We start from the raw sequence: 56907 nt of genomic DNA on the forward strand, positions 1-56907 counted from the left end.
CCGGCGGCGGGGCCGGCGGCGGCGGGTGGTGGCGCCTGCTCCCCCCCCCCCCCCCCCCCGACTCGGCGCGGTCAGGAGCGGGTGGCGAGCAGGGCGAGGACGCCGTCGACGATCCGGGCCAGGCCGAACTCGAGTTCGCGGGCCGGGTCGCTGGCGGCCTGGTAGGCCTCGCCCGCGGCCTGGCCGACCCGGCCGGCGAGGGGGTACTCGCGACCTGACATCACCCGGCCCAGCTCCTCGGCGTTCGCCTCCCACCACGCCAGCTCGCTCTGCCCCGACTCCCGCTCGGCGCGGCGCTTCTCGTGCTCGGCGTGCGCGATGCTGCTGGCGAAGCCGACCAGGAGGGCCACGGTCTGGTCCATCTCGACGTCGTCGAGGCCCACCCCCTCCACCGCGGAGAGCTGCCACTCGTAGCGGTCGGCCGCCCCGGGGCCGAGCCACGGCCGGATGCCGGTGACGTCGAGCAGCCAGGGGTGGGCGAGCGCTTCGGCGTGGTGCACCCGTGCGACGGTCTCGAGCCGGGCCCGCAGCCCGTCGGGGAGCGGCGGCAGCTCGCGCCGGGCCAGCACCTGGTCGACCATCAGCGCCACCAGCTCGTTGCGGCCCGGCACGTAGGTGTAGAGCGACATCGGCGCCAACCCCAGCCGCTGCGCGAGTCCGCGCATGCTCACCCCGGCGAGACCCTCCGCGTCGGCCATCGCGATCGCGGCGTCGACCACGTCGTCGACGCTCAGGCGCTGCCGCGGGCCCCGGCGGGGCTGCTCGTCCTCGGCGACCACGTGCCGCCAGAGCAGGCGCAGGGCGGGGTCCGGCCGGGCGGGCTCCGGCGCCGCAGGCTCGGCGGGGTCGGGCGAGGCGGTCACGGGGGTGAGCCTAGCCGCGCGGCGGCTTGCTCCGTACGCCGTACGGAATATTGTGCTAGTCTCCGCCGTTCACTCCGTACATCGTACGAAGAAAGGACGCGGATGGACCCCACCACCACACCGCTGCTCGCGCGCGGCCTGCACAAGAGGTACGGCGCGACCCGCGCCCTCGACGGGCTCGACCTCGAGGTCCGCGCCGGCACCGTGCACGCCCTGCTCGGGCCCAACGGCGCCGGCAAGAGCACAGCCGTGCACGCCTTCGCCACGCTCACCCGGTGCGACGAGGGCGAGGTCCGCGTCGCAGGCCACGACGTGCGCCGCTCCCCCGCCGCCGTGCGCGCGGCCATCGGGCTGGTCGGCCAGTTCCCCGCCCTCGACGAGGTGCTGCACGGGCGCGAGAACCTGGTGATGTTCGGCCGCCTGCACGGGCTCGGCGCCCGGCAGGCCCGGTCCCGGGCCGAGGAGCTGCTGGCGTCGTTCGGGCTGACCGAGGCCGCCGACCGCAAGGTCTCGACCTACTCCGGCGGCATGCGCCGACGGCTCGACATCGCGGCCGGGCTGGTCCGGCGCCCGGCCCTGCTGTTCCTCGACGAGCCCACCACCGGGCTCGACCCGCGCGGCCGCAACGAGGTCTGGGAGGCCGTGCGCGCGGTGGTCGCCGCGGGCACCACGGTGCTGCTGACCACGCAGTACCTCGACGAGGCCGACCAGCTGGCCGACCGGATCACCGTGCTCGGCGCCGGTCGGGTGGTGGCCGAGGGCACGTCGTCCGAGCTCAAGGACCGGCTCGGCGGCGACCGGGTGATCGTGACCGCGCGCAGCGCCGACGACCTCGCGCGGGTGGCAGCCGCCGTCGGCGGCGAGGCCGACGCCGAGACGCAGCGGGTGACGGTCGAGGCCGGAGCCGGCGGGGGCACGGTGGCGCTGATGAACGCCGTGCGCGCCCTCGACGCCGCCGGCCTCGAGGTCGCCGACGTGCTGCTGCGCCGGCCGACGCTCGACGAGGTCTTCCTGCACGTGACCGAGGGGAGCGCGGCATGAGTGCGCTGCAGCAGGGCTGGGTGATGACCCAGCGCGAGCTCAAGCACTGGCAGCGGGAGCCGTGGACGCCGGTCTTCGGCGTGCTGTTCTCGGTGATGCTGCTGCTGGTCTTCGGCTACCTCTTCGGCGGCGCCATCGAGCTGCCCGGTGGCGGCGACTACCTGCCCTACCTGGTGCCGGGGATGCTCGCGCTGGCGATGATGTTCGGCGTCGAGACCACGATGAGCGCGATCACCAACGACAGCCGCAAGGGCGTCACCGACCGGTTGCGGTCGCTGCCGATCAGCAGCACCGCCGTACCGCTGGGGAGGGCGGGCGCCGACCTGGCCAACTCCGCCCTCCAGCTCGCCGTGCTGCTGGTGGGCGGCCTGCTCGTCGGCTGGCGCGCCGAGGGCGGGCTCGCGGCCGCTGCGCTGGCGGTGCTGCTCCTGCTGTGGCTGCGGGTCGCCGTGCTGTGGATCGGGATCTACCTCGGCCTGGTCCTGCGGGGCGAGGGGGCGGTGATGGCGGTGCAGGTGCTGGTGTGGCCGCTGGGCTTCCTGTCCAACCTGTTCGTCGCACCCGAGACGATGCCGGGCTGGTTGGCCTTCCTGGCCCAGTGGAACCCGGTCTCGGCCACCGCCGCCGCCTGCCGCGACCTGTTCGGCAACCCGGTCGGGGTCACCGACGGCGTGCTGGCCGACCACGCGGTGCTCGCGGCCACGCTGTGGCCGGCCGTGCTCACCCTGGTGTTCCTGCCCCTCTCGGCCCGGGCCTACCGCCGCCTGGCCCGCTGACCCACCCGCGCCGGTCCGGGGGCTGCGGTCCGGCCGGCCGGGGACATCTGTCCCTGACGGTCGGGCCGCAGGGCGCAGCATCGTGACCCCGGACACGTCAGCGACGGAAGGCGGACCCGATGCGGACCCCGATGCGGACCCCGATGCGGACCCTGGGAGCACGACGAGGGACGGCGACGACCACGGCGACGGCGCTGGCCGCCGCGGCCGCGCTGGCGGTGACGCTGCTCGGAACGCTGGCGCCGCCGCACGCCGACGCGGCGGCACGAGGAGCGGACCCGGCCGTCGCCTCCGTGCGCAAGGTCCCGGCGCACGTGACGACGGGTGACCGCCTGACCGTCCGTGCCCTCGTGGTCAACCGCGGGTCCGCCCGGTCCGCGGCCACGCCCCTGCGGCTGCTGCTGTCGCGCGACGGCCGCCCCTCGAAGGACGACCGCGTCGCCGGCCGGGGGCGGGTGCCGGCGCTGGCCGCCCGCGCCCGCACCACCCGGCCGGTGACGGTGCGCGTGCCGGCTGCCAAGGAAGGCCGCTACCGCGTCATCGTCTGCCTCGCGCCGAAAAAGGCTCCGCGCAGCAAGGCCGAGCGCAAGAACGACTGCGAGGTCGGACCCTGGGTCACCCTCCACCGGCTCGAGCCCGGCGAGCTGCTGCCCTGGGCCGGCGGACGCCTCGTCGGCGACATCGCGCTGCGCGAGTCCGGGCACACGGTCTCGTCGGGGCGCGACCGCACCTGGGACCGCTGGGGCGACATCGAGATCGACCTCGCCGCGGCGTCGCCCACGCGGGAGCCGCACCGGGCCACCTTCGCCGACGCCGGCGGCCGGTACACCTGGACCGGTTTCGACACCTACACCGACGGCGGGGAGGCGTGCACGTTCTGGTGGGAGGAGGTGGAGTCGGGCGAGGGGCCGCTCGGGGGCGGCCGGGTATCCGCCCGCTTCCTCCCGGGGGTGGGCGCCCGGACGCTCGAGATCACCCTGCGGACGCCGTACCACGTCGAGGGGCGCTCGGGCCCCGACTGTCGCGAGGAGCACCACTGGGCCGACGACCGCAGCCACACCACGGTCCTGCTCGTCGACCTGAAGGGCGTCGACGCCGGCCACGCCTACTACGTCGCCCGGGTCTGGCAGCCCGCCGGCTCGCGCTGGCAGACGGCCGCCGGGACGCTGGTCCTCACCTACCAGCCGCGGCCGCTCTGATCGGACCCGCTACGCCCTGGTGACCTCGACCGTGGCCCGCTCGCCGTCGCCGACGACGACCTCGGTGCCCTCGGCGTCCGCGACCACGTCGTAGGACGTCGCGAGGGTCTCGCGGGTGACGAGCTCCTCGTGGGCGCGGGCGGCCGCCTGCACGGTCGCCGAGCCCGACACGGTGAGGGCGATCCGGTCCGAGACCTGCAGCCCGGCGTCGCGGCGGGCCTGCTGGACCGCCCGCACCAGGTCGCGGGCCAGGCCCTCGGCGGCCAGCGCCGGGGTGACCTCGGTGTCGAGCACCACGAAGCCGCCGGGGAGCATCCCCACCGCGGTGGAGTCGTCGGCCGCGCCGGCGACGGTCTCGAGGGTGTACTCCCCCTCGACCAGCACCAGCCCGCCGGCGGTGACGGTGCCGTCGTCGGCCACCGACCAGTCGCCGGACTTGGAGCCCTTGATCGCGCGCTGCACGTCCTTGCCCAGCCGCGGCCCGGCGGCCCGGGCGTTGACCGTGAGCTTCTGCGAGACGCCGTACGACGCCGCCTCGGGCGCGTCGGCCGCGAGCAGCCGCACCTCCTTGAGGTTCAGCTCGTCGGCGATGATCGGCTCGAAGCCGGCCAGCGCGGCGGGGTCGGCGACGACCACGGTCAGCGACGACAGCGGCAGCCGGTTGCGGAGGTTGGCCGCCTTGCGCAGCGCCGAGCCGGACGAGCAGATGTCGCGCACCTGGTCCATCGCGGCGACCAGGGCGTCGTCGGCCGGCAGGTCGGCGGCCAGCGGCCAGTCGGCGAGGTGGACCGAACGGCCGCCGGTGAGGCCCCGCCACACCTCCTCGGTGGTGAGCGGCAGCAGCGGGGCGGTCGCCCGGCAGACCACCTCGAGCACCGTGTGCAGGGTGTCGAAGGCCTCGGGGTTGTCGCCCCAGAACCGGTCGCGCGAGCGGCGGATGTACCAGTTCGAGAGCACGTCGAGGAACGACCGCGTCGCGTCGCAGGCGTCGGCGACGGCGTAGCCGTCGAGCGCGGCGGTCATCTGCTCGACGTACTGCCGGGTCTTGGCCAGCACGTAGCGGTCGAGCGGGTCGGTCGACGCCGTCGACCACGACGCGCGGTAGCCCGCGCCGTCGCGCGCGGCGTTGGCGTAGAGCTGGAAGAAGTACCAGCTGTTCCAGAGCGGGATCATCACCTGGCGCACCGAGTCGCGGATGCCCTGCTCGGTGACGACCAGGTTGCCGCCGCGCAGGATCGGCGACGACATGAGGAACCAGCGCATCGCGTCGGCGCCGTCGCGGTCGAAGACCTCGGTGACGTCGGGGTAGTTGCGCAGCGACTTCGACATCTTGTTGCCGTCGGAGCCGAGCACGATCCCGTGGCTGATGCAGTTCTCGAACGCCGGCTTGTCGAAGATCGCGCTCGCCAGGACGTGCAGCGTGTAGAACCAGCCGCGGGTCTGGCCGATGTACTCGACGATGAAGTCAGCCGGGAAGTGGCCCTTGGTGCTGGCCGACCCGTCGAACCACTCCGCGTTCTCGAACGGGTAGTGCACCTGGGCGTAGGACATCGACCCGGAGTCGAACCACACGTCGAGCACGTCGGGGACCCGGCGCATCGTCGAGCGCTCCCCCTCCGGGCGCGGGTCGTCGGGGTTGGGACGGGTGAGCTCGTCGACCCACGGCCGGTGCAGGTCGGGCTCGCCGTCGCGGTTGCGCGGCAGCGTGCCGAAGTCGCGCTCGATCTCCTCGAAGGAGCCGTAGACGTCGATGCGGGGGTACGCCGGGTCGTCGCTGCGCCACACCGGCACCGGCGAGCCCCAGAACCGGTTGCGGGTGATCGACCAGTCGCGGGCGTTCTCCAACCAGCGGCCGAACTGGCCGTCCTGGATGTGGTCGGGCACCCAGTTGATCTGCTGGTTCAGCTCGAGCATCCGCTGCTTGATCGCGGTCACCTCGACGAACCACGACGAGACGCCCTTGTAGATCAGCGGCTCGCGGCAGCGCCAGCAGTGGGGGTAGCTGTGGTCGTAGGTCTCGCGGCGCAGCAGCACGGTGCCGGGCGACACCGAGGCGGCGGCCTCGCCGCGGGTGGCGGCCTTGAGGTGGTCGATGATCTGCAGGTTGGCGTCGAAGACCAGCATCCCCGCGTAGTCGTCGACCGGCGAGGTGAACCGGCCGTCCTTGCCGACCGGCATCACCGCCTCGATGCCCTCGCGGTCGGTGACCTCCTTGTCGACCTCGCCGAACGCGCCGGCGGTGTGCACCAGGCCGACACCGTCGGTGGTGGTGACGGCCTCGTCGGCGGCGACGACGCGGAAGGCGTTCTCGCGCCCCAGGTAGTAGGTGAACGGCGGCACGTAGGTGCTGCCGACCAGCTCGGCGCCGGTGTGGCGGGCGACCACGACGGGCTCGTCGCCGAGCTCGCGGGCGTACGCCGCCAGCCGGGCCTCGGCGACCAGGTAGCGCGCGGTCTCCTCGGTGCCGGGCACCGGGGCCTCGACGACGACGTAGTCGATCGTGGAGCCGACCATGATCGCCAGGTTCGACGGCAGCGTCCACGGCGTGGTGGTCCACACCAGCGCGAGCGCGCCCTCGGCCGGACCGCTGGTCAGCCGCAGCCCCACGGTGACCGCCGGGTCCTGGCGGTTCTGGTAGACGTCGTCGTCCATCCGCAGCTCGTGGTTCGACAGCGGCGTCTCGTCGTTCCAGCAGTAGGGCAGCACCCGGAAGCCCTCGTAGACCAAACCCTTGTCGTGGAGCTGCTTGAACGCCCAGATCACCGACTCCATGTAGTCGGCGTTCATGGTGCGGTAGTCGTTGTCGAAGTCGACCCAGCGCGCCTGCCGGGTGACGTAGTCGCGCCACTCGCCGGTGTACTTCATCACCGACTCGCGGCAGGCGTCGTTGAACTTGTCGATGCCCATCTCGACGATCTCGTCGGTGGTCTTGATGCCGTTGAGCCGCATCGCCTCGAGCTCGGCGGGCAGGCCGTGGGTGTCCCAGCCGAAGCGCCGCTCGACCTTGCGCCCGCGCATGGTCTGGTAGCGCGGGATCAGGTCCTTGACGTAGCCGGTGAGCAGGTGGCCGTAGTGGGGCAGGCCGTTGGCGAACGGCGGGCCGTCGTAGAAGACGAACTCGTTGCTGCCGTCGGGTCCGGCGTCGCGCGCGTCGACGCTGGCCTGGAAGGTGCCGTCGGCGTGCCAGTAGGCGAGCACCCGCTCCTCGATCTCCGGGAAGCGGGGGCTGGAGGGGACGGTCTCGTGACCGGCGGTGGAGACCTGGGGGTAGGTCATGGGTGGCTCGCTCCTGGGCTGCGTCGTCCGTGCACTGATCGGCACGAGGACGACCCCTCCGGGGAGGGCCCGCGGTACCACCTCGTTTGCCCGTCCCCCGGCTGCTGGGGACGAACCGCTCGTTCTCGGGCTGTGACGGGCCCACCCGTCCGGTTCTAGTCACCCCGGTCGCCCGGGGCTTTCTTCCGGAGGCTCGCCGCTGATGACGGCTCGGACGCCTGTGCCCCCAGCCTACGGCGCGCGGCGGGCCGCCCGCGAATCGGATTGCGGCCGGGCCCCGTCCCGGGCGAGGGTGGCCGGGTGAGCGAGCAGCAGCCGGCCGGCCCCGACCTCCCCCTGCGCGGCGAGCGCGCGGTGCTCGAGGACTACCTGCGCCACTACCGGGCGACGTTCGAGCGACAGTGCAGCGGGCTCGACGCCGACCAGCTGGCCCGGCGGGCGGTGCCGCCGTCGTCGCTGTCGCTGCTCGGGCTGCTGCGCCACCTGGCCGCGGTCGAGCACTCGTGGTGGCGCCGGGTGGTGGGCCGCGACCTGGCGCTGCCGCGGCTGTGGGGCAAGGACGACCGGCGCGACGCCGACTTCGACGGCGCGGTCGCCGACCCCGCCGTGGTCGAGGAGGCGTGGGCGGCCTGGCGCACCGAGGTGGCGCACGCCGAGGACGTGCTGGCCGCCACCCCGCTCGACGCGCTCGGCGCCCACCCCGAGGGCGACCTCGAGGTCCGCGAGGTCGTCGTCCACCTCGTCGAGGAGTACGCCCGCCACTGCGGCCACGCCGACCTGCTGCGCGAGTGCATCGACGGCCGCACCGACCTCTAGGCGGATGCGCAGCACGCCCTCGTCGGGGGTGGGGCCGCCGGCCGGCGCCGCGGGGTCGCTCCGGAGCACCGTCAGGTGGGCCGCGGCGCCGACGGCACCGCGACCTTTCGTAGAGTGCGGACCCGTGACCACCTCCACGCCCACCGCCGGACCCACCGCCGCGCACGGCCACGCCCTCGTCACCACCACCGCCGACGGCACCGTCCTCGACGCGTGGTTCCCGGCCCCCGCGCTCGGCGGGGCCGACGGCAGCGACGCGCCCGCCGAGCTCACCGCGCTGGCCGGCACCGACGAGGCCCGCGGCGTGACCCGCGAGGTCCGGCTGGTCGAGGTCGCCGACCTCGCCGCGGCGCCCACCACGACCGAGGAGGTCTGGCTGCGCCTGCACCTGATCTCGGCGCGGCTGGTCCGGCCGCACGGCCTCTCCCTCGACGGCATCTTCGGGCTGCTCACCAACGTGGTGTGGACCTCCGCCGGCCCGTGCGCCGTCGAGGGCTTCGAGCTCACCCGGGCCCGGCTCCGGGCCGCCGGCCACGAGGTCGCGGTCTACGGCGTCGACAAGTTCCCGCGGATGGTCGACTACGTGCTGCCCAGCGGCGTGCGGATCGCGGACGCCGACCGGGTGCGGCTCGGTGCCCACCTCGCCGAGGGCACCACGGTCATGCACGAGGGCTTCGTGAACTTCAACGCCGGCACTCTCGGCGCCTCGATGGTCGAGGGCCGGATCTCGGCCGGCGTGGTGGTCGGCGACGGCTCCGACGTCGGCGGCGGCGCCTCGATCATGGGCACCCTCTCGGGCGGCGGCAGGGAGGTCATCTCGGTCGGCGAGCGCTGCCTGCTCGGCGCCAACGCCGGCATCGGCATCTCCCTCGGCGACGACTGCGTCGTCGAGGCCGGCTGCTACGTCACCGCCGGCACCAAGGTCACGATCACCGACCTCGACGGCAAGCCCCGCGTGGTCAAGGCCGCCGAGCTCTCCGGCGCCGACAACGTCCTCTTCCGCCGCAACTCCGTCACCGGCGCCATCGAGGCGGTCCCGTGGCGCAGCGAGGGCGTCTCGCTCAACGCCGCCCTGCACGCCAACTGACCCATTCCCCCCGTTGGTCGAAACCCCCGCTGGTTGAGGAAGTTGCGCTAGCAACTGTCTCGAAACCCCCGCACCCGAACGCCCTCCGGTGGGGACAGGAGGGCTCTCGGCTCACTGGGTTTCGAGACGGGGCTTCGTCCTTCCTCAACCAACGGTGGGCGCACCCGAACGCCCTCCGGTGAGACAGGAGGCCTCTCGGCTCACCGGGTCTCGACGACGCTCGCTGGCGCTCGCTGCTCGACCACCGGTGCCCGGCGTCCGCACGCCGGGGTGCCGCGCCGCCGGCACGGAGGCGGCGGAGCGACGGGCGGCGTTCGGCACGTAGACGGCGGCGTGGCGCCGACACGAACGCCGGGGAACCGCAGGGCAGAGTCCGGCGACACGGCAACGAGTGCCGAACGACGTCCGGCGCGCAGCAGCCGCAGTGCCCACCCTCGCGCGGCACCCCGCACCCACCACCAACCACAGTCATCCGCCCGCCGGATCCCACCAGCCCGCAGTCAGCCCCCGCCCGAGCCACGTCCCCGGAATCACCCGCTACAGGGAGGGCGGTCGGCTCACCGGGTTTCGAGACAGGCGTTGCACGCCTTCCTCAACCACCGGTACGCGAGACTGGCGGCGTGAAGAGGGGGCTGACCGCGGTCGCGGGGGTCGCGACCGTGGGCCTGGTCGCCGCCCTCGGCTGGGCGCTGGCCACCGACAAGCCGATGCCGTTCCTCGCCCCCGACCTCTGCACCGCCACCGTCGACGGGCGCAACGTCGACCTCTCGCTCCAGCAGGCCGAGAACGCCGGGCTGATCGCGGCGATCGGGGTACAGCGCGGGCTGCCGGCGCGGGCCGTGACGATCGCGCTCGCCACGGCGTACCAGGAGTCGAAGATCCTCGACCTCGAGGGCGGTGACCGCGACTCGATCGGGCTGTTCCAGCAGCGGCCATCGCAGGGATGGGGGACGCCGGAGCAGGTGGGTGACCCCGTCTACGCCACCCACGCGTTCTACGACGCGCTCGAGCGGATCGACGGCTACACCGACATGGAGGTCACCGTCGCGGCCCAGGCGGTGCAGCGCTCGGCGTACCCGGACGCCTACGCCGACCACGAGGCCGACGCGCGGGTGCTCGCCTCCGCGCTCACCGGCCACTCCCCCGCCGCCCTCAGCTGCCGCCTCGACCCCGACGTCGCCGACGGCAACCCGCGGCTGCGCGCGTCGGGCCTCACCGCGCGGGCCGAGGAGGTGCGGCGCGACCTCGACGCCCGCTTCCCCGACGCGCCCCTCGGCGGCTTCGAGCCCGGCGGCGTGTCGACCGGTCACCAGCAGGGGTCGGCCCACTACGAGGGCCGGGCCATCGACCTGTTCGTGCGACCCATCAGCGCCGCCAACCGGGTGCGGGGGTGGGCGATCGCGCAGTACCTCGTCACCCAGGCCGAGCGGCTGCGGATCCGGACGCTGATCTTCGACGGCCGGATCTGGACTAGCGGGTTCCGCTCCGGCGACGGGTGGCGCGACTACGACGTCGACACCGACGGCCGGCCGGCCGGGACCGCCGCGATCCTGGAGCACCGCGACCACGTGCACGTCGACGTGCACGACTGACGGTGCGGCGGCGGGCTACAGCAGCGCGCCGGGGTTCATGATCCCCAGCGGGTCCAGGGCGGCCTTGACCCGCTGGTTGAGCGCGAGCGCGTCGGGGCCGAGGTAGTCGGGCAGCCAGTCGCGCTTGAGCCGGCCCACGCCGTGCTCGCCGGTGATGGTGCCGCCGAGGCGGATCGCCAGGGCCATCACCTCGCCGTAGGCCTGCTGGGCGCGCGCGGACTGGTCGGCGTCGGCGGGGTCGAAGACGATCAACGGGTGGGTGTTGCCGTCGCCGGCGTGGGCGATCACGGCGATCTCGACCTCGCGGGCGGCGCTGATAGCGGCCATCCCCCGGCACAGGTCGCCGAGCGCGGTGAGCGGGACGCCGACGTCCTCGAGCAGCAGCGAGCCACGCTTCTCGACCGCGGGGATCGCCATCCGGCGGGCCACCACGAACTGCTCGCCCTCGCCCGGGTCGGAGGTGGCGAAGACCTCGGCGCCGTGGCCGGTGCAGATCTCGGTGATCAGCGCGACCTCGGCGTCGGCGTGCTGCTCGGGCTCGTCGGACTGGATGACGAGCATCCCCTCGGCCTCGCGGTCCAGGCCCATGCGCGTCTCGTCCTCGACGGCGTTGATCGTGTAGCGGTCCATGAACTCCAGCATCGAGGGCCGCAGCCGCCGACTGATGTCGAGCACCGCCGCGGTGGAGCCGTCGAGCGTCGGGAACGTCGCCACCAGCGTCGCCGGCGGGCGCTGGGCGGGCACCAGCCGGAGCACCACCTCGGTGATGATCCCGAGCGTCCCCTCGCTCCCGACGAACAGCTTGGTGAGCGAGAGCCCGGCGACGTCCTTGAGCCGCGGCCCGCCCAGCGAGACGGCGGTGCCGTCGGCGAGCACCACGGTCATCCCGAGCACGTAGTCGGTGGTGACGCCGTACTTGACGCAGCACAGGCCGCCGGCGTTGGTCGCGACGTTGCCGCCGATCGAGCAGAACTCGTACGACGACGGGTCGGGCGGGTACCACAGGCCGTGCTCGGCGGCCGCCGCCTTGACCGCGGCGTTGAACGCGCCCGGCTGGGCGACGGCGATCCGGGTGACGGGGTCGACCGTGATCGCACGCATCCGCTCGGTGGAGACCACCAGGCCGCCGTCGACGGCCGAGGCGCCGCCGGAGAGCCCCGACCCGGCACCGCGCGGCACCAGCGCGACCCGGTGCTCCGCGGCCCAGCGCACCACGGCGCACACGTCGTCGGTCGAGGTGACCAGCGCGACCGCGACCGGGGTGCCGGCGCCGGGGTCGCGGGCCCGGTCGTGGCGGTAGGTCTCGAGCCGCGCCGGGTCGGTGACCAGGACCCCCTCGGGCAGCGCGGCGCGCAGCGGGGCCAGGTCGGGCAGGTCGGGCAGGTCGGCTGTCACGGCCGCCGCCACTCCCTCCGCTAGATTCTCACGAGCGACTTCCCGGGTCGGCCCGGGCGCTGGCGAGTGTTCCACGCGGCGATTTCGACTGGCAAGGGAGCGGGCGATGAGCGAGCGGGTCCGGGTCGGCGGCAGCCACGGCGGGCTGGAGGTGGCCGCGGTGCTGCACCGGTTCGTCGAGGAGGAGGCCCTCCCCGGCTCCGGCGTCACCAGCGAGCGGTTCTGGGCCGCGGCCGACGAGGTCGTCCACCGGTTCGCCCCGCGCAACCGCGAGCTGCTCGCGCGCCGCGACGAGCTCCAGGCGCAGCTCGACGACTGGCACCGCGCCCACCCCGGCGCGCCGGACCCCGCCGAGCTCGAGGCGTTCCTGCGCGAGATCGGCTACCTGGTCCCCGAGCCCGGCGACGTCACGGTCACCACCCGTGGCGTCGACCCCGAGATCGCGCAGCAGCACGGCCCCCAGCTCGTGGTGCCGATGCTCAACGCCCGGTTCGCCACCAACGCCGCCAACGCCCGGTGGGGCTCCCTCTACGACGCGCTCTACGGCACCGACGCCGTCCCCCGCGAGGGCGGCCTAGCCCCCGGCTCGTCGTACAACCCGGTGCGCGGGGCCGAGGTGATCCGCCGGGCCCGGGCGCTGCTCGACGTCGCCGCGCCGCTCACGGCCGGCAGCCACGCCGACGCGACGGCGTACGCCGTGGACGGCGACGGGCTGGCCGTCACCCTCGCCACCGGCGACGTCGCCCGGCTGGCCGACCCCGCCCAGCTGGTGGGGCACCGCGGCGACGCGGCCGCGCCGGAGGCGGTGGTGGTCGTGCACCACGGGCTGCACCTGGAGATCCAGGTCGACCGCGACGACAGCGTGGGCGCCACCGACGCCGCCGGGGTCAAGGACGTGGTGCTCGAGTCGGCCGTCACCTCGATCATGGACCTCGAGGACTCCGTGGCCGCCGTCGACGCCGACGACAAGGTCGCGGGCTACCGCAACTGGCTGCGGCTGATGCAGGGCACCCTCGAGGAGCAGGTCACCAAGGGTGGACGGACGTTCACCCGCACCATGCACCCCGACCGCACCTGCACGGCGGCCGACGGCTCGACCGTCACCCTGCCCGGGCGGGCGCTGATGCTGGTGCGCCACGTCGGCCACCTGATGACCACCGACGCCGTGCTCGACAGCACCGGCGCCGAGGTGCCCGAGGGCGTCCTCGACGCGCTCGTCACCACCCTGTGCGGCCTGCACGACCTGCGCCGGGAGGGCGGGCTCGCCAACTCGCGCACGGGGTCGATGTACTTCGTGAAGCCGAAGATGCACGGGCCCGAGGAGGTGGCGTTCACCGTCGACCTGTTCGCGGCGGTGGAGACCGGGCTGGGCGTCGAACCGCTGACCCTCAAGGTCGGGATCATGGACGAGGAGCGGCGCACGACCCTCAACCTCAAGGCCTGCATCGAGGTCGCCCGCGAGCGGGTCTGCTTCATCAACACCGGCTTCCTCGACCGCACCGGCGACGAGATCCACACCTCGGTGCACGCCGGCCCGGTGCACCGCAAGGGCGAGATGAAGGCGCAGCCGTGGATCGCGGCGTACGAGGACAACAACGTCGACGTCGGGCTGGCCTGCGGGCTGGCTGGGCGGGCCCAGATCGGCAAGGGCATGTGGGCCGCGCCGGACTCGATGGCCGAGATGCTCGAGCAGAAGATCGGCCACCCGCGGGCCGGGGCGTCCTGCGCCTGGGTGCCGTCGCCGACGGCAGCGACCCTGCACGCGACCCACTACCACCACGTCGACGTCGCGGCGGTGCAGCGCGAGCTGGCAGGCCGGCCACGCGCCCGCCTCGCCGACCTGCTGACCGTGCCGGTGGGCGACCCGTCGGCCTGGTCGGACGACGACCGCCGCCGCGAGCTCGACAACAACGTGCAGGGCATCCTCGGCTACGTCGTCCGCTGGATCGACGCGGGCATCGGCTGCTCCAAGGTGCCCGACCTCTCCGGCACCCCCCTGATGGAGGACCGCGCGACCTGCCGGATCTCCAGCCAGCACGTCGCCAACTGGCTGCTGCACGGCGTCGTCACCCCCGAGCAGGTCGAGGAGTCGTTCCGCCGGATGGCCGCGGTGGTCGACGAGCAGAACGCCGGCGAGCCCGGCTACCGCCCGATGGCCCCCGGCTTCGACGGCGAGGCCTTCCGGGCCGCCCGCGAGCTCGCCGTCGAGGGGCTCGCCCAGCCCAGCGGCTACACCGAACCCGTCCTCCACCGCCGGCGCCGCGCCCTCAAGGCCGCGACCGCCCCGACCCCAGGAGCCACCTCATGAGCCTCACCCTCGACACCGCCCGCCGGATCGTCGCGGCCGCCCGCGTGCACGGGATGGGCCAGGGCTTCAAGCCCCTGACGATCGTCGTGCTCGACGCCGGCGGGCACGTCACCGCCGTCGAGCGCGAGGACGGGTCGTCCAACAAGCGCTTCGAGATCGCCTACGCCAAGGCCCACGGCGCGATCTCGCTCGGGCACGGCACCCGCGCGCTGATGGCCCGCGCCGAGTCGCAGCCCTACTTCATCGCCGCCGCCACGTCCGCCATCGGCGGCGCGCTGGTGCCGGTGCCGGGCGGCGTCCTGGTGCGCGAGAACGACGTGGTGGTCGGCGCCGTGGGCATCTCCGGCGACACCTCCGACAACGACGAGGCCGCGGCCGTCGCCGGCATCGAGTCGGTGGGCCTCACCCCCGACCCCGGCTGAGCGACCCGCGCGCCTGTGACACGCCGATCGCACCAGTTCCCGGTCGTTGCAGCGGCGTGGAGGAGTGGTGGACCCCGGCTTACAGCAGCCGGGCCACCGCCGCCCCGACCCGCTCGTCGGTGGCGGTGAAGGCGACCCGCACGTGGCGGGCGCCGGCGGCGCCGTAGAAGGCGCCGGGGGCGACGAGGATGCCGCGCTCGGCCAGCCACGACACGGTGTCCCAGCAGTCCTCGTCACGGGTGGCCCAGAGGTACAGCGAGGCCTCGGAGTGGTCGATGCGGAAGCCGGCCCGCTCCAGCGCCTCGCGCAGGCGGGCCCGACGGGCGGCGTAGACGGCGTGCTGGGCAACGGCGTGCCCGGTGTCGGCGAGCGCCGCGGCCATCGCGTGCTGCATCGGGCCGGGCATCATCAGGCCGAGGTTCTTGCGGACGGCGAGCAGCTCGCCGACCAAGCGCGCGTCGCCAGCGACGAACGCGCAGCGGTAGCCCGCGAGGTTCGACCGCTTCGAGAGCGAGTGGACGGCGAGGATGCCGTCGGTGGAGCCGCCGCAGACGTCGGGGTGGAGCACCGAGACCGGCTCGGCCTCCCAAGCGCACTCGAGGTAGCACTCGTCGGAGACCAGGATCGTGCCGCGCTCGCGGCACCACTCGACCACCTTGCGCAGGTGGGCCGGCGGAAGCACCCGCCCGGTGGGGTTCGACGGCGAGTTCAGCCACAGCAGCCGCGGCACCCGCGGCCCCAGCGCGGTCAACGAGTCGGTGGCGACCAGCTCGGCGCCCGCCAGGGCCGCGCCCACCTCGTACGTCGGGTAGGCCAGCTCGGGCTGCACGACCAGGTCGCCGGGGCCGATGCCGAGGTGGAGCGCCAGCGAGCCGATCAGCTCCTTGGAGCCCACCGCGGGCAGCACCTGGTGGAGGCCGAGGCCGGTGACGCCGTGGCTGCCGGCCAGCCAGTCGAGCACCGCCTGCCGGGTCTCGACCCGGCCCACGGTCACGGGGTAGCCGGGTGCGTCAGCGGCGTCGCGCAGCGCGGCCCGGACGACCTCGGGCGTCGGGTCGACGGGGGTGCCGACCGAGAGGTCGACGATCCCGTCGGCGTGGGCGCGGGCCCGGGTGGCGTGGGTCGTCAGGTGGTCCCAGGGGAAGTCCGGGAGCCGGGAGGAGACGGTCAGTGCGCGTCCTGGTTCTGCGGCTCCAGGCCGGCGATGTAGGGGTGGTCGTGGTCGATCTCACCCATCTTGGCCGCTCCGCCGGGCGAGCCGATCTCGTCGAAGAAGTGGACGTTGGCGTCGTAGTACTGCTTCCACTCCTCCGGGGTGTCGTCCTCGTAGAAGATGGCCTCCACCGGGCAGACCGGCTCGCAGGCACCGCAGTCGACGCACTCGTCGGGGTGGATGTAGAGCATCCGCTTGCCCTCGTAGATGCAGTCCACCGGGCATTCGTCGACACAGGCGCGGTCCTTGACGTCGACACACGGCTGCGAGATGACGTAGGTCACCGGGTTCCTCCTGGAAGTGCTCGGGATCGAGGACCGATCTGGGCCACAGCCTAGTATCAGTCGTCCGATGCCCGAGCACGTACCCCACTCCGCCCACATGCTGGATACCGACGGTATGCCCACGGCGACCGGGCGGCACGGGCTCGGCCCCCACGTGGTGGGCCAGCGGGTCGTCGTGCGCCGGCTGCTGCGCGGTGAGACCGGGCCCACCGGCGGCCCGGCGTTCACCGACCTGCTCGGCACCTGCCTGGCCTGGGACGCCGACGGCTGCCTCGTGCAGCCCGCCGACGGCGACCCGGTGCGGATCGCGCTCACCGACATCGTCTCCGGCAAGCCGGTGCCGCCGCGGCCGGCCACCCGGCTCCGGGTCGAGCCCCGCGAGGCCCAGCTGCGGGCGCTCGCGCTGTGGCCCGACCTGGTGACCGAGCCGCTGGGCGACTGGGTGCTGCGCCGCTCCCCCACCGCCACCGCCCGCCGGGCCAGCTCGGTGCTCGCGATCGGCTCACCCGGCCCCGCCCCGCACGACGCCCTCGACCGGGTCGTCGCCTTCTACGCCGCCGCGGGGAAGCGCCCGATCGCGGCGGTGCTGCCCGGCTCGGCCGAGGAGGCGCTGTTCGCCGACCGCGGCTGGGTGCTGGAGTCGGCCGACGCCGACACCGTCTTCCAGCTCGCCGGCGTGGCCGCGGCCCGCCGGCGGCTGCGCGGGGTCGACCTGCCGGACCTCGACGTCGCGCTCACCAGCGGCGCCGGCATCGCGACCCTCGAGGTCCGCCTGGGCGACGGGTCACCGGTCGCGCGCGGCCGGGCCGCCTGCGCCGACGGGTGGGTCGGGTTCCGCGGCATCGAGGTCGAGCCCGCGCACCGCGGCCGGCGGATCGGGCTGCTGGTGATGGCCGCACTGCTGGAGTGGGGCGCCGAGCAGGGCGCGACCACGGCGTACCTCCAGCTGCTGGCCGACAACCACGCCGCCCGCGCGCTCTACGACGGCCTGGGCTTCGTCGACCACCACACCTACCGCTACCTCGCCGCTCCCTGACGGTCGCGGTCGCCGCCGCCCGGCGGCTTGCAGATCACCGTGTCGGACGGGATGTAGGTGGTGTGGAAGTTCTCGGTCTTCACGACCTTCGACGAGCCGGGCTTGCGGAAGATCCGCTTCACGTCGACGTCGAAGCCGCCGTAGCCGGTGTTGGGCGTGCAGTCCTCGACGTCGAGGGTGCGCGTGCCGGGGCTGGTGAAGTTGTAGCGGTCGCTGGTGGTGGTGTCGATGTCCCAGTACTTGGTGGAGAACATCCGCACCGTCACCACGCCCTGCGACCCGGGGGTGCTCGGCGTGACCCGGGCGTCGATGAGGACGCCGTAGGGGGTGTCGTTCTGGAACCGCAGGTCGACCGAGCCCCACGCCACCGTGGCCTCGCGGCCCACGGGGTAGCGGTCGATGTAGAACGAGTGGGGCTTGTGCTCGACGTCCTTGAGGCCGGCGAAGAAGGCAGCGTTGAACGCCGTGGTCGCCATCTGCGAGACACCACCGCCGAGGTCCTCGCGGAAGATGCCGTTGCTGATGATGAAGCCCTCGGTGAAGCCGTTCTCGCGGGTGCGCTCGCCCACGGTGTCGTTGAGCGAGAAGGTCTCGCCGGGCTTGAGCACGGTGCCGGTGATCAGCTCGGCGGCCCGCCCGATGTTGATGTTGCGGTACTCGGCGTAGGGGAAGTACGTCGTGAACGACGACACCTCCTCGACGATCTTGAGGTCCTTGGCGTCCTGGGTCGTGAACTCCGGCTCCGCGACCTCGGCCTCGACCTCGGTGCGGCGGGCGTCGCCGCTCTCGGTGACCACCGAGAGGAACTGCTCGGCGACCACCTCGGGCTCGTACTCCAGGCCGGGCTTGCCCTTGACCACCTTCGGCTTGCCGTCGACCAGCCTGACGGTGGCGTCGACGGGCTCGTCGCGCCCGGAGGTGCCCTTGTCGACCATCGCGGAGAGCTTGTCGACGTCGACCTCGGGCTCGAGCGCGCCACCCTCGGGCACCAGCCGCAGCGCCGCACCGAACTGGCGCGGCCGCAGCGTGATCGGCGACTTGCCGAAGACCAGGGTCACCGGGCCCGACATCGCGGGGTTGGCGAACGTCTCGACGGCCTCGTCGACGTCGGCCTGGTCGATCTCGGGCGCGGTCTCCCCTAGCGGCAGCTCCACCGGCGAGCGCGGCAGCTCGGCGAGGAACGCCGCGGCGACCGCCTCGCGGGCCGCCTCGGGGTCGATGCCCCGGCCGATCTCGGGGTCGGTGGTGCGCACCGCGCCGTTGCGGAAGGTGACGGTGCCGTCCACGGGCGCGTCGCCGGCGTCCTCGTCGAGGCCGTCGACGAACTCCTCGAAGCGCTCCTCGTCGATCTCGACGACCGGCTCGAGCTCCTCGCCGCCGGTGAAGTGGTCCCAGAGCCGGCCGGGCGACCAGCTGCGGCCGCGGTCGGCCTGCGCGACGGTGGCCTCGAGGTCGATGCCGAACCCGACGTCGTCGGCGTCGACGGTGCCGTAGCTGTCGTCGACGTTGACCTGCACCGGCTCGGCCAGCCGCTCGGCGAGCTCGTCCTCGAGGTGCGCGACGGCGGCGTCGGCGGACCGCCCGCCGATGTCGACGCCCGCGACGGAGGTGCCGCGGGGCAGGTCGTCGCCCGCGACGGCGTAGGCCGCGGCGTAGCCGGCCCCCGCGACGACGAGCAGGCCGAGCACGACGAGCAGGACGAGACGTCCGCCCGCCCGCTCGCGCTCAGGGGTCTGGGCCGGCGTGGTCACGGGGTCATAGTAGGGAGTCGCTGGCGCCGGTCCGTGATCGTCCCGGGCCGGGCAGGGTGCTGAGCGCCACCACCAGCACCACCAGCCCGAGCCCGACCAGGCCGTAGCCGTGGGCCTCCGAGGCGACGAGGTAGCCGCCGTTGCGGCGCACCAGCACCGCCGCCACGAACGGCGCCACCCAGCCCACGGCCCACGGCACCCGGGTCGTCCACCCCGGCGGCACGGCGTACGCCGAGACCAGCGTGGTCGCGGCACCGAGGGCCAGGCCCCACCACGTGACGTGGAGGAACACGGTGCCGACGCCGGTGGCGAACCCGATCGCGAGCAGCACCGGGGCGCGCAGCCACGACGGCACCGCCACCGCGGTCAGAGGCCGGCGAACAGGTCGGTCTCGAGGCCGTCGGGCCCGAGCTCGCCCCGCTCGCCCTTGGCGATCCGGTAGTACTCGACGCCCCACGCCTCGGCGCCGACGTTGTTGGACAGCGCGAAGAACGGGCCGTCGGTGGTGATCTGGGTGGCGTGGGCGGCGAGGGCGGCCATCTTGCGGTCGACGAACCCGGTGGCGTCGACGGCGGCCGCGAGGTCGGCGTCGGCGGTGACGAAGTGGGGCAGCGGGCCGTCGGGGTCCATGCCCTCGAACGACGTGGTGTCGCCGGCCTCGCGGAGCTTGCGCAGCCCCTCGCGCATCCGGCTCTCCGACATCGCGCCCCAGTAGATCTTGGCGATGTCCCACGACTCGCCGAGGTCGTGGCGGTACGACGGCACCGCGGCCAGCGCGGCGGCGTACGTGGCGACCCGGTGGGCCTGGATGTGGTCGGGGTGGCCGTAGCCGCCGAACTGGTCGTAGGTCACCAGCACCTGGGGCCGCACCTCGCGGATCACCGCGACCAGGTGGTCGGCGGCCTCGGTGAGGTCGGCGTGCCAGAAGGCGTTCTCGCTGATGGTGTCGCCCGGGACGGCGTACCCGTCGGGGTGCCACTCCATGCCCGAGTCGCGGTAGGTGCCGAAGCCGCCGAGGAAGCGGTGGTCGGTGACGCCGAGCGCGGCCATCGCATCGGCGAGCTCGCCGCGGCGGTGCTCGCCGAGCGCGTCGTCGCGGTCGGCGGCGAGGTGCTCGAGCTCGGGCACCAGGACCTCGCCCATCTCGCCGGCGGTGCAGGTGACCAGGGTGACCCCGCGCCCCTCGGCGACGTACTTGGCCATGGTGGCCCCCTGGCCGATCGACTCGTCGTCGGGGTGGGCGTGCACGAGGAGGAGCCGCTGGGCTGGGACGTCGGTCATGGCACCCGATCCTAGGAAGACGAAGGGACAGCGGTCCGAACACCCGCGGGCGTGGGTTTACTCCGGGCCTACTCCGGGGGGCGCTTGAGCCGGCGGGGCTCGGTGGGCAGGTCCAGCGGCGGCACCGGGCCGGGGCCCGACTCCTCGGCGTCGAGCCACCCGTCGTGGCGGTCGACGAGGACGTCGAGCAGCAGCTCGGGCGCGTCGGTCTCGACCGCCCAGGGGTGGTCGTCGTCGTCGTCCTCGCCGGCCAGCCGCTCGCGGGTCACCCGCGCCTCCCAGCCGCCGGCCGCCAGCTCGGCGGCGACGGCGCGGGCGGCGTCCTCGTCGAAGAACACGCCCCTCACGCCCGGGTCTCCAGCTCGGTGCGCAGCTCGGCGAGGAACGGCCGGTCGGGCTCGAGCCAGTCGACGTCGCCGAGCTCGTCGGCCGCCAGCCAGCGCACCAGGTCGTGCTCGGTGGGGGTCGGCTCGCCGTCCACCAGCTCGGCCACCGCGACCCAGAGCGTGTGCCGCTCCCCGATCGCCGACTCCCCCGCCAGCCACCGCCCGAGCTCGACCCGGCAGCCGAGCTCCTCGGTCACCTCGCGCACCAGGGCGGCGCCCGGCTCCTCGCCCGGCTCGACCTTCCCGCCCGGCAGCTCCCAGCGGCCGGCGGCCTCGGGCGGCCGGGTGCGCCGGGTCGCGAGCACCCGGTCACCCCGCACGATCGCGGCTCCGACGACGACGCCCATGGCCGCGCAGCCTAGTTGTCTACGGTGTGCGCATGGCAGCCGCCGGCCCCGGGATCCACCTCGTGCGCACCGACGAGAACGTCGCGGAGGTCGACGCGCTCGCGGAGCTGCTCGGTGGGCGGGTCGGCCTCGACGTGCTGCTCGGCGACCTCGACCGGCGCGGCCGCCGTACCCTCGCGCCGGGCCGGGCCGTCCACCGCGCCTGGACGTGGGACCGCCACGACCGCCGCGACCCCCGCTGGTGGCCGCAGGGCGTCTCGACGTCCGCCGACGCCGACGACCCGGCGGTCGCGGGTCGCCAGCTGGTGCTGGTCGCGTGGTACGCCAAGGAGCTGCCCGGGGACCCCGCCGGCCACCAGGGGTCGCGGGTGACCGTGCTCGACCTCGCCAGCCGCCGCTACCGCCACGTCCTGCTCGTGGTCCCGGTGCTCCGTGACGGCGCGGTCCACCTCGAGCCGCTGCGGGTGCACGCCGGCGGCATCGCCTGGGTCGGCCCCCACCTCCACGTCGCCGCGACCGCCCGCGGCCTGGTCACCTGCCGCCTCTCCGACCTGCTCCGCGTGCCCGACGACCTCTCCGGCAGTCGCCGCCGCCTCGGGGTGCACGACGGCCGGGTCTCGACGTACGGCTACCGCTACGTGCTGCCGGTGCGCTTCGCCTACCGCGCCCGCGCCGACGAGGGCCTGGAGCGGCTGCGCTACTCGTTCCTCTCCCTCGACGGCTCGACCTCGCCGCCGTCGCTGGTTGCCGGCGAGTACGGCAACGCACGCCAGACCCGTCGACTCGCGCGGTTCCCCCTCGAGCCCGGCACCGGGCTGCTCGCCACCGACGACGACGGCAGCACCCGCCCCCTCGCCCTCGAGGAGGAGGGCGTCGTCCGGATGCAGGGCGTCGCGGCCCGCGACGAGACCTACTACGTCACCACCTCCCACGGCCCGTGGGTCCCCGGCTCGGTGCACGTCGGCCGCCCCGGCGCCTGGCGCCGCCACCGCTGGGCCGTCCCGATGGGCCCCGAGGACATCGCCTGGGGCCCCGGCCACGACACCCTCTGGTCCACCACCGAGCACCCCCGCCGCCGCTGGGTCGTCGCCCTGCGGCGTTCCTGGTTCGACCGGCGGAATGGCGCTGGTCCCGCTGGTTGAGGGGGGAGTGCAGTCCTTACTCGTTACCCGGTGAGACGAGCGCCCTCCCTGGACCACGGTTCGGGCCACTCCGCGGCTGACCCTTGGCGCCCGCGCGCCTACCTGGTCGGGTCTCGCGACCAGGTACAACGGCGCACTGCCGGCACTCGCAGGCTCGCGCCGACAGCACTGCACGGGCTTCGTCCACCGGTGGTCGAGCAGCGAGCGCCAGCGAGCGTCGTCGAGACCCCAGCAGACGAATGCCCTCCCGCCACCACCGCGGGCACCCAGGTGCGAGGCCCACCACCGAGTCCGCTGGACCGACGGCGGCAGGACCGACCTCAAGGACGGCGTCCTCCTCTGCCCCTCCCACCACCAGAGGGCCCACGACCCGACGTACGACCCCATCTATCTGCCTACCGGCAAGGTCCAGTTCCACCGAAGACGTGACGCACCGCTGGTTGAGGACTCGAAACCCCGAGGCCGATCAGGTCGGGCGGGGCAGGCGGGCCAGCTGGCGGGACTGGGCGACCAGGCGGTCGGCGGAGTCCCAGACCTCGCAGTCCTCCTCGAACATGCCGCCGGCGATGTTGCGGGTGACGTGGCGGACGCGGAGCCAGCCGGGTGCGGGCCGGGCGCGGACGTGGACGGTGAGCTCGAGGGTGGGGGCCCAGCCGATCCGACCGAGATCGAACGTCACCGGCGGGAGGGCGTCGACGACCATCAGCAGCGAGAGGGCGTCGGGCTCGCGGCCGTCGACGAGGCGGAACCAGGCGGCCAGCTCGCCGCGACCGGAGGGCTGGCCGACGGCCCAGCCGGCGGACGCGGGGGTGAACCGCATGTCGAAGCGGTCCATGAGGCGGGCGATCCGCCGGACCTCGGGTGGCGCCAGGTCGTTGCTGAGGCAGTCCTCGAGCGGCGGCAGCTCCAGGGGCGGGGCCGTGGTCTCGACGTCGTCCGGGCCACCGGGGCTGCCGAGCCGGGACAGGTCGCCGACCGTGGCCAGGGCGGCGATCCGGGCCACGCCGTCCTGCTCGACGTCGACGGCCGCGGTCGCCACCGAGCCGCCGACCCGCCTGGGGGTCACCCGCACCGTGGCCGGCCCGGGGGTGGCGGCGGACAGGTAGTGGGCGCTCACCACGACGGGGTCCGGGCGGTCGGGGAACGCCGCCCGGAGCGCGTTGCCGACGACGGCGAGGAGGTAGCCGCCGTTGATTCCGCCGCCGACCGTCCAGCCGCCGTCCAGCTCGGCGGACCAGACGCCGGTCTCGTCGGTGGGAGTGACCGCGGTCATCTCGTCGAACTCGAAGGGCATGACCCGGACCGTACCGAGGCCGAACCACCCACTCGGGGGCGGCCGCGCGAGCCCGCCGGCGGCTACCGTTGTCCACGTCGGGTCCGGGCGCCGGCACCGGGTCCGGAGCGCGGTCCCGGTGCGCGGTGTCCCGGGCCCGATCCCGGGGTCCGTGCCCCGGGGCTCCCCGGGGTCTCTAGTCTGACGCCGTGGACGCGGACGCGGCGGAGAAGCGGGTCGCGGCGTTCTGGACCGACTACGCCGACTCCGGCCGCGGTCGGCTGCGCTTCGCCGTCACCCGGCCGGGACGGGTCCGGGAGTTCCTACGGGCGCGCCGCGCGCTCCCGCAGCTGGAGGCCTCGCCCAGTGACACGCCGGGCGGTCGGGCGGTCGCCCGGGTGCTCGGCGACCGCGGCCTGGTGGGCGTCGACCTGGGCTGGACCGGACCGGCGGTGCTCGACCTGCCGGACGACCCGGCGACGTACCTCCTCGGACGCTCCAAGCAGACGCTGCGCCGCAAGATCCGCCAGGCCGAGCAGCACGGGCTGACCTGGCGCCTCGTCGACGACGCCGTGGAGCGGACCCGGCTGCTCGCGATCGCCAACGCCGCCGAGCAGGCCCACCTCGACCCGACCTACCGGGTGACCGCCCCCCGCAACGACGACCTCCTCGACCACGACCTCTGGATGGTCGTCGAGGACCCGACGGGTGCCCCGTGCCTGCTGGCGGTGATCCCCACCGACGACGCCTGGGCGACGCTGCGCTACTTCCGCCGGCTCGGCCCGCCGGAGCCCGGGACCGACGGGCGCTACCTCGGCACCGCCGCGCTGGTCGAGGTGCTGGCCGGCCGCGGCGTGCGCCACCTGCTCGACACCGAGCACCCCGGCGCGCAGACCAACGGCCTGCGGCACTTCCAGCGGATGGTGGGCTTCCGCTACGCCCGGGTGCGCCACCGGGGCTGACCGGCACCGCTCGGGGGTACCCCGATCAGGCTGCCCGCCGGACTCCGCGAACCCCGACCTGAGACTGCTCTCGGGGTCACAATGACGCGCGACCCGGGATCAGGTGAGAGGGGGACCGATGGACGACGTGCGCGAACGGCGGACGTCCACCTCCCCTGCCCGGCTGGCGCTGGTCGCCGGCCTAGCCCTGGCGGCGCCCGGAGTGGCGGTGTTCTGGCTGCTGCCCGGCACCGCCGTGTCCGACGCCGCCTACCTCGCGATCGGCACGGCGGCCGCGGTCGCCGCGTGCTTCGGCGCCTGGCGGTTCACCCGCCCGGTGCCGCAGGTCTCCTGGCTCCTGGCCGCCGGCCTGTGCGTCTACACGGTCGGCGACTGGATCTGGAGCGTGCTCTCCTGGAGTGGCGCCTCGGTGGAGGGCTACACCTGGGCCGACGCGGCGTACCTGCCGTCGTACGGTCTGTTCGCGCTGGCCCTCGCCCTGGCCGTGATCCGGGCCAGCCCCGGCCGCCGCGGGGTCGACGTCGACGCGCTCCTCGACGTCGTGTCGGTGGTCGTGGTGGGGATCGTGGTGCTCGGCTCGCTCACCGAGCCCGGCTCCGGCCCCAACCTGGGGGCGCAGCTGGTCGACTGGCTCGTGCTCGCGAGCTACCCCGTCATGGACGCCGTGATGCTCGCCCTCGCCCTGCGGGTGGTGCTCACCCGCGCGTCGCGCTCGCTGCTGGGCTCGGCGGCGATCGTCGCGCTCGGGCTGTGGCTGCTCGCCGACGTGACCTACCTCGTCGCCGACTACACCGGCACCGTGGGCAGCACCCTCGACAGCCTGTGGACGGTGGCCGCGGTGACCCTCGCGGCCTCGACGTTCCGCGGGCACGTCGCCGGGTCGAGCCACGAGAGCAGGCCGCCCGACAACCTCTTCACCGCCCTGCTCATCGCGAACCTGCCGCTGCTCACCCCGGTGGTGGTGCTGGTGCTGCAGGTCGCCCTCGACCGCGAGACCAGCACCCCCGGCGTGGTCGCCATGCTGGTCGCGGTGACGGCACTGGCGCTGCTGCGCACCGCCCGGGTGCTGGCCGCGGAGCGGTCGGCCCGGGTCGAGCTGGCCGCGGCCCGCGACGCCGCGCTCGCCGGCACCCGCGCCAAGTCGGCGTTCCTCGCCACGATGAGCCACGAGATCCGCACCCCGCTCAACGGAGTCATCGGGCTCACGGCGCTGCTGCGCGACACCGAGCTCGACGCCCGCCAGCGCCAGTACGTCGAGGCGCTCGGCACCGCCGGCGACTCGCTGCTCAACCTCATCAACGACGTCCTCGACTTCAGCAAGGTCGAGGCCGGCAAGCTGGTGCTCGAGCAGGTCGACCTCGACGTGGCGACGGTCGTCGAGGAGGCCGCCGAGCTGGTCACCGAGGCCGCCCGCGAGAAGGGCTTGGAGCTGCTGGTGCACTGCGACCCCGGGCTGCCCTCCGTGGTGCGCGGCGACCCCCACCGGCTGCGCCAGGTGCTGCTCAACCTGGCCGGCAACGCGATCAAGTTCACCGCCGAGGGCGAGGTGGTGCTGCGCGCCCGGGCGGCGGGACCAGACGTGCTGCTCGAGGTGAGCGACACCGGTGCCGGCATCGCCCCCGACGAGGTGGCGGCGCTCTTCGAGCCGTTCACGCAGGCCGACACCTCCACCACCCGCGAGTTCGGCGGCACCGGCCTGGGGCTGGCGATCTCGCGGATGCTGGTGACGGCGATGCGCGGCGAGATCGGCGTGCGGTCGCGACCGGGCGAGGGCAGCACCTTCTGGTTCCGCCTGCCGCTGGAACGGGTCACGCAGCCGCAGCCGGCCGCCGACCCGACCCTGGTCGGCGCCCGGGTGCTGGTGGTCGACGACAACGCCGTCCAGCTCGCCGCGCTCGACGACCTCCTCGGTGCGTGGGGCGCGCGGGTGACCACGTCGGGCTCGGGCGGCGACGCCTGGCGCAGCTACCTCGCCGCGGCCGCCGACGGCGCGCCGTACGACGCCGTGGTGGTCGACCGGGCGATGCCCGGCATGGACGGCCTCGACCTGGCGCGCCGGATCGCCGAGGCCGAGCAGCCCGCGCCGACGGTGCTCCTGACCACCGGACCCAGCGACGCCCACCCCTCACGAGTGCATGCCGTGGTCACCAAGCCGGTCACCCGGGCCCGGCTGCACGCGGCGCTGCACGACGCGCTGGGCTCGCGCACGCAGGTCGACGCCCCCGCCCGGCGCGGTGCCCGTCCGCCCGCGCGCGGCCACGTGCTGGTCGTCGAGGACGACGCCGCCAACCGGCTGGTGGCCTCCGGCCTGCTCGACCAGCTCGGCTACTCGGTGGAGGTCGTGGAATCGGGGTCGCAAGCGCTCGCCGCCGTGCTCGGGCAGCAGTTCGACGCGATCCTGATGGACTGCCACCTGCCCGGCATCGACGGGCTCGCCACGACCCGGCGGGTCCGCGCGATCCAGACGGGCGTCCGCACGCCCGTCGTCGCGGTCACGGCGGACACCTCCCCCGGCTTCCGCGAGGAGTGCCTGGCCGCCGGCATGGACGACTACCTCGCCAAGCCGGTCGACGCCGCCGCCCTCGAGGCGGTGCTGGTGCGCTGGGTGACCGCTGGGGGCGCGGACCGAGCGGAGCGCCCGCACCGCGCTGGACCACCGGGGCGAAAGCCCGGAACCACGAGCGCCGACCCCCGGTGAGGGGCAGGATGGGCCACCTCGGGAATGCACTTTCGTTTGCTCCGACGAAAGGGAACCGGCCGTGCCCACTTCCTCGGGTGCCCGCCTGACGGTCCTCACCGCGGTGGTGACCGTCCCGCTCGGGCTGGCGCACGCCCTGCTCGCGCCCGGTGCGGCCGCGCGCGCGACGTACCTCCTGGTGCTCGGCTTCGCCGCCCTCGTGGCCTGGCTCGGGTCGCGACGCGCGGTCGGCACGTCGCTGCGCCTCTCGCGCGCGGTGGCTCTGGCGCTCGGCCTCTACGCGCTGGGTGACGCCGCGTGGTGGGTGGGCGACAGCGTCGACGTGCCGGCCGAGAGCCTGCTGCACGTGCCGACGCTGGCGGCCTACGCCGTCCTCATCTGCGCGGTGTTCGTCCACCTCGCGCGGTCGGCCACCTCCGACCGGGTGCTCGATGTCGACTCGATGATCGAGATCTTCACCTGGATCACCGTGTGCGTGCTGGTCCTGTGGGAGTTCACGATCAGCGAGCTGCTCGCCTCCGGCGAGACCGGCCCTGGCGTGCCGCTGGCCTACCCCGTGCTCGACGCGGTGCTCCTCGGCCTCGTGGTCCGCGCCCTCAGCACCCGCCGCACCCGCACCCGGCTCGGCTTCGCGCTCGGCGGGGGCGTCGTGTGCTGGCTGCTGGCCGACCTCGGCGACATGGTGCTCGACCCCGGGCGGGCGACCGCCGTGGCCCTCGCCGCGCTGTGGATGACCGGCGCCGTGCTCGTCGCGACCTCGACGTTCCGGCCCGCCGACTGGGCACCGCCGGTCGCGCTGGGCGGGGCCGAGCGCGACAGCGACACCGCCCGGCTGGTGGTGGCCGTGGTGCCGCTGCTGGTGCCGCCCGGCCTCGTGGTGGTCGAGGAGTCGCTGGGCCTCGACCCCGAGTCGTGGGCGCTGGTGGTCGGCATCATGGTGCTGATCGCGCTGGCATTCGTCCGCACCGAGCGGCTGCTGCGCTCGGAGCGACGGGCCCGGGCCGCGGCCCTGGCGGCGTCGCAGGCCAAGTCGGCGTTCCTGGCCACGATGAGCCACGAGGTGCGCACGCCGATGAACGGCGTGCTGGGCCTCTCCCGGCTGCTCGCGGCGACGCCGCTCGACGAGCGGCAGCGCCAGTACGCCGAGGGCATCCGGTCCGCCGGCACCGCCCTGATGTCGCTCGTCGACGACATCCTCGACCTCGAGCGCATCCAGTCCGGCGCCGTCGAGCCGCACCACGGCGACTTCGCGGTCAGCGCCCTGCTCGAGGGTGTCGCCGCCACCGTCGCCCCGCCCGCGCACCAGCGCGGCCTCGAGGTGGTCACCACCGTCGCGGCCGGCACCCCGGGCCTCGTCAACGGCGACGCCGCCCGGATCCGCCAGGTGCTGGTCAACCTCGCCTCCAACGCGGTGAAGTTCACGCCCGTGGGCGAGGTGGTGCTGCACGCCGCGCTCGACCGGGGCGGCCGGCACGGGCTGGTGCTGCGCCTGGAGGTGCGCGACACCGGCATCGGGATCGCCCCCGACGTGCAGCGCCGGATCTTCGAGGCCTTCACCCAGGCCGACTCGTCCTCCACCCGCCCGCACGGCGGCGCCGGGCTGGGGCTGGCGATCTGCCGCGAGCTGGTGCAGCAGCTGGGCGGGCAGATCGGCGTGCAGAGCGTTCCTGGCCGCGGCAGCACCTTCTGGTTCACGGTGCCCGTGCGGCAGGCGTACGCCACGCCCGAGGACCCGCGACCCGTGCAGCTCGCCGGGCGGCGGGTCCTGGTCGCCGACGCGAACCCGACCACCCGAGCGGCGCTGCGCGAGCAGCTCACCGGCTGGGCGGTGCGCCCGGGCGAGGCCAGCACCGGGGCCGAGGCCACCTCGGCGCTGGCCGAGGCGGCCGCGCTCGGCGGCCCGTTCGAGGCCGTGGTCGTCGACGCGACCCTGCCGGACCTGCCCGAGCTGGCCTTCCACGTCAGCATCAGCACCCACCCGCCGGGGCTGGTGCTGCTCACCACCGCCGACCAGGCGCCCACGGCCCACCTCGACGAGGTTCGGGCGACCGTGGCCAAGCCGGTGGAGGCGGCCCGGCTGCGCGAGGCCCTGCTCGCGGCGGTCGGGCCCCGGCCCGAGAACCCCGACGGGCCGGCCGGGCCCGACCGGCCCGTGCGGCGCGACGGCGTCGCCTTCGCCTGAGGCGGTCAGCCGGGCGGGGCCGAGGCGAGGGCGGTGAGCAGCCGTCCGAAGCGCGCAGTGAGCTCCTCGGGCGTCTGATCGGGGTGGTCGAACCACCACGTCATCAGCGCGGTCACGACCGACTGCCACACGTGGTTCATCGCCGAGACGTCCAGCGGGTCCACCGGGGCGGGGTTGACCGCGAGCGCCGCGCGCACCCCCACCGCGCCCAGGTCGGTCATCCGGTCGCGACAGGCGGCCACGGGCCCGTGCACGGCGGTGCCGGGCGGCAGCGTCTCGTCGTAGAGCACCATCCAGGCGCGTGGCCGGTCGCGCAGCGTGGTGAAGATGGTGCGCATCGTGTCCAGCGCCATCGCGATGCCGGGCTCGGCCCGCTCGACCACCGGCCGGATCTCGGCCAGCAGGGTCTCGGTGAGCTCCTCGGCGCAGCGCACGTAGAGCGCGTCCTTGGTGCCGAAGTAGGCGTGCACCAGTGGCTTGGAGATCCCGGCCCGCGCGGCGACCGCGTCGACCGACACGCGGTGGTAGCCGCGCTCGCCGAACTCCGCCGTCGCCGCGGCCAGGATCTGCGCCTCCCGCTCGGCGCGGGGCATCCCCCGGGTGCCGACGTGCGCCGCGCGTGCCATGAGCGACACCCTAGTGCCGGGAATTGACCGAGCGGTCACTCTTGTCGATTGACCCACCGGTCAATTACCCTCGCGGTCATGCTCGCCGACCTGTGGCACGCGGTGCCGGAGCCGCTGCGCGACCCGGTCGCGCTGGCGGCGCCGTTCTTCCTGATCTTCATCGCGGTCGAGGCGCTGGCCGCCTACCACCTCGAGGACGAGCGCCCCGCGGGGCACCCGCCCGCCCCCGGCGGCTACGACCGGCGCGACGCACTGACCAGCATCTCCATGGGAGCGGTCTCGGTCGCCACCATGACCGCCTGGAAGACCCTCGGCCTGGTCGGCTACGCCGTGCTGTTCGCCTACGTCGCCCCGTGGCAGCTGCCCGCCGACGCCTGGTGGACGTGGGCGCTGGCGATCCTCGGCGTCGACTTCTTCTTCTACTGGGCCCACCGGGTCGCCCACCGGGTGCGGCTGGTCTGGGCGACCCACCAGGCCCACCACTCCAGCGAGTACTTCAACTTCTCCACGGCGCTGCGCCAGAAGTGGAACAACTCCGCCGAGCTCGTGGCGTGGCTGCCGCTGCCCCTGCTGGGCGTACCGCCCGCCCTGGTCTTCCTGGGCTTCTCGGTCAGCCTCGTCTACCAGTTCTTCGTGCACACCGAGCGGGTCGGCACCCTGTGGCGGCCGGTCGAGCTGGTGTTCAACACCCCCTCCCACCACCGGGTCCACCACGGCAGCGACCCGATCTACCTCGACCGCAACTACGGCGGCATCCTCATCGTCTGGGACCGGCTGTTCGGCTCGTTCCAGCCCGAGCTGCACCGCCCGACGTACGGCCTGACCACGCCGGTCGGCACCTACGACCTGGTGCGGCTGCAGACCCACGAGTACGCCGCGATCGTCCGCGACGTGCGGGCCGCGCCGCGGCTGCGTGACAAGCTCGGCTACGTCTTCGGCCCACCGGGGTGGCGCCCCGATCCGGCGACCGCCGCGCCGGCCCGTCCGGTCGCGCGGCCGGTACCCCGGCCTGAGCCTCGCTAGGGTCGGCGCGTGAACCTCGCCGCCCGCCTGCTCAACACCGGCGCCCACGCCCTGCACGCCTGGCTCGACCGGGTCGGCGAGATCGTCCCCGGCACCCGGGCGGCCGCCCGCTTCGGCAGCTTCGGCGCGGCGAGCTGCATCGACTTCCCGGTGGCCTCGCTGGTCAACCCGCACGCGATCCACCTCGGCTCGGGCGTGCTGGTGGGACGGCAGGCCACGCTCTCGGTCGGCTACGGGCCAGACGACCACGGCGTCCCCGAGCGGGCACTCGTGATCGGCGACCGATCGCTGATCGGCGCCCGGTCGAGCCTCACCGCTCACTCCTCCATCGAGATCGGCGCCGACGTCTTCTTCGGCCAGAACGTCTTCGTCACCGACGCCAGCCACGGCTACCAGCAGCCGGACGTGCCGGTCGGACGGCAGTTCGGCCCGCACGACCCGGTCTCGATCGGCGCCGGCTCGTGGATCGGGCACGCCGCGGTGGTCCTCCCCGGGGCCCACCTGGGCCGCAACGTCGTGGTCGCCGCCGGCTCGGTGGTGCGCGCGGGTGAGTACGACGACCACGCCGTGCTGGCCGGCAACCCCGCCCGCGTCGTGCGCCGCCTCGAGCCGGGGGTCGGCTGGGTCGGCTCGGACGGCGGCGTCCGCCCGGTGCTCGACCACGATCCGCTCGCCGTCCCCGACGCCCCCTAGCAGCAGCCGGCGGTGGCGGCCGGCTCGGCGGGCGCGTCGGCGAGCACGGTGTAGACCTCCCAGCGCTCGCCGTCGGGCGCCCCCTCCACCCAGAACTTGTCCTGGCGGGCGTAGCAGCAGGTGGTGTCGCGCTCGTCGCGCGAGGCCAGGCCGGCGCTGGCGAGGCGGACCTGGGCCGCGTCGACGGCGTCGGTGTCGTCGACCTCGACGCCGAGGTGGTTGAGCGACCCGCCGCTGCCGGGGTTGTGCAGGAGCACCAGCTTCAGCGGCGGGTCGGCGACGGCGAAGTTGGCGTAGCCGGGCCGGACCTTGGCCGGCTCGGTGCCGAGCAGGGCGCGGTAGAAGGCGATCGAGGCGTCGAGGTCGTCGACGTCGAGGGCGAGCTGGAGACGGGACACGGGTCCTCCTCAGGACATAGATGGTTATCGATGTATTGAGGAGGGTGGCACGGGACTTCGAAGTCTGTCAATATAGATGCATGCCGAAGTCTCTGCTCGAGCTCACCCCGGTGCAGGCGGTCGCCTGCTGCTCGCCCGTCACCCGCGAGCCGCTGAGCGCCGACGCCGCCGAGCGGATCGCGCCGCTGGTCAAGGCGCTCGCCGACCCCGTGCGGCTGCGCCTGTTGTCGCTGGTGGCCTCCCACGCCGACGGCGAGGCCTGCGTGTGCGACCTCAACGACGCCTTCGACCTCTCCCAGCCCACGATCAGCCACCACCTCAAGCTGCTGCACGAGGCGGGGCTGCTCGAGCGGGAGAAGCGCGGGGTGTGGGTCTACTACCGCGTCGACCGCAGCGCCCTGGGCGACCTGGCCGCCCTCCTCGGCGGCGTCACCCGGTGACGCTGGCGCGCCGCGCGACCGCCGAGGCGGTCGGCACCGGCGTCCTGGTGGCCACCGTCGTGGGCTCCGGCGTCGCCGCCAGCCGGCTCTCCCCCACCGACGCCGGCCTCCAGCTGCTGCACAACAGCCTGGCCACGGGCGCGGTGCTGGTGGCGCTGATCGCGGCGCTGCAGCCGGTCTCCGCGTCGTTCAACCCGGTCGTGACCCTGGTCGAGTGGGCCCGCGGCTCCCTCGACCGGCGCCAGGTGACCGCGCTGGTGCCGGCCCAGCTCGCGGGCGGGGCGGGAGGCGCGGTCGTCGCCAACCTGATGTTCGAGCTGCCCGCCGTCGACCTCTCCGGGCACGACCGCGCCACGGCAGCGACGCTGCTCGCCGAGGTGGTCGCCACGGCCGGCCTCGTCGTGGTGGTGCTGGGCAGCCTGCGCTCCGGCCGGGTCGAGACGGTCGCGCTCGCCGTCGGGGGCTACATCGCCGCGGCCTACTGGTTCACCAGCTCCACCAGCTTCGCCAACCCTGCGGTCACGGCGGCGCGCGCGCTCACCGACTCCTTCGCCGGGATCGCGCCCGCCTCCGTGCTGCCCTTCGTCGCCGCCCAGCTCGTCGGCGGTGTCGTGGGCCTGTCCGCCGCCGCCCACCTGTTCCCGACCCACGAGGAGACCCGATGACGACCCCCGCGACCCCGACCGCGCCCACCGTCCTGTTCGTCTGCGTGCACAACGCCGGCCGCTCCCAGATGGCGGCCGGGTGGCTGCGCCACCTCGCCGGCGACCGGGTCACGGTGCTGTCGGCCGGTTCGCAGCCGGCAGCCGAGGTCAACCCGGTGGCGGTCGAGGCGATGGCCGAGGTGGGCATCGACCTCGCCGGCGCCGCGCCGGCGGTCCTGACCCAGGAGTCGGTGCACGAGGCCGACGTGGTCGTCACCATGGGCTGTGGCGACGCGTGCCCGATCTTCCCGGGCAAGCGCTACGAGGACTGGGTGGTCGACGACCCGGCCGGGCAGGACCTCGCGACCGTGCGACGGGTCCGCGACGACGTCCGGGGCCGGGTCGAGGGCCTGGTGGCCGACCTGCTCGGCGCTGCGGGCGAGCCGGCCTGAGACTCCTCTCAGGCATGCCCGGGCGACCGCCCGGGCACCAGCAGCGCGAGCGACCCATCGGGGCTGGAGCGCGGTCGCCGCAACCGGAGGAGGAGACATGGCCATCGGCCTGGGGATCGTGCTGGTCGTCGCGGGACTCGTGCTCGTGCTCGACGTCATCAACTGGGACACCACGGCGGTGGACACCGAGATGCTCGGCTGGATCCTGGTCGCCGCCGGGGTGCTCGCCCTGCTGCTCTCGCTGCTGGTCAACCACCAGCGCAGCCGCACCACGGTCGTCGAGGAGCACCGCAACCTCGGCCCGCGGGAGCGCTGAGCCCGACCGCGCACCTCGGCCCGTCCGTCCGGTCGCTCCTGGCCGGGCGGACGGTTGACCGCGGACCAGGGGGGTACCTGCCGCACGTCCCTCGCGGCGGGTCGCGCCGCGCGCTTTGATCGTTCCAAGGAGTCTCATGTCCGTCCCCGTCCAGGAGCACCACGTGACCGAGGTCTGGCCCGGCCGGGCGTACCCGCTGGGGGCGACGTACGACGGCACCGGCACCAACTTCGCGCTGTTCAGCGAGGTCGCCGAGGGCGTCGAGCTCTGCCTGTTCGACGACGCCGGCGCCGAGACCCGGATCGCGCTGACCGAGGTCGACGCCTACGTCTGGCACGGCTACCTCCCCGGCATCCAGCCCGGGCAGCGCTACGGCTACCGGGTGCACGGCCCCTGGGACCCCGAGCAGGGCCTGCGCTGCAACCCCAACAAGCTGCTGCTCGACCCCTACGCCAAGGCCACCACCGGCGACATCGACTGGGACCAGAGCCTGTTCGGCTACACCTTCGGCGACGAGGACTCGCGCAACGACGACGACTCCGCCGCCCACATGACCAAGGGCGTGGTCATCAACCCGTTCTTCGACTGGGAAGGCGACCGTCGGCTCGACGTGCCCTACGACCAGGCCGTCATCTACGAGGCCCACGTCAAGGGCCTGACGATGTTGCATCCCGAGGTCCCCGAGGAGCTCCGGGGCACCTACGCCGGGCTGGCCCACCCGGCGGTGACCGATCACCTGCAGCGGCTGGGCATCACGACGCTGGAGCTGATGCCGGTGCACCAGTTCATCCAGGACAGCACGCTGCTCGACAAGGGCCTGCGCAACTACTGGGGCTACAACACCCTGGGGTTCTTCGCCCCCCACGCCGAGTACGCCTCCCCGGGGGTGCCGGGCCAGCAGGTCCAGGAGTTCAAGGCGATGGTCAAGGCGATGCACGCCGCGGGCATCGAGGTCGTCCTCGACGTGGTCTACAACCACACCGCCGAGGGCAACCACCTCGGCCCGACGCTCAGCCTGCGCGGGATCGACAACCCGGCCTACTACCGCCTGGTCGAGGACGACCAGCGCTACTACATGGACTACACCGGCACCGGCAACAGCCTCAACGTGCGCCACCCCCACTCGCTGCAGCTGATCATGGACTCGCTGCGCTACTGGGTGACCGAGATGCACGTCGACGGCTTCCGTTTCGACCTCGCCTCCACCCTGGCCCGCGAGTTCTACGACGTCGACCGGCTGGCGACGTTCTTCGAGCTCGTGCAGCAGGACCCGGTGGTCAGCCAGGTCAAGCTGATCGCCGAGCCCTGGGACGTCGGCCCCGGCGGCTACCAGGTGGGCGGGTTCCCGCCCCAGTGGACGGAGTGGAACGGCAAGTACCGGGACACGGTGCGCGACTTCTGGCGCGGCGAGCCCTCGCTGGGCGAGTTCGCCTCGCGGCTGGCCGGCTCGGCCGACCTCTACGAGCACTCCGGCCGGCGCCCGGTGGCGAGCATCAACTTCGTCACCGCCCACGACGGCTTCACGCTGCGCGACCTGGTGTCCTACAACGACAAGCACAACGACGCCAACGGCGAGGACGGCAACGACGGCGAGAGCCACAACCGCTCGTGGAACCGCGGCGTCGAGGGCCCCACCGACGACCCGGTCGTGCTGTCGGACCGCGCCCGCGCCCAGCGCAACTTCCTGGCCACGCTCCTGCTCAGCCAGGGCGTGCCGATGATCCTGCACGGCGACGAGCTCGGCCGCACCCAGCAGGGCAACAACAACACCTACGCCCAGGACAACGAGCTGAGCTGGGTGCACTGGGACCAGGTCGACCAGCCGCTGGTCGACTTCACCGCCGCCCTGGTGCGGCTGCGCCGCGACCACCCGACGTTCCGCCGGCGCCGGTTCTTCACCGGCAACACGGTGCGCACCGGCGACGGCGACCGGCTCAACGACATCGTCTGGCTGCACCTCGACGGCCGGCCGATGGAGGACGACGACTGGGCGGGCGCCAAGGCCCTCGGCATGTACCTCAACGGCCACGGCATCGCCGGCGTCGACGGCCGCGGCCGGACGATCACCGACGACCACTTCCTCATCTACTTCAACGCCGACGGCGACGCCCAGGTGACCCTGCCGCCGGACGAGTACGCCGACGCCTGGGACGTCGTGGTCGACACCGGGTCGGAGGGGCCGGACACCCAGACCCACCCCGCCGGCGGCACCCTGGCGCTGACCGGGATGAGCATGCTGGTGCTCCGCGAGCACGAGGAGCCGGCCGCCGAGGTCGACCACTCCGCCGCCGCGTCGGTCGCCCACGCCTCGGGCGGACCGGCATGAGGATCCCCACCAGCACCTACCGGTTCCAGCTCTCCGACGACTTCGACCTCTTCGAGGCGACCCGGCGACTGCCCTACCTGTACGAGCTCGGGGTCGACTGGGTCTACCTGTCGCCACTGCTGGCCTCCGAGCCCGGCAGCACCCACGGCTACGACGTCGCCTCCCACGAGCACCTCGACCCGTCCCGCGGCGGCGAGGAGGGGCTGGCCGCGCTGTCGGCCGAGGCGCGCCGGCTGGGCATGGGCGTGCTGGTCGACATCGTCCCCAACCACGTGGGCGTCGCCGAGCCGGCCGAGGACTCCTGGTGGTGGGACGTGCTGCGGCTGGGCCGCGACTCCGAGCACGCCGCGGCGTTCGACGTCGACTGGGCCGCCGGCGAGGGCCGGATCCGGATCCCCGTGGTCGGCGACGACGACCAGGCCGAGCCCGGCGGACCGATCGCGAACCTGCGCCTGGTCGACTCACCCGACGGCCCCGAGCTCGTCTACCACGACCACCACTACCCCGTGGCGCCCGGCACCGCCGACGACGGCGCGGACGCCGACACGGTGCACGGGCGGCAGCACTACGAGCTGGTCAACTGGCACCTCGCCGACGACGAGCTCAACTACCGACGCTTCTTCGCGGTCAACACCCTGGCCGCCGTCCGGGTCGAGGACCCGGAGGTGTTCGCCCAGAGCCACGTCGAGGTGCGGCGCTGGTTCACCGAGGGCCTCGTCGACGGGCTGCGCGTCGACCACCCCGACGGGCTGCGCGACCCCCAGCGCTACCTCGACGACCTGGCCGCGCTCACCGGCGGGGCCTACGTGCTGGTGGAGAAGATCCTCGAGCCCGGCGAGGCGCTGCCGTCGTCGTGGGCCACCGCCGGCACCACGGGCTACGACGCGCTGGCGGTCGTCGACCGGGTGCTCACCGACCCCGCGGGGCAGGCCGCGCTCGACGCGCTCGAGGCCCGGCTCCGCGGCGCGCCGGTCGACTGGGCGGCACTCGTGCACGGCACCAAGCGGCAGGTCGCCGACACCATCCTCCACTCCGAGGTACGGCGGATCACCCGCGAGGTGCGCCGGGTGACCGACGCCGCGTCGTTCGCCGACGTCGAGGACGCCGTCGCCGAGCTGCTCGCCTGCTTCCCGGTCTACCGCTCCTACCTGCCCGAGGGCCGCGAGCACCTCGACGAGGCCTTCGCCCTCGCGCGCGAGCACCGACCCGACCTCGGCGCCACGCTCGACGTGCTGCTGCCGGTGCTCTCCGACCCGTGGCTGCAGCCGGCCCGCCGGTTCCAGCAGACCAGCGGGATGGTGATGGCCAAGGGCGTCGAGGACTGCGCGTTCTACCGCTGGTCGCGGCTGACCTCGCTCAACGAGGTGGGCGGCGACCCGAGCATCTTCGCGCTGCCCGTCGAGGAGCTGCACGCGCGGATGTGGGAGCGCCAGCAGGACTGGCCGCACGCGATGGTCACGCTCTCCACCCACGACACCAAGCGCGGCGAGGACGTCCGGGCCCGGATCACGGTGCTCGCGGAGATGCCGCAGGCCTGGGAGCAGGCCCTGGACCGGCTGCTCGAGCTGGTGCCGCTGCCCGACCCGGGCTTCGGCGCCCTGCTCTGGCAGGCCGTGCTCGGCGCCTGGGGCTCCTCCCCCGACGACGAGCTGCGCCGACGGCTGCACGGCTACGCCGAGAAGGCGATGCGCGAGGCCGGCGACCGCACCACCTGGACCGAGCCCGACGAGGACTACGAGGCCGCCGTGCACGCCGCCGTCGACGCGGCGCTCGACCGCGCCGAGGTCCGGCAGGTCGTCGACGACCTGGTGGCGCTGGTCGACGCCCCCGCCCGCAGCAACGCGCTGGCCGCCAAGCTGCTCGCCTGCACCATCCCCGGCGTGCCCGACGTCTACCAGGGCAGCGAGCTGTGGGAGCAGAGCCTGGTCGACCCCGACAACCGCCGGCCGGTCGACTACGACCACCGGGCCGCCGTGCTCGCGGGCACCGCCGACGACCCCGCGGCCGCCAAGCTGCGCGTGCTGCGCACCGCGCTGACGCTGCGCCGCGAGCGGCCCGACCTGTTCACGGCGTACGCGCCGGTGCCGGTCGAGGGCCCGGCGGCCGACCACGCGATCGCCTTCGACCGGGGCGGCGCGATCACCGTCGCGACCCGTCTGCCCGTCGGGCTGGCGGCCACCGGTTGGGCCGAGACCACGTTGGCGCTCCCCCCGGGGCGGTGGCGCGACCTGATCACCGACCGGCCCACCGACGGGCGACTGGCCGACCTGCTGGCGACCCACCCGGTCGCCCTGCTCACCCGGGAGGACTGATGCGCGGACGCTTCGACGTGTGGGCACCGCGACCCACGCGCCTACGGCTCTCGGTCGGCGACGCCGTCGTGCCGATGACCCGCGGGGACGACGGCTGGTGGACGCCGGACGGCGACGTCCCCGACGGCGAGGTCGACTACGGCTACCTCGTCGACGACGACGACACCCCACTCCCCGACCCGCGGTCGCGGCGGCAGCCCGACGGCGTCCACGCCCGCTCGCGCACCTTCGACCCCACGGCGTTCGCCTGGACCGACCAGGGCTGGACCGGGCGCCAGCTCGCCGGCTCGGTGATCTACGAGCTGCACGTCGGCACCTTCACCCCCGAGGGCACCCTCGACGCCGCCCTCGGCCGGCTCGACCACCTGCGCTCGATCGGGGTCGACCTGGTCGAGCTGATGCCGGTGAACGCCGTCAACGGCACCCACAACTGGGGCTACGACGGGGTGCTGTGGTCGGCGGTCCACGAGCCCTACGGCGGCCCGGAGGCCTACCAGCGCTTCGTCGACGGCTGCCACGCGGCGGGCCTGGGCGTCGTGCAGGACGTCGTCTACAACCACCTCGGCCCCTCCGGCAACTACCTGCCGGTCTTCGGTCCCTACCTCAAGCAGGGCGCCAACACCTGGGGCGACCTGGTCAACCTCGACGAGGACGGCTCGGCCGAGGTGCGCCGGCTGATCCTCGACAACGTGCGGATGTGGTTCGACGACTACCACGTCGACGGACTCCGGCTCGACGCCGTGCACGCGCTCGACGACTCCTCCGAGACCCACCTGCTGGAGGAGATGGCGATCGAGGTGGCCGCGCTCTCGGCCCACCACCGCCGGCCGATGACGCTGATCGCCGAGTCCGACCTGAACGACCCCCGGCTGGTGACCCCCCGCGAGGCCGGCGGCTACGGGCTCGACGCGCAGTGGAGCGACGACTTCCACCACGCCGTGCACGTGGCGCTGACCCGCGAGACCGAGGGCTACTACGCCGACTTCGAGCCGCTCGGCGCCCTGGCCAAGGTCTGCGAGAAGGGGTTCTTCCACGACGGGACGTTCTCCTCCTTCCGCGAGCGCGACCACGGCGTGCCGATCGACGTCGCCGCGATGCCGACCTGGCGGCTGGTGGTGTGCAGCCAGAACCACGACCAGATCGGCAACCGCGCCGTGGGCGACCGGATCACCGAGGCGCTCGACGACGACCAGCTCGCCTGCGCGGCGCTGCTCACGCTCTGCGGCCCGTTCACGCCGATGCTCTTCCAGGGTGAGGAGTTCGCCGCGTCGACGCCGTTCCAGTTCTTCACCAGCCACCCCGAGGAGGAGCTGGGCAGGGCGACCGCCGAGGGCCGGATCGCGGAGTTCGAGCGGATGGGCTGGGACCCCGACGTCGTGCCCGATCCCCAGGACCCGGCCACCTACGAGCGTTCCAAGCTCGACTGGTCGGAGACCGAGGCGCCGCGGGGCGCCCGGATGCTGGAGGTCTACCGCCAGCTCGCCGCGCTGCGCCGGACCCACCCCGAGCTGACCGACCCGTCGTTCGTGCGCACCCGGTGCGAGGTCGACGAGGAGGCGCGGTTCTTCGCGATGAACCGCGGCGACCTCAGCGTGCTGGTCAACTTCGGGGACCGGGCCATGACCACCCAGACCGGCCCGGTCGAGCTGCTCTTCGAGACCGAGGCCGGCGTCGAGGTGAGCGACACCGCACTCACCCTGCCCGCCCACGCCGGGGCGGTCGTGCGTGCCCGGCCCGCCTGAGGTCCGAGACTTGTCTCAGGGATGCCCTGAGGGGCACGGGGGGACCGCAGGGGCATGACGGACGACCCCGCCGCGACCGCGCCGATGACGGTGCCCCGGGTGCTCGCGGGCCGCTACGAGCTCGGGGCGGTGCTGGGCCGGGGCGGCATGTCCGACGTCCACCACGCCCACGACCTGCTGCTCGACCGCCCGGTGGCGGTCAAGCTGCTGCGGCAGGCCGGGCAGGACGACACCGACCGCGCCCGCTTCGTCACCGAGGCGCGCACGCTGGCCGGCCTGACCCACCGGGGCCTGGTCACCGTGCTCGACGCCGGCACCGGCACCGGAGACGGGGCCGGCGACGGGGACGACGCGCCGCCGTTCCTGGTGATGGAGCTGGTCGAGGGACCGACGCTGGGGCAGGCGCTCTCGCTGCGCCGGATCCCGCTGCCCGAGCTCGCCGAGATCGGGGCCCAGGTCGCCGAGACCCTCGGCCACGTGCACGAGCGCGGCATCGTGCACCGCGACGTCAAGCCCGGCAACCTGCTGCTGGGCCCGCACGGGCGGGTCAAGCTCGCCGACTTCGGCATCGCCCGCCTGCTCGAGGCCACCGCCCACCTCACCCTGACCGGTCACACGATCGGCACCGCGGCCTACCTCGCCCCCGAGCAGGTCGCCGGCGAGCCGGTCGACCGGCCGGCCGACGTCTACTCGCTCGGCCTGGTGCTGCTCGAGGCGGCGACCGGCCGCCGCGAGTACCCCGGCACGCCCACCGAGTCGGCCGTCGCCCGGCTGCACCGCCCACCGGTGGTGCCTCCCGACCTGCCGGCCCCCTGGCCGGCGCTGCTGACCGCGATGACCCACCGCGACCCCGCCCTGCGGCCCACCGCCACCGAGGTGGCGCACGCGCTGCGCTCCCCCGGCACCGACCGGGTCCCGGTGGCCGCGGCGGTCGCCACCGCGCCGACGGCGCCCGCTCCGTCGACGCCCGCCGCTGCGGCGCCGCCCGACCGGCGCCGGCTGCCCGCCGTGCTCCTGGCCGCGGGTGCGGTGGTGGCGCTGGTGGTGGCGTGGGGGGCCTGGCGGGCCGGTGGCGACGACCCCACCCCGCCGCCCACCACGCCCGGGCAGACGACCTCGCCCTCCCCGGTCGCCGACCGGCCGCCCCCGACCGACGTGAGCCCGACCGACGTGAGCCCGGCCGCCGGCCGGGACGTCCCGGCCGTGAGCACCGGCGGTGGTGCCGGCAGGGGAGGCGGTCGGGCAGAGGACGTGGACAGGGGCGCAGGCAGGGGCGCAGGCAAGGGCGCCGGCAAAAGCGCCGGCAAGGACAAGCCCGGGGGCCGGGGCGAGGGCCGTGGCCACGCCGACGCCGGACCCGGCGACGGACCGGGCGCCGGCCACGGCAGCGGCGGTCCGGGCCGGGGCGGCGGCAAGGGCGGGGGCAAGGGGAAGCGACCCCGCTAACCCCGCCCGTCGCGGTCGTGCGTTAGGTTCTCTTGTTGCAACTGACTTGCAACAGCGAACGACACGCGACAGCGGTCTCGGGGGGAGCGGGATGTCCGGCACGACCGTCGAGCCGCGGCCCTCCGAGCGGGCCTCGGACCTGCTGGGCCTCGGCCGCCGCGCGCGCCGGGCCGCGGTCTGGCAGCTCGGCCTGCTGCTCGGCCTGCTGGTCACGGTCGTCGTGGGCGTCGGGGCCGGCGCCGTGACGGTGCCGCCCTCCACTGTCGCGGGGATCGTCGGGCACCACCTCGTGGGCCTCCCGGCCGAGGCGTCGTGGAGCCTGCCGCAGGACGCCATCGTCTGGCAGGTCCGGCTGCCGCGCGTGCTGCTCGGCGTCCTCGTCGGCGCCGGCCTCGCCGTGTGCGGGGTGGCCCTGCAGGCCATGGTGCGCAACGTCCTGGCCGACCCCTACCTGCTCGGGATCAACTCCGGCGCCTCCAGCGGGGCGGCGGCGGCCATCCTGTTCGGTCTCGGCGCCGGGCTCGGCCAGCACGCGCTGCCGGCCAGCGCGTTCGCGGGCGCGCTGGCGGCGTCCGTCCTCGTCCTCCTGGTGGCCCGCAGCGGCGGCCGGGTCACCTCGATCCGGCTGCTGCTGGCCGGGGTCGCGGTCGGCTACGCCCTCTACGCCGCCACCAGCTTCCTGATCTTCGCCTCCGGTTCCGCGGAGGGCGCCCGCTCGGTGATGTTCTGGCTGCTCGGCTCGCTCGGGCTCGCCAGGTGGGGTGCGCCGCTGACCGTCGTGGCCGTGGTCGTGGCCGTCACCGTGCTCGTGCTGACGCTGTGGGGACGTCGCCTCGACGCGCTCGCCGTGGGCGACGAGACCGCACACACCCTGGGGGTCTCGCCGCACCGGTTCCGCACCCTGCTCCTGGTCGTCGTGGCCCTGTGCACCGGCGTGCTCGTCTCGGCCGCCGGGAGCATCGGTTTCGTCGGCCTCGTGGTGCCGCACCTGGCCCGCCGCGCCGTCGGCGCCAGCCACGTCCGGGTGGTGCCGGTGGCCGCGCTGATGGGCGCGATCCTGCTCGTCTGGGCCGACGTCGTCGCCCGGGTGCTCCTCCAGCCGCAGGAGATCCCGATCGGGATCATCACCTCGCTCGTCGGCGCGCCGTTCCTGCTCGTCCTGATCCGTCGCCTGCACGCGTCCGAGGCCTGAGGAGGTCCCGTGCCCCGTCCACCGCACCGTCCACCGCACCGTCCACCGCACCGTCCCACCGCGCCACCCCGCGCCCTGCGCCTCGCCGCGATCGCCCTCGGGCTGCTCGTCCTGGCCGGGTGCGGGGAGGAGGAGCCGCTCGACCCCAACGGCGGAGCCGACCCCGAGGGCTACCCGGTGACCGTCTCCAACTGCGGGGCCCGGGTCACCTTCGCCGCCGCCCCCGAGCGGGTCGTGCTGCTCAAGAGCGCCGCGGTGCCGTTCCTCCACGCGCTCGGCGTGATGGACCGGGTGACCGCCCGCGCCGGGCAGTACCCCGATGACTACTACGACCGCGAGACGCTCGCCGAGCTCGAGGCGGTGCCGCTGCTCACCGACAAGACCGACACCAGCGGCCACCTGCAGATCTCCCAGGAGGTGGTGATCGGCCAGGAGCCCGACCTGGTGCTGGGCGAGGTCGACAACCTCTCCCGCGAGGCCCTGGCAGCGGTGGGCATCCCGCTGCTCGAGGAGCCGGCGCTCTGCGCCGAGGGCGGGGCCGAGCCCGGCTTCGACGACGTGTGGGAGCAGATGGAGCTCTACGGCGAGGTCTTCGACCGCGAGGCCGAGGCCGCCTCGGCCGTCGCCGACCTCGAGGAGCGGCTGGCCGAGGTCCAGGAGCGGGTCGGGGAGCCGTCGGGGCGGACCGCGGCGGTGCTCTACCCCACCGTCGGCGGCGGGACGACGTACGCCTACGGCACCGCCAGCATGGCGCACCCCCAGCTCGAGGCGGCCGGCCTCGAGAACGTGTTCGCCGACAGCGACGAGCGGGTCTTCGAGGTCACCCTCGAGGAGCTGCTGGGCCGCGACCCGGACGTGCTCGTCCTGCTGCACAGCGACGGCGACCCGCGCGAGGTCGAGGCGGCGCTCGAGGCGCTGCCCGGCTCGGAGCAGCTCACGGCCGTGCGCAACGGCGACGTGATGACCCAGCTGTTCAACTTCACCGAGCCGCCCACCCCGCTCTCGATCGACGGGCTCGAGCGGATCGTCGAGCGGTTCGGGGCGGGCTCGTGATCACCGCGCGCGGGCTGAGCTGGAGCTACAGCGACGGACCGGTCGTCGACGGCGTCAGCGTGACCGCCCGACCCGGGCGGGTGCTGGGGCTGGTCGGGCCCAACGGCAGCGGCAAGACCACGCTGCTGCGGATGCTGTACGGCGCGCTGCGGGACCCGGCCGGGGAGGTGCTCGTCGACGGCGACGCGCTGCCCGGGCTGGCCCCCCGCGTCGCCGCCCGCCGGCTCGCGGTCGTGGTGCAGGAGACGGGCGGCGAGTCGTCGCTGCCCGTCGCGGAGATGGTGCTGCTCGGCCGGGTGCCGCACCTCACGACGTTCCAGCGCACCGGCGCCCGCGACCGCGAGGTGGCGGCGTCGGCGCTCGCCAGGGTCGGCGCCGACCACCTCGGCGACCGCGCCTTCGCCGGCCTGTCCGGGGGCGAGCGGCAGCGGGTGCTCATCGCCCGGGCGCTCGCGCAGGAGGCGACCCACCTGCTCCTCGACGAGCCGACCAACCACCTCGACGTCCGCTACCAGCACGAGGTGCTGCAGGTCGTGAACCAGCTGGAGACCTGCTCGGTGGTGGTGCTCCACGACCTCAACCTCGCCGCCCGCTACTGCGACGACCTGGTGGTGCTCGACCGGGGCCGCGTCGCCGCCTCCGGCACCGTCGACGAGGTGCTGCGACCCGAGCTCCTCGAGCCCGTCTACGGCATCGGGATCCAGCGTCTCGACGTCGAGGGCGACATCCACCTGCTGTTCCGTCCGCGGCCGCTGCCGGTCGCGCCGTCCCGGAGGAGGTCCGCGTGAGCGACCAGGCTGCCGTCGTGCAGGAGCGCATCAACGACTACTGGAGCGGCCGCGCGCCGTCCTACGACGCCGCCCAGCACCGGGCCGAGCGGAAGGCCGACGACGACCGGGCCTGGGCCGAGGTCTGGTCGGGGGCGCTCGGGCCGGCGCCGCTCGACGTCCTCGACGTCGGCACCGGCAGCGGGCAGGTCGCCTGCACGCTGGCCCGGCTCGGCCACCGGGTCACCGGCACCGACCTGGCGACCGGGATGCTGGCCCGCGCCCGGGCCCGGGCGGCCGAGCTGCCCCACCCCCCGACGATCCTGGTGGGTGACGCGGTGGCGCCCGACTTCCCCGACGGCTCGTTCGACGCCGTCACCGCGCGCTACCTGATGTGGACGCTGCGCCGGCCCGAGGTCGCGCTCGCCGCGTGGCGGCGGGTGCTGCGCCCGGGCGGCCTGGTGGCGGTGGTCGACAGCACCTGGTTCCCCCACGGGTTCGACGACGGTCCGACCCACGGCGAGGGCGACGACTTCGTGACGGCGTACGACGAGCAGGTGCGGGCCGCCCTGCCGCTGGCGCTGGCCGACTCCATCGACGACACCGCAGCGCTGCTCCGCGCCACCGGGCTGACCGACGTCACCGTGACGCCGCTGGAGTCGATCCTCGAGCTCGACCGGCGCCACGGCGCCGCACCGGGCCACGAGGTCCAGCTGCAGTGGCTGGTGACCGGGCGGGCGCCCGCCTGACCCGGCGCTCAGGGATCGACCGCGCGCGCGATCGCCGCGCGCACGGTCGACTCCGGCATCGGCTCGAGCGCCAGCACCCGGTGCATCACCAGGCCCTCGACCAGCGCGTCGACGCCGCGCGCGGTGATGGGGTCGACCACGCGCTCCAGCACCGAGCGGCTGGCCGCCATCCAGCGCTCGGTCACCGCCCGGAGCGCCGGTCGGCGCAGGGCGGCGAGGTAGAGCTCGTAGGCCACCGCCCAGTCGTCGGCGTCGGCCCCGGCGTCGCCGCACACCAGGGCGGTCAGCGCGTCGACCAGGCCGGGCCGGTCGACGACCCCCTCGACGTGCGCGGCGTAGGAGCGCCACATCCGGTCGGCGTGCCACTCGAACGCTTGGCGGCACAGGTCCTCGAGGCTCTCGAAGTGGTAGGTCACCGACCCCAGCGGCACGTCGGCCGCCGCCGCGACCCTGCGGTGGGTGGTGCCGACCAGCCCATGCTGGGCGATCACGCCCACGGCCGCCTCGACGATCCGCTGCTTGCGCTGCGGGTCGTGACGGCGGGCGGGGGTCACAGCTCCCGCACCACCCGGGCCGGCGAGCCGACCGCGACCACGCCGGCGGGCAGGTCGCGGGTGACCACCGACCCGGCCCCCACCACGGTGTCGGCGCCGATCGTGACGCCGGGGCAGACGATCACGCCGCCGCCCAGCCAGACGTTGTCACCGATCACGATCGGCTCGGCCGACTCCCACTTGTCGCGCCGCGGCCCCGGCTCGAGGGGGTGGGTGGCGGTGAGCAGCTGGACGTTCGGGCCGATCTGCACGTCGTCGCCCAGGGTCACGGTCGCGACGTCGAGCACGACCAGCCCGAAGTTCGCGAAGCACCCGCTCCCGATCGTGGTCTGGCTGCCGTAGTCGCAGCGGAACGGCGGCCGGATCTCGCTGCCCTCGCCGAAGCCGCCCAGCAGCTCGGTGAACAGCTCGCGCAGCCCGTCGGCGTCGGTGGGGTCGGCGGTGTTGATCCGGTGGGTCAGGCCCTGGGCGCGCGCGATCGCGGCGGCGATCTCGGGGTCGTCCGCGACGTACTGCTCACCGGCCAGCATGCGCTGCATCATCGACTTCTCGCTCATGCGTACAAATGTACACATCCGCCGCGGGCTAGTCCTCCTCGGTGCGGTCGCCCCCGGTCGCGGTGACCCGCAGCGTCTCGATCCGCCGGCCGCGCATCGCGACGACCTCGATCCGGGCGTCCCCCACCGCGACCGCGTCGCCGACCTCCGGCACCCGCCCGATCCGGGCGATGAGGTAGCCGCCGACGGTCTCGTAGTCGCCGTCGGCCAGCTCGACACCGGTCTCCTCGGCGAAGTCCTCGATGGTCAGGCCGCCCGCGACCAGCCGGCCGCCGTCGGTGTCGAGCGCGGCGACCGTCGCGTCGTCGTACTCGTCGCGGATGTCGCCGACGACCTCCTCGACCAGGTCCTCCAGCGTGACGATGCCGTCGGTGCCGCCGTACTCGTCGACGACGACGGCCAGGTGCACCCCGGCCTCGCGCATCGTGGAGACGGTCGGCAGCACCAGGTTGGTGCCGGGGAGCACCAGCACCTCGCGCTGCACGTCGGCCACGGTGCGCGGGTCGTCGTCGGCGACGCGCAGCAGGTCGCGCACGTGGAGGAAGCCGGTGACGTCGTCGAAGCTCTCGCCGATGACGGGGTAGCGCGAGTACTGCTGTCCGCCCACCCAGTCGGCCGCCTCGGCCAGCGGCGTCCCGCCCTTGACGAAGGCCACGTCGCCGCGGGGGCGCATCACCTCCTTGAGGGTGCTGGTGGTGGCCGAGAAGACGTCGCCCAGGATGCGGCGCTCGTCGTCGCCCAGCCCCTCGTGGCTGGTGACGATGTCGCGCAGCTCCTCGTCGCTCACCGCGTCGTTGGTGGCGTGCGGGTCACCACCGAGCAGCCGCACCAGGGCGTTGGTCGACACCGACAGCAGCCAGATCACCGGCCGCATCAGGGTGGCGAACCGGTCGAGCACCGGCCCGGTCAGCACTGCCACCTGCTCGGACCGCTGCAGCGCCAAGCGCTTCGGCACCAGCTCGCCCAGCACCAGCGAGAGGTAGGCGATGAGCAGCGTCATCACCACCAGCGCCACCGTGTCGGCCGCGTCGTCGCCCAGCCCGACGTCGACGAGGTACGGCGCCACGTCGGGCGCGAGCGTCGAGCCGCCGTACGCCGCGGAGAAGAACCCCGCCACCGTCACGCCGATCTGGACGGCGGCCAGGAACCGGTTGGGGTCCCGCGCGATGCCCGCGACCCGCGCTCCCCGACCCCCGCGCCGCTCCAGCTGCCGGACCTGGCTCTCGCGCAGCGACACCAGCGCCAGCTCGGTCGCCGCGAAGACGCCGCCGACGAGGACGAAGACCACGACCAGGCCGAGGTTGACGAAGGTCTGCGTGTCGATCACCGTTCACCCCCTCCCGACGGGAGTGAACGGGAGGGACATCGGGGGTCGTCCATGCCGGTCAGTCTAGGGGTCGACGACCTCGCGGGCCCGCCCCGGGCAGGAGCAGCCCGGGGTGTCCGTGGTCATGCGCTCAGGGGTCCTTCCGCGTCCTCGCCCCGCCAGCCGGTCGCCCCGGTCGCGACGGTCGAGAGGGTGCGCCCCGCGGGTCGACCGGTGCCCGCGACGAACCGGTGCAGGAGGCCGGCGACGACGTCCGGCGCCTCCAGGTGCGGGGAGTGGCCGACGTCGTCGAGGACCTCCGTCCGCCACCGCGGTCGGAGGTCGCGGAGTGCCTGCCCGCCGTCGGTGGGCACGACGCGGTCGCCGGCACCGTGCACGACGAGAGCGTCGCCCGGCGCGGCCAGGAGGGCCCGGCGGTACGCCGTACCTCGCGCGACGAGCAGGCCCACCGAGCGTGCCGCCTCGACGAACGTCGCCACCGGGTCCTCGCCGGCCGCCATCGCCGCCTCGAGCTCCTCGACCCGCGCGGCGGCGATCTCGGCGAGACCCTCGACCGAACCGCAGGTCAGCCGCAGCCCCGCCTCGACGTGCTCCACGAGCCCGGTTCGCCGCAGCCGGAGCCGCAATGCGTGCCGGCCCGCGGGTGGGAACAGGCAGAGCGCGATGTGGGGCAGCAGCGACACGGGCAACCGCGCCACCCCCACGCGCGGCAGCGGCGGGGCCAGCAGCACCAGGCGCTCCACGGCCCCGGGGCTCGTCGCGGCCGCCAGCACCGACGCCGCCGCACCCATCGAGTGTCCCACCAGCGTCACCGGCGGGAGTCGGAGCTCGTCGAGCACCCGGGCCAGCGTGGTGGCCGCGTCACCCACCGCCGCCGACCGGCCCGCGGACGGCGACCGCCCGTGTCCAGGCAGGTCGATGGCCAGGACCCGGTAGCGGTCGGACAGCTCGCGCGCCATCGACCGCCAAGCCACGTGACTTCCGGCGAGGCCGTGCACGCACACGAGCGCCGGCGCGTCCCGCGGGCCGCCGAGATCGGCTACGTGCACGGGACCGTCGACGTCGACGAAGGTGGAGGGAGCGGGGGCCGACATGCCTGTCTCGATTCAATTGGGGAGTCGGCCGTTGCTGAGCCGTTCCTTGCGTTACCCGGCAGTCCGGACCGCAACCGCCGTCGGACGCGCAGGGGCCTCCGCAGATCCGCCCGATGAGGTGCGTCGGGTGGTAGTTGGCCGCCGGCACCCTCGGGAACTCCCACCGCACCGACCTTCCCGGGCCGCCTCGCCCACACCCCTGCCGCCGTCATGACGAACGCCAACGGGCCGCGTGAGCCTGCCGGGTCAGCCCGTGAAGATGCAGGTCGGTTCGTCGTCGTACTCGGCCAGCAGTCGCTCGATCGGCTGGTTCGGCTCGAGGTCGTCGTAGAGATGGGCCCGGGAGTTGCGATCGAACCAGCACAGGGTCCAACCCGCGGCCTGCTTGTCGTACTTCATCCGGGCCTGCGGGCTGTCGGTCCACTCCGAGCCCAGCTCCGCATCCCACGGGGGCCGCTGCTCGACGATGGTCACCGTGCGTCCGCGGACTCGGTGCCTCACCCGCACCTGGTCCCGCAGCTCCGGCGGGACCTGCTGCTCGCAGAAGCGATGGATACGCGCGAGATCGCTCTCGGGGACAGCCATGGACCCAGTTGCCGACGAGCCCTTCGTCCGGCGCACGTCACACGTTGAAGCGGAACTCCACCACGTGGCACTCCGCGCCTAGGTGAGCCTCGCCAGTGCCTTCGTCGCGGCAGCCGCAATCTCTTTCTGAGACGAAGTTCGGCGGCTCAGCAACTCGACCGCCTGCGCGGCGGCTTCAATGGCAGCGTCCTCTGGCATCGAGTTCCCAAGTCCCGCGACTAGATCTTCCGCCCTCACCTCCACACCGGTGCCCCAAGTCGTGAAATGCCTAAGTCCCTCGATGGCAGCGTTTCTGACCAGCGACTCCTTGCTCGCAAAGTCCGCGATCAAGTGAAGGGTGGCGACCTGCTCACCGACGCCCACCCCGTCGCGACCGTCCACCGGGCGACCATGAGCCGTCGCGAAAAGGTTGAGGAACTGCTTAGAGGTCTCCAACCTTCGCCGGAGGCCCAAGTCGCGAAACCCCAGGAACGCGGTCAGCACGGCGGCGACTGACGGCACCGCAGCGACGACTAGCGCCTGCCAGAAGGCCACGACTACTTGCTCCCGCCAGAGGTTGTATTGAAGCGGAACTCCACCACGTCGCCGTCGGCCATGACGTAGTCCTTGCCCTCCATCCGGACCTTGCCGGACTCCTTGGCCTTCAGCATCGAGCCGGCCTCGACCAGGTCGTCGAAGGAGACGACCTCGGCCTTGATGAAGCCGCGCTGGAAGTCGGTGTGGATCACGCCGGCGGCCTCCGGGGCGGTAGCGCCCTTGCGGATCGTCCAGGCCCGGGTCTCCTTGGGACCGGCGGTGAGGTAGGTCTGCAGACCGAGGGTGTCGAAGCCGACGCGGGCCAGCACCTCCAGCCCGGGCTCCTCGACGCCCATCTCGGCGAGCATCTCGCGGGCCTCGTCGTCGTCGCCGAGCTCGACCAGCTCGGCCTCGAACTTCGCGTCCAGGAAGATCGCCTCGGACGGCGCCACCAGCGCGCGCATCCGGTCCTTGAGCTCCTCGTCGGCGAGCTCGTCGGCGTCGCAGTTGAAGACGTAGATGAACGGCTTCGCGGTCAGCAGCGACAGCTCCCGGATCAGCTCGCGGTCGACCGAGGTCGAGATGATCGGCGTGCCGGCCTCGAGGTGCCCCAGCGCCTCCTGGGCGGCGGCCAGGTTGGCGGCGAGCTCCTTCTTGCCCCGCGCCTCCTTCTCCAGCCGCGGGATCGCCTTCTCGACGGTCTGCAGGTCGGCCAGGATCAGCTCGGTCTGGATCGTGGAGATGTCGTTGCCGGGGTTGACCTCGCCGTCGACGTGGGTGACGTCCTCGTCGCGGAAGACCCGGGTCACCTGGCAGATCGCGGCCGACTCCCGGATGTGGGCCAGGAACTTGTTGCCCAGCCCCTCCCCCTCGGACGCGCCGCGGACGATGCCGGCGATGTCGACGAACTCCACCGTCGCCGGCAGCACCTTCGCCGAGCCGAAGATCTCCGCCAGCACCGCCAGCCGGTCGTCGGGCACCCCCACCACGCCGACGTTGGGCTCGATCGTCGCGAACGGGTAGTTCGCCGCGAGCACGTCGTTCTTGGTCAGCGCGTTGAAGAGGGTGGACTTGCCGGCGTTGGGCAGTCCGACGATGCCGATGGTGAGAGCCACGGGCGGCGAGTCTACGGGCGTACGCCGGGGCGACCCGAATCACCGCGCACGCACACCCGTGCCCCCGCTGCCGGTCTCGTGGTGCTGGGGCGGCGGGGTGTGGGGCGGGGTGGTCAGGGTTCCCAGGTGCCGGTGTGGTCGACGACGACCCAGCTGTTGTGGGGTGTCTTCCACAGGAAGGTCGTCGGACCGAGGCGGTGGTAGGTCCAGCGGGTGTGGGTCTTCATGCGGTGGTGCCAGCGGCAGAGCGGGACGAGGTTGCAGGAGCAGGTGGTGCCGCCCTGCTCGTACGGCAGGGTGTGGTCGGTGTCGCAGCGTCTGGCTGGTCTGGTGCACCAGGGTGCTGCGCAGTGCTGGTGCTTCAGCTGGGTCTGCTGTTGGAGCTTGGGCGTGGGGTGATAGCTCGGTGTCTCGATGTGCTCGTTGAGGTCGATCACGGGTTTGACGGTGACCGACGTGCCGGCTTCTCGGCACCACTGCTCGACCTGGCTGACGAGCAGCGGCTGGTCGGTGGCTTCGAGGTGGCCGACCTGTTGGTCGTGGAGGTGGATCACGATCTCGCGCCCGGCATCGCCGTGGGCGAGGTGGCCGAGGGCGATGGAGCGGCGCACGTCGAGCGAGTCCTGGGTGTCGATCTTCGCGGCTGCCCTGGCGAGCGCTGCTTCGAGGTCGAAGGCGACCGCGGTGTCGACGATGGCGTCGACGTAGGCGATGCCGTGGGAGCCGTGGGTGATGGTGACGTGCCGCTGCTCGGCCGCCTTGACGCGGTCGGCTTCGGCTTGGTCGGGGTCGAACCGGAGCATGGCTTCGTTGACCAGCACCTCGATCTGCCTAGGACCGAGCCGGGTGGCCTTCGACTCGAGTCGGTGGTCGACGTAGGCGGCGCCGGCCTTGGGGAGGGTCATGGTCTGGCGGGCGACGAGGCGGGCCTTCCAGGCGACGGTGTGCCCGGACTGCACCCGGTTCCACAACCGCGGGAGGCGGTGCCGCAGCTCGAGCGCCTCGGCCAAGTAGGACCGTGCAGCGTGCGTGGAGATGCCGAGGGCGACGCCGAGCTCGGCGACGCAGAACTCCGCTACCTCGGGGCAGCCGTGTCCGCCGAGCCGGTCGGGTTGCTCGCAGCCGGGGGCGGTGTCGGAGAGGGCTTCGCCGGGGTGGAGGTCGGCCCAGGTGCACGCCCAGGCAAGGTTGTCGGCCTCGAGCCGGGCGATCTCGGTGCGGTTGCGGCGCAGCCGGTCGAGCACCGCGTCGGCGGTGTCGAAGGGTTCGTGCTGGCTGGCTGCCATACCTTCATCCAAGCAGCGGCCACCGACAGTCTGGCCCCTGTTTTCGGGTTGTCCACAAGGGGATCCGGAACTCCTCTCGGTGGTTGTGGGAGGGCTGTCGTCTCACCGGGTTTCGAGACAGGCGTTGCACGCCTTCCTCAACCAGCGCCAATCGCTGGTTGAGGAAGTCGCGCTAGCGACTGTCTCGAAACCCCCACCGGCCGAACGCCCTTCATTGCCCACGAATGCGCGCCTGGGTTTCGCCGACCCGGCGTCAATTAACGACGGCTCGGCGAAGACCGAGCCGCCCGAGGTGGGTGCGGGAGGGCGTTCGTCTCACCAGGTCTCGACGACGCTCGCTGGCGCTCGCTGCTCGACCAGCGGCAGGGCGAGCGCCCGCGCATGCTGGCGGCGCGAGCTTGCGAGTGCCGGCAGTGCGCCGTACAGCAGGCCGACCGAGGCTCGCGGTCAAGGACGCCGAAGGCGCCGCAGGGAATCCTTGACGGCGAGCGTCGGCCTGCTAAGCGCGCGGGCGCCAAGGATCAGCCGCGGAGTGAGCCGGATCCCGAGTAAGGGGGGCTGTCGTCTCACCGGGTTTCGAGACAGGACTTCGTCCTTCCTCAACCAGCGAGGACGACGTTCGTCCCTCCTCAACCACCGGAGGCGACCCGCCGACCCGACGCCAGGAGCGTCGGGCCGGCGAGTCCAGCCCTCAGTCGCGCACGGCGGTGACCGTGCCGGCCGCGACGGTGCGGTTGCCCTCGCGGACGGCGAAGCCCAGGCCGGGCTCCATGGCGACCGGCTTGCCGAGGCGCACGGTCACTTCGAGCGAGTCGCCCGGGTGGACCAGGTCGACGCCGCCGAGGTCCAGCCCACCGGGGACGTCGGTCGTCCGGAAGTAGAACTGCGGCTGGTAGTCGGCGGTGAACGGCGTGTGCCGGCCACCCTCGGCGGCGGTGAGGGCGTGCAGGTCGGCGGTGAACTCCGTGTGCGGCTGCACCGAGCCCGGCACGGCCAGCACCTGGCCGCGGCGCACGTCCTCACGGCGTACGCCGCGCAGCAGCACCGCCGCGTTGTCGCCGGCCTGGACGGCGTCGAGGGTCTTGCCGAACGACTCCATCCCGATCGCGACCGAGGCCGTGGTCGGGCCCAGCCCGACCACCTCGACCGACTCGCCGACGCGCAGCACGCCACGCTCGACCGCACCGGTGACGACGGTGCCGCGCCCGCTGATGGTGATCACGTTCTCGACCGGCATCAGGAACGGGCCGTCGAAGTCGCGCTCGGGCGCGGGGACGTAGGAGTCGACCGCGTCGAGGAGCTCCTGCACCGAGGACACCCACCGGTCCTCACCGGCGAGCGCGCCCAGCGCTGAGACCCGCACGACCGGCACCTCGTCGCCGGGGAACCCGTAGTCCGAGAGCAGCTCGCGGACCTCGAGCTCGACCAGGTCGAGCAGGTCGTCGTCGTCGACGGTGTCGGCCTTGTTCATGGCCACCACCAGGTAGGGGACGCCGACCCGCTGCGCGAGCAGCACGTGCTCGCGCGTCTGCGGCATGGCGCCGTCCTGGGCGGAGACCACGAGGATCGCGGCGTCGACCTGGGCTGCGCCGGTGATCATGTTCTTCACGTAGTCGGCGTGACCCGGCATGTCGACGTGGGCGTAGTGACGGGTGGCCGTCTCGTACTCCACGTGCGAGATGTTGATCGTGATCCCGCGGGCGACCTCCTCCGGCGACCGGTCGATGCCGTCGAACGCGACGAAGGCGTTGGCGGTCGGGTCGGCGTCGGCGAGGACCTTGGTGATGGCGGCGGTCAGGGTCGTCTTCCCGTGGTCGACGTGACCCATCGTGCCGATGTTGAGGTGCGGCTTGGCCCGCACGAACTGGCTCTTGGCCATGGCTGTGCTTCTTCTTCCTGACGACAGGGGTGGTGCAGGACCTCGAGGGAGGGACGACCCACCCCCGTGGTCCTGCGTGCGTCAGGAGGTGAGTCGGCGTCGCGCTTCGACCCGCGCGACGAGGGCCGGACGGCAGCGGCCGTCCAGCATCGCGAGGGGAGCTGCGGACATGGTGGTCATGGTGCGGCCTCAACGCCGGGGGTCGCCACTGGTATTCCTAGGGGGTGCGCCTCGCGACCTGGAACGTCAACTCGCTCCGCTCCCGCATCGATCGCGTGGAGGCGTTCGTGCAGCGCCACGACGTCGACGTGCTGGCCGTGCAGGAGACCAAGGCGCGCGAGGACCAGCTGCCGCTGATGGGCCTGCAGTCGCTGGGCTACGACGTCGCGGCCGCCGGCACCAACCAGTGGAACGGCGTCGCGATCCTCAGCCGGGTCGGTCTCGACGACGTGCAGGTGGGGTTCGAGGGGATGCCCGGGTGGGGCGACCCGGTGGTGGGCGAGGCCCGCGCGATCGGGGCGACCTGCGCGGGCGTGCGGGTGTGGAGCCTCTACGTGCCCAACGGCCGCAAGCCGGACGACCCCCACTACGTCTACAAGCTCGACTGGCTGGCCCGGCTCCGCGACGCGGCGCAGCCGTGGCTGGAGGGCCAGACGGCCCTGGTCGGCGACTGGAACATCTGCCCCACGGACGACGACGTCTTCGACCCCGCACAGTTCCGCAAGTCCACCCACGTGACGCCGCCGGAGCGGGCGGCGTTCCAGGCCTTCCTCGACTCCGGGTACGCCGAGGTGACCCGCGCGCACGCCCCCGGCTACACCTACTGGGACTACTACCGGCAGCGGTTCGAGCGCGACCGCGGGCTGAAGATCGACTTCGTGCTGGCCTCGCCGGCGCTCGCCAGCCGGGTCACCGGCGCGTTCGTCGACCGCGACGAGCGCGACCCCGCCCGGGGCACGGGCAGCCCGTCCGACCACGCGCCGGTGGTCGTCGACCTCGCCTGAGGCCGGTCCGGCTCCCCACTGTCGGAGGTCGGGTCCATGCTCGTGGGCATGGAGATGGTGGTGGTGCTGGTGGGGCTGGCCGTGGGGCTCGTGCTGGGCCTCGCCCTGGGCGCGGTCGGCGGCGTGCTGTGGGTGCGGTCGCGCCCCGAGCACGTCGCGTCCGTGGGTCGCGGCATGGTCGACCAGGCCGAGGTGATGCAGGAGCTCGACCGGCTGAGCGACCAGATGCGCGACCTCGAGCACCAGCGGGCCACCTGGCAGGGCCAGCTCAACGAGCAGGTGCAGTCGATGCGCAGCTCCACCGAGCTGCTGCGTCGCGAGACCCAGTCGCTCTCCACCGCGCTGCGCAGGCCCCAGGTGCGCGGCCGCTGGGGCGAGCTCCACCTGCGCCGGGCCGTCGAGCTGGCCGGGCTGGTCGACCGCTGCGACTTCAGCGAGCAGGTGCGGCTCGACGACGGCGCCCGGCGCCCCGACCTGGTGGTCCACCTGGTCGGCGGGCGCACGGTGGTCGTCGACGCGAAGGTGCCGCTCGACGCCCACCTCGACGCCACCGCCACAAACGACGACGAGGAGCGGCGCCGCCACCTCGAGCGGCACGCCCGCCAGTTGCGCACCCACGTCGACCAGCTCGGGGCGAAGGGCTACTGGCGCTCGCTGCCCGAGACCCCGGAGTTCGTGGTGCTGTTCGTGCCGGCGGAGTCGTTCCTGGCCGCCGCCCTCGACGCCGACCCCGGCCTGATCGAGCACGCCGCCACCCGGCAGGTCGTGCTGGCCACGCCCACCACCCTGATCGCGCTGCTGCGCACCGTGGCCCACGGCTGGAGCCACGAGGCGCTGGCCGCGCAGGCGCGCGAGATCCACCGGCTCGGGCGCGAGCTGCACGGCCGGCTGACGACGTTCAGCGGCCACCTCGACGGCCTCGGGCGGGCGCTCAACAGCGCGGCCACCACCTACAACCAGGCGGTGGGCTCCCTGGAGAGCCGGGTGCTGGTCACCGCCCGCCGGATGGGCGAGCTGGGGGGCGACGACGCCGCGCTGCCCTCGCCCCGGCCGGTGGAGCTGCGCGCCGTCGAGCGGCGCGGCGGCACCGACGGCCCGAGCGGCGACCGTAGCGTGGCGGGGTAGGAGGCGTGGTCATGGCGAGCGAGCGGTCGGTGTGGGTCGACGGCCAGGAGTCGGGCCGCCAGGTGGTCGCCCTCGGCGCGGCGGTGGCCCTCACGGTCGTGGTCGTCGACATCGCCCTGTTCGAGCGGGTCGGCGTGGCGTTCGACCTCTGCTTCGTGGCGCTCTGCGTCGGCCTGGCGCTCCAGGTGCGTCCCGGCGACTTCTACACCGTGGCGGTGCTGCCCCCGCTGCTGCTCACCGGCGTCTTCGGGCTGCTGGCAGCCACCCGGCCCGCGACGATCGCGCACGGCGACGACGGGTTCGTGCAGGCGCTGGTGGCCGGCATCGCCCACCACGCGGTCGCCCTCGGCGTCGGG

Annotated in this window: 52 protein-coding genes (1 of these 52 only partly in view); 30 read left to right on the forward strand and 22 right to left on the reverse strand. The window is 73.9% G+C overall.

Going from position 1 to position 56907, the window contains the following annotated elements:
- Positions 1 to 71: 71 nt before the first annotated feature.
- Positions 72 to 863 (reverse strand): TetR/AcrR family transcriptional regulator, encoded by a 792-nt coding sequence (locus JT721_RS02315; protein WP_205471286.1) that lies wholly within the window; start codon positions 861 to 863, stop codon positions 72 to 74.
- Between the two features lie 102 nt (positions 864 to 965).
- On the opposite strand from JT721_RS02315, the gene JT721_RS02320 reads away from it, so the two are divergent.
- From JT721_RS02320 to JT721_RS02330, 3 genes are all read left to right on the forward strand, one after another.
- A complete protein-coding gene (locus tag JT721_RS02320) occupies positions 966 to 1904 on the forward strand; it encodes an ATP-binding cassette domain-containing protein (protein WP_205471287.1) in 939 nt (312 codons plus the stop codon).
- Entirely contained in the window at positions 1901 to 2680 is a 780-nt protein-coding gene (locus tag JT721_RS02325; RefSeq protein ID WP_205471288.1) for an ABC transporter permease, read from the forward strand. The genes JT721_RS02320 and JT721_RS02325 overlap by 4 nt, the downstream gene beginning before the upstream one ends.
- 119 nt (positions 2681 to 2799) lie before the next feature.
- Positions 2800 to 3879, forward strand: coding sequence for a CARDB domain-containing protein (locus tag JT721_RS02330; RefSeq protein WP_205471289.1), 1080 nt, complete (start codon positions 2800 to 2802; stop codon positions 3877 to 3879).
- Between the two features lie 9 nt (positions 3880 to 3888).
- On the opposite strand, the gene ileS is transcribed toward JT721_RS02330, so the two are convergent.
- The gene (gene ileS, locus JT721_RS02335) at positions 3889 to 7155 is read right to left on the reverse strand and encodes an isoleucine--tRNA ligase (protein WP_205471290.1); all 3267 of its coding nucleotides are present in this window, start codon (positions 7153 to 7155) and stop codon (positions 3889 to 3891) included.
- 300 nt (positions 7156 to 7455) lie between these two features.
- On the opposite strand from ileS, the gene JT721_RS02340 reads away from it, so the two are divergent.
- The 3 genes from JT721_RS02340 to JT721_RS02350 all read left to right on the forward strand — a co-directional run bounded on the left by JT721_RS02340 (position 7456) and on the right by JT721_RS02350 (position 10650).
- Complete coding sequence (locus JT721_RS02340) at positions 7456 to 7971, forward strand: DinB family protein (protein ID WP_205471291.1); 516 nt, start codon at positions 7456 to 7458, stop codon at positions 7969 to 7971.
- A gap of 124 nt (positions 7972 to 8095) precedes the next feature.
- Positions 8096 to 9058: a 2,3,4,5-tetrahydropyridine-2,6-dicarboxylate N-succinyltransferase gene (gene dapD / locus JT721_RS02345; protein WP_307827849.1), complete on the forward strand. Its 963-nt coding sequence runs from the start codon at positions 8096 to 8098 to the stop codon at positions 9056 to 9058.
- 620 nt (positions 9059 to 9678) lie between these two features.
- Positions 9679 to 10650 (forward strand): hypothetical protein, encoded by a 972-nt coding sequence (locus tag JT721_RS02350; protein WP_205471293.1) that lies wholly within the window; start codon positions 9679 to 9681, stop codon positions 10648 to 10650.
- A gap of 15 nt (positions 10651 to 10665) precedes the next feature.
- Here the strand turns inward: JT721_RS02350 and JT721_RS02355 are convergent, their stop codons facing one another.
- Entirely contained in the window at positions 10666 to 12045 is a 1380-nt protein-coding gene (locus JT721_RS02355; RefSeq protein WP_307827850.1) for an FAD-linked oxidase C-terminal domain-containing protein, read from the reverse strand.
- 106 nt (positions 12046 to 12151) lie between these two features.
- Here JT721_RS02355 and JT721_RS02360 point away from each other — a divergent pair, with 106 nt between their 5' ends.
- A complete protein-coding gene (locus tag JT721_RS02360) occupies positions 12152 to 14353 on the forward strand; it encodes a malate synthase G (RefSeq protein WP_205471294.1) in 2202 nt (733 codons plus the stop codon).
- Complete coding sequence (locus JT721_RS02365) at positions 14350 to 14775, forward strand: heme-binding protein (RefSeq protein WP_205471295.1); 426 nt, start codon at positions 14350 to 14352, stop codon at positions 14773 to 14775. Before JT721_RS02360 ends, JT721_RS02365 begins: the two co-directional genes overlap by 4 nt.
- A gap of 79 nt (positions 14776 to 14854) precedes the next feature.
- Here the strand turns inward: JT721_RS02365 and dapC are convergent, their stop codons facing one another.
- Together dapC and fdxA are read right to left on the reverse strand one after the other, a co-directional pair.
- Positions 14855 to 15946: a succinyldiaminopimelate transaminase gene (gene dapC, locus JT721_RS02370; RefSeq protein ID WP_205471670.1), complete on the reverse strand. Its 1092-nt coding sequence runs from the start codon at positions 15944 to 15946 to the stop codon at positions 14855 to 14857.
- Positions 15943 to 16272, reverse strand: a complete 330-nt coding sequence (gene fdxA, locus JT721_RS02375) for a ferredoxin (RefSeq protein WP_205471296.1) — start codon at positions 16270 to 16272, stop codon at positions 15943 to 15945. Before fdxA ends, dapC begins: the two co-directional genes overlap by 4 nt.
- A gap of 67 nt (positions 16273 to 16339) precedes the next feature.
- On the opposite strand from fdxA, the gene JT721_RS02380 reads away from it, so the two are divergent.
- A complete protein-coding gene (locus JT721_RS02380; protein WP_205471297.1) occupies positions 16340 to 17308 on the forward strand; it encodes a GNAT family N-acetyltransferase in 969 nt (322 codons plus the stop codon).
- Here the strand turns inward: JT721_RS02380 and JT721_RS02385 are convergent.
- The 5 genes from JT721_RS02385 to JT721_RS02405 form a co-directional block, all read right to left on the reverse strand.
- Entirely contained in the window at positions 17290 to 19059 is a 1770-nt protein-coding gene (locus JT721_RS02385) for a VanW family protein (RefSeq protein WP_205471298.1), read from the reverse strand. The two genes, JT721_RS02380 and JT721_RS02385, sit on opposite strands and share 19 nt — an antisense overlap.
- Positions 19060 to 19063: 4 nt before the next feature.
- Complete coding sequence (locus JT721_RS02390) at positions 19064 to 19420, reverse strand: hypothetical protein (protein WP_205471299.1); 357 nt, start codon at positions 19418 to 19420, stop codon at positions 19064 to 19066.
- 5 nt (positions 19421 to 19425) lie between these two features.
- Positions 19426 to 20340, reverse strand: a complete 915-nt coding sequence (gene mshB, locus JT721_RS02395; RefSeq protein ID WP_205471300.1) for an N-acetyl-1-D-myo-inositol-2-amino-2-deoxy-alpha-D-glucopyranoside deacetylase — start codon at positions 20338 to 20340, stop codon at positions 19426 to 19428.
- Between the two features lie 68 nt (positions 20341 to 20408).
- The gene (locus tag JT721_RS02400; RefSeq protein ID WP_205471301.1) at positions 20409 to 20687 is read right to left on the reverse strand and encodes a hypothetical protein; all 279 of its coding nucleotides are present in this window, start codon (positions 20685 to 20687) and stop codon (positions 20409 to 20411) included.
- Positions 20684 to 21073: a (deoxy)nucleoside triphosphate pyrophosphohydrolase gene (locus JT721_RS02405; RefSeq protein WP_205471302.1), complete on the reverse strand. Its 390-nt coding sequence runs from the start codon at positions 21071 to 21073 to the stop codon at positions 20684 to 20686. Before JT721_RS02405 ends, JT721_RS02400 begins: the two co-directional genes overlap by 4 nt.
- Before the next feature lie 32 nt (positions 21074 to 21105).
- On the opposite strand from JT721_RS02405, the gene JT721_RS02410 reads away from it, so the two are divergent.
- A complete protein-coding gene (locus tag JT721_RS02410; RefSeq protein WP_205471303.1) occupies positions 21106 to 22215 on the forward strand; it encodes a hypothetical protein in 1110 nt (369 codons plus the stop codon).
- Positions 22216 to 22681: 466 nt separating this feature from the next.
- On the opposite strand, the gene JT721_RS02415 is transcribed toward JT721_RS02410, so the two are convergent.
- Positions 22682 to 23509, reverse strand: a complete 828-nt coding sequence (locus tag JT721_RS02415) for a thioesterase family protein (RefSeq protein WP_205471304.1) — start codon at positions 23507 to 23509, stop codon at positions 22682 to 22684.
- A gap of 188 nt (positions 23510 to 23697) precedes the next feature.
- On the opposite strand from JT721_RS02415, the gene JT721_RS02420 reads away from it, so the two are divergent.
- From JT721_RS02420 to JT721_RS21550, 3 genes are all read left to right on the forward strand, one after another.
- Positions 23698 to 24450, forward strand: coding sequence for a hypothetical protein (locus tag JT721_RS02420; RefSeq protein ID WP_205471305.1), 753 nt, complete (start codon positions 23698 to 23700; stop codon positions 24448 to 24450).
- A 118-nt stretch (positions 24451 to 24568) separates the two neighbouring features.
- Positions 24569 to 27148: a response regulator gene (locus JT721_RS02425; protein WP_205471306.1), complete on the forward strand. Its 2580-nt coding sequence runs from the start codon at positions 24569 to 24571 to the stop codon at positions 27146 to 27148.
- A 61-nt stretch (positions 27149 to 27209) separates the two neighbouring features.
- Positions 27210 to 29330 carry an ATP-binding protein gene (locus JT721_RS21550; protein ID WP_205471307.1) on the forward strand — a complete coding sequence of 707 codons (2121 nt, stop codon included), beginning with the start codon at positions 27210 to 27212 and terminating at the stop codon, positions 29328 to 29330.
- 5 nt (positions 29331 to 29335) lie between these two features.
- On the opposite strand, the gene JT721_RS02435 is transcribed toward JT721_RS21550, so the two are convergent.
- The gene (locus tag JT721_RS02435) at positions 29336 to 29956 is read right to left on the reverse strand and encodes a TetR/AcrR family transcriptional regulator (RefSeq protein ID WP_205471308.1); all 621 of its coding nucleotides are present in this window, start codon (positions 29954 to 29956) and stop codon (positions 29336 to 29338) included.
- Between the two features lie 78 nt (positions 29957 to 30034).
- On the opposite strand from JT721_RS02435, the gene JT721_RS02440 reads away from it, so the two are divergent.
- Together JT721_RS02440 and JT721_RS02445 are read left to right on the forward strand one after the other, a co-directional pair.
- Positions 30035 to 30979 (forward strand): sterol desaturase family protein, encoded by a 945-nt coding sequence (locus JT721_RS02440; RefSeq protein WP_205471309.1) that lies wholly within the window; start codon positions 30035 to 30037, stop codon positions 30977 to 30979.
- Positions 30980 to 30988: 9 nt separating this feature from the next.
- Positions 30989 to 31672 (forward strand): DapH/DapD/GlmU-related protein, encoded by a 684-nt coding sequence (locus JT721_RS02445; protein WP_205471310.1) that lies wholly within the window; start codon positions 30989 to 30991, stop codon positions 31670 to 31672.
- On the opposite strand, the gene JT721_RS02450 is transcribed toward JT721_RS02445, so the two are convergent.
- A complete protein-coding gene (locus tag JT721_RS02450; protein WP_205471311.1) occupies positions 31669 to 32070 on the reverse strand; it encodes an ArsI/CadI family heavy metal resistance metalloenzyme in 402 nt (133 codons plus the stop codon). The genes JT721_RS02445 and JT721_RS02450 overlap by 4 nt on opposite strands.
- 80 nt (positions 32071 to 32150) lie before the next feature.
- Here JT721_RS02450 and JT721_RS02455 point away from each other — a divergent pair, with 80 nt between their 5' ends.
- The 12 genes from JT721_RS02455 to JT721_RS02510 all read left to right on the forward strand — a co-directional run bounded on the left by JT721_RS02455 (position 32151) and on the right by JT721_RS02510 (position 45509).
- Positions 32151 to 32510, forward strand: a complete 360-nt coding sequence (locus tag JT721_RS02455; RefSeq protein ID WP_205471312.1) for a metalloregulator ArsR/SmtB family transcription factor — start codon at positions 32151 to 32153, stop codon at positions 32508 to 32510.
- Positions 32507 to 33175 (forward strand): aquaporin, encoded by a 669-nt coding sequence (locus tag JT721_RS02460; RefSeq protein ID WP_205471313.1) that lies wholly within the window; start codon positions 32507 to 32509, stop codon positions 33173 to 33175. Before JT721_RS02455 ends, JT721_RS02460 begins: the two co-directional genes overlap by 4 nt.
- Positions 33172 to 33606: an arsenate reductase ArsC gene (locus JT721_RS02465; protein ID WP_205471314.1), complete on the forward strand. Its 435-nt coding sequence runs from the start codon at positions 33172 to 33174 to the stop codon at positions 33604 to 33606. The genes JT721_RS02460 and JT721_RS02465 overlap by 4 nt, the downstream gene beginning before the upstream one ends.
- A gap of 97 nt (positions 33607 to 33703) precedes the next feature.
- Positions 33704 to 33922 carry a DUF6458 family protein gene (locus JT721_RS02470; RefSeq protein WP_205471315.1) on the forward strand — a complete coding sequence of 73 codons (219 nt, stop codon included), beginning with the start codon at positions 33704 to 33706 and terminating at the stop codon, positions 33920 to 33922.
- A gap of 136 nt (positions 33923 to 34058) precedes the next feature.
- Positions 34059 to 36248, forward strand: a complete 2190-nt coding sequence (gene glgX, locus JT721_RS02475; RefSeq protein ID WP_205471316.1) for a glycogen debranching protein GlgX — start codon at positions 34059 to 34061, stop codon at positions 36246 to 36248.
- The gene (treY, locus tag JT721_RS02480; RefSeq protein WP_205471317.1) at positions 36245 to 38560 is read left to right on the forward strand and encodes a malto-oligosyltrehalose synthase; all 2316 of its coding nucleotides are present in this window, start codon (positions 36245 to 36247) and stop codon (positions 38558 to 38560) included. Before glgX ends, treY begins: the two co-directional genes overlap by 4 nt.
- Positions 38560 to 40302, forward strand: coding sequence for a malto-oligosyltrehalose trehalohydrolase (gene treZ, locus JT721_RS02485; protein WP_205471318.1), 1743 nt, complete (start codon positions 38560 to 38562; stop codon positions 40300 to 40302). The genes treY and treZ overlap by 1 nt, the downstream gene beginning before the upstream one ends.
- Positions 40303 to 40356: 54 nt before the next feature.
- Positions 40357 to 41748, forward strand: a complete 1392-nt coding sequence (locus JT721_RS02490) for a serine/threonine-protein kinase (RefSeq protein WP_205471319.1) — start codon at positions 40357 to 40359, stop codon at positions 41746 to 41748.
- 91 nt (positions 41749 to 41839) lie between these two features.
- On the forward strand, positions 41840 to 42940 hold the full coding sequence (locus JT721_RS02495) for an iron ABC transporter permease (RefSeq protein WP_205471320.1): 1101 nt from the start codon (positions 41840 to 41842) through the stop codon (positions 42938 to 42940).
- A gap of 9 nt (positions 42941 to 42949) precedes the next feature.
- Complete coding sequence (locus JT721_RS02500) at positions 42950 to 43993, forward strand: ABC transporter substrate-binding protein (RefSeq protein WP_307827851.1); 1044 nt, start codon at positions 42950 to 42952, stop codon at positions 43991 to 43993.
- The gene (locus JT721_RS02505; protein WP_205471321.1) at positions 43990 to 44781 is read left to right on the forward strand and encodes an ABC transporter ATP-binding protein; all 792 of its coding nucleotides are present in this window, start codon (positions 43990 to 43992) and stop codon (positions 44779 to 44781) included. The genes JT721_RS02500 and JT721_RS02505 overlap by 4 nt, the downstream gene beginning before the upstream one ends.
- Positions 44778 to 45509: a class I SAM-dependent methyltransferase gene (locus JT721_RS02510; RefSeq protein ID WP_205471322.1), complete on the forward strand. Its 732-nt coding sequence runs from the start codon at positions 44778 to 44780 to the stop codon at positions 45507 to 45509. Before JT721_RS02505 ends, JT721_RS02510 begins: the two co-directional genes overlap by 4 nt.
- A gap of 8 nt (positions 45510 to 45517) precedes the next feature.
- On the opposite strand, the gene JT721_RS21555 is transcribed toward JT721_RS02510, so the two are convergent.
- From JT721_RS21555 to tuf, 9 genes are all read right to left on the reverse strand, one after another.
- Positions 45518 to 46063 carry a TetR/AcrR family transcriptional regulator gene (locus JT721_RS21555; RefSeq protein WP_205471323.1) on the reverse strand — a complete coding sequence of 182 codons (546 nt, stop codon included), beginning with the start codon at positions 46061 to 46063 and terminating at the stop codon, positions 45518 to 45520.
- On the reverse strand, positions 46060 to 46620 hold the full coding sequence (locus tag JT721_RS02520) for a sugar O-acetyltransferase (protein WP_205471324.1): 561 nt from the start codon (positions 46618 to 46620) through the stop codon (positions 46060 to 46062). The genes JT721_RS21555 and JT721_RS02520 overlap by 4 nt, the downstream gene beginning before the upstream one ends.
- A gap of 28 nt (positions 46621 to 46648) precedes the next feature.
- Positions 46649 to 47947: a hemolysin family protein gene (locus JT721_RS02525; protein WP_307827852.1), complete on the reverse strand. Its 1299-nt coding sequence runs from the start codon at positions 47945 to 47947 to the stop codon at positions 46649 to 46651.
- A 122-nt stretch (positions 47948 to 48069) separates the two neighbouring features.
- Positions 48070 to 49041 carry an alpha/beta fold hydrolase gene (locus JT721_RS02530; RefSeq protein WP_205471325.1) on the reverse strand — a complete coding sequence of 324 codons (972 nt, stop codon included), beginning with the start codon at positions 49039 to 49041 and terminating at the stop codon, positions 48070 to 48072.
- A 246-nt stretch (positions 49042 to 49287) separates the two neighbouring features.
- Positions 49288 to 49542, reverse strand: a complete 255-nt coding sequence (locus tag JT721_RS02535) for a DUF3024 domain-containing protein (RefSeq protein WP_307827853.1) — start codon at positions 49540 to 49542, stop codon at positions 49288 to 49290.
- Positions 49543 to 49704: 162 nt separating this feature from the next.
- Entirely contained in the window at positions 49705 to 50160 is a 456-nt protein-coding gene (locus JT721_RS02540) for a hypothetical protein (RefSeq protein WP_205471327.1), read from the reverse strand.
- Positions 50161 to 50162: 2 nt separating this feature from the next.
- A complete protein-coding gene (gene ychF / locus JT721_RS02545) occupies positions 50163 to 51257 on the reverse strand; it encodes a redox-regulated ATPase YchF (protein WP_205471328.1) in 1095 nt (364 codons plus the stop codon).
- Between the two features lie 113 nt (positions 51258 to 51370).
- Positions 51371 to 52543: an HNH endonuclease signature motif containing protein gene (locus JT721_RS02550; RefSeq protein WP_205471329.1), complete on the reverse strand. Its 1173-nt coding sequence runs from the start codon at positions 52541 to 52543 to the stop codon at positions 51371 to 51373.
- A 691-nt stretch (positions 52544 to 53234) separates the two neighbouring features.
- The gene (gene tuf, locus JT721_RS02555; RefSeq protein ID WP_205471330.1) at positions 53235 to 54422 is read right to left on the reverse strand and encodes an elongation factor Tu; all 1188 of its coding nucleotides are present in this window, start codon (positions 54420 to 54422) and stop codon (positions 53235 to 53237) included.
- Between the two features lie 224 nt (positions 54423 to 54646).
- Between tuf and JT721_RS02560 the strand changes: the two genes are divergently transcribed.
- The 3 genes in view from JT721_RS02560 to JT721_RS02570 are tightly spaced (at most 36 nt apart) and all read left to right on the forward strand, a layout consistent with a single transcriptional unit that may run on beyond the window.
- A complete protein-coding gene (locus JT721_RS02560; protein WP_205471331.1) occupies positions 54647 to 55426 on the forward strand; it encodes an exodeoxyribonuclease III in 780 nt (259 codons plus the stop codon).
- A gap of 36 nt (positions 55427 to 55462) precedes the next feature.
- Positions 55463 to 56551, forward strand: a complete 1089-nt coding sequence (locus JT721_RS02565) for a DNA recombination protein RmuC (protein ID WP_205471332.1) — start codon at positions 55463 to 55465, stop codon at positions 56549 to 56551.
- Positions 56552 to 56562: 11 nt separating this feature from the next.
- A protein-coding gene (locus JT721_RS02570; RefSeq protein ID WP_205471333.1) for a DUF6542 domain-containing protein crosses the window boundary here: on the forward strand, positions 56563 to 56907 show its 5' portion. 60 nt of this gene lie beyond the right edge of the window; only the first 345 of its 405 coding nucleotides appear in the window; the start codon lies at positions 56563 to 56565; the stop codon falls past the right edge of the window.

Source organism: Nocardioides sp. SYSU D00038 (genome assembly GCF_016924665.1).
In the GTDB taxonomy this organism is placed as follows: domain Bacteria; phylum Actinomycetota; class Actinomycetes; order Propionibacteriales; family Nocardioidaceae; genus Nocardioides.

Bases quoted from the DNA above. Each gene is read 5' to 3' on its own strand.
- JT721_RS02320 (WP_205471287.1), top strand. From the start codon at position 966: ATGGACCCCACCACCACACCGCTGCTCGCGCGCGGCCTGCACAAGAGG.
- JT721_RS02325 (WP_205471288.1), top strand. From the start codon at position 1,901: ATGAGTGCGCTGCAGCAGGGCTGGGTGATGACCCAGCGCGAGCTCAAG.
- JT721_RS02330 (WP_205471289.1), top strand. From the start codon at position 2,800: ATGCGGACCCCGATGCGGACCCCGATGCGGACCCTGGGAGCACGACGA.
- ileS (WP_205471290.1), bottom strand. From the start codon at position 7,155: ATGACCTACCCCCAGGTCTCCACCGCCGGTCACGAGACCGTCCCCTCC.
- JT721_RS02360 (WP_205471294.1), top strand. From the start codon at position 12,152: ATGAGCGAGCGGGTCCGGGTCGGCGGCAGCCACGGCGGGCTGGAGGTG.
- JT721_RS02365 (WP_205471295.1), top strand. From the start codon at position 14,350: ATGAGCCTCACCCTCGACACCGCCCGCCGGATCGTCGCGGCCGCCCGC.
- JT721_RS02380 (WP_205471297.1), top strand. From the start codon at position 16,340: ATGCCCGAGCACGTACCCCACTCCGCCCACATGCTGGATACCGACGGT.
- mshB (WP_205471300.1), bottom strand. From the start codon at position 20,340: ATGACCGACGTCCCAGCCCAGCGGCTCCTCCTCGTGCACGCCCACCCC.
- JT721_RS02405 (WP_205471302.1), bottom strand. From the start codon at position 21,073: ATGGGCGTCGTCGTCGGAGCCGCGATCGTGCGGGGTGACCGGGTGCTC.
- JT721_RS02410 (WP_205471303.1), top strand. From the start codon at position 21,106: ATGGCAGCCGCCGGCCCCGGGATCCACCTCGTGCGCACCGACGAGAAC.
- JT721_RS02415 (WP_205471304.1), bottom strand. From the start codon at position 23,509: ATGCCCTTCGAGTTCGACGAGATGACCGCGGTCACTCCCACCGACGAG.
- JT721_RS02425 (WP_205471306.1), top strand. From the start codon at position 24,569: ATGGACGACGTGCGCGAACGGCGGACGTCCACCTCCCCTGCCCGGCTG.
- JT721_RS02435 (WP_205471308.1), bottom strand. From the start codon at position 29,956: ATGGCACGCGCGGCGCACGTCGGCACCCGGGGGATGCCCCGCGCCGAG.
- JT721_RS02440 (WP_205471309.1), top strand. From the start codon at position 30,035: ATGCTCGCCGACCTGTGGCACGCGGTGCCGGAGCCGCTGCGCGACCCG.
- JT721_RS02455 (WP_205471312.1), top strand. From the start codon at position 32,151: ATGCCGAAGTCTCTGCTCGAGCTCACCCCGGTGCAGGCGGTCGCCTGC.
- JT721_RS02465 (WP_205471314.1), top strand. From the start codon at position 33,172: ATGACGACCCCCGCGACCCCGACCGCGCCCACCGTCCTGTTCGTCTGC.
- JT721_RS02470 (WP_205471315.1), top strand. From the start codon at position 33,704: ATGGCCATCGGCCTGGGGATCGTGCTGGTCGTCGCGGGACTCGTGCTC.
- glgX (WP_205471316.1), top strand. From the start codon at position 34,059: ATGTCCGTCCCCGTCCAGGAGCACCACGTGACCGAGGTCTGGCCCGGC.
- treY (WP_205471317.1), top strand. From the start codon at position 36,245: ATGAGGATCCCCACCAGCACCTACCGGTTCCAGCTCTCCGACGACTTC.
- treZ (WP_205471318.1), top strand. From the start codon at position 38,560: ATGCGCGGACGCTTCGACGTGTGGGCACCGCGACCCACGCGCCTACGG.
- JT721_RS02490 (WP_205471319.1), top strand. From the start codon at position 40,357: ATGACGGACGACCCCGCCGCGACCGCGCCGATGACGGTGCCCCGGGTG.
- JT721_RS02495 (WP_205471320.1), top strand. From the start codon at position 41,840: ATGTCCGGCACGACCGTCGAGCCGCGGCCCTCCGAGCGGGCCTCGGAC.
- JT721_RS02520 (WP_205471324.1), bottom strand. From the start codon at position 46,620: ATGAGCGAGAAGTCGATGATGCAGCGCATGCTGGCCGGTGAGCAGTAC.
- JT721_RS02530 (WP_205471325.1), bottom strand. From the start codon at position 49,041: ATGTCGGCCCCCGCTCCCTCCACCTTCGTCGACGTCGACGGTCCCGTG.
- JT721_RS02550 (WP_205471329.1), bottom strand. From the start codon at position 52,543: ATGGCAGCCAGCCAGCACGAACCCTTCGACACCGCCGACGCGGTGCTC.
- tuf (WP_205471330.1), bottom strand. From the start codon at position 54,422: ATGGCCAAGAGCCAGTTCGTGCGGGCCAAGCCGCACCTCAACATCGGC.
- JT721_RS02565 (WP_205471332.1), top strand. From the start codon at position 55,463: ATGCTCGTGGGCATGGAGATGGTGGTGGTGCTGGTGGGGCTGGCCGTG.